Origin of the sequence: Mesorhizobium sp. YIM 152430, from assembly GCF_029210365.1 — a bacterium.
In the GTDB taxonomy this organism is placed as follows: domain Bacteria; phylum Pseudomonadota; class Alphaproteobacteria; order Rhizobiales; family Rhizobiaceae; genus Aliihoeflea.
Window position 1 is genome coordinate 224,156 of sequence record NZ_JARGES010000056.1, and the last position, 57,671, is coordinate 281,826.

Here is a 57,671-nt window from a genome sequence, read left to right on the forward strand (position 1 = left end):
TTCGCCACCTGACCTACCAGATCGCCATGGACGGCACCGAAAAGCTGCCGCAGCGCATCGCATCGCCGCTGGTTGAAACCCTGGAAAACGGCGACGCAGATGCTTTCGCCTTCGCCATCGCCGCGTGGATGCGCTACTGCATGGGGATCGACGAAACCGGCGCCGCCTATGCGTTGCGCGACCCGAAGGAGACGCTGATCGCGCAAGCCGCGAAGGATGCCCGGCGCGCGCCTGAACGGCTCTTCGCGAATCTGACGGCGATACCGGGCGTTTTCCCGGCCGTGATCCGTGCCGATTCCGCGCTGCGGACATCGGTCATTACGCATCTCTCGACGATGCTCGACCGTGGAATGACCGGCGCCATCGAAGCCGCCGCGCAAGCGCGCACATGATGGGGAGCCCAACCATGCAAAAGAGCTTCCTTGCGATCGGCGAAGCGATGATCGAGATGTCGGCCGGCACCGATGGGCAATGGCGCATGGGCTTTGCCGGCGATACGCTGAACACCGCCTGGTATGCGCGCGCGCTTCTCGGCCCCTCATGGACGGTCGGCTATCTCACCAGGCTCGGCGCCGACCGCTATTCCAACGCCATGCGGGCCTTCATCGAGAAAAGCGGCATCGACACGCGCCATATCGGAACGGTGGAGGACCGGCGGCCCGGCCTCTACTTCATTCACCAGCAAGATGGCGACCGGCGTTTCACCTATTGGCGCGACATGGCAGCGGCGAGGCTCCTGGCCGAGGATCGAGCCACGCTCGACGCGGCGCTTTCGACGGCCGGCATGATCTATTTTTCAGGCATCACGCTGGCGATTTTGAGCCCTGCGCATCGCGTCACGCTCCTGGCTGCCCTGAAAGCCGCCCGCGCCAGGGGCGCGACCATCGTCTTCGACCCGAACATCCGGCCCCGGCTGTGGTCGGACGCCGCCGAAATGCGCGACGCGCTGACGACCGCAGCGCGCGTCTGCGACATCGTCCTGCCGACCTTCGGCGACGAAAAATCCTTGTTCGGCGACGCCGATCCCGCCGCGACGGCGGATCGCTATGGCGGCCTGGGCGCAACGGAGATCGTCGTCAAGAACGGGCAGGAACCGGCTGTGGCCAAATGGCCCGGCGGCGCGGTCGAGGTTCCCGCGCGTCCCGTTGCGGCGGTCGTGGATGCGACGGGAGCGGGCGACAGCTTCAATGCGGGCTATCTGGCTGCACGGCTCGAAGGCCGCGATCATCGGGAAGCATTGACGGCCGCGCACCGTATCGCGGCAACCTGCCTCGGCCACCACGGAGCGCTCGCCCCGCGCGATGCGCTGTAACATGTCCGGGAGCGCACTCTTTGCGTGCGGTGAGGCCCATTTGCTGTCATGTCGGAAAAGCGGCGTGCCATGATATGGAGCGCAGCCAGGAGGATCGGGATGTCCCCGATGATTGGGTTATACCTTATCCGACCTTGATGTCGTACCCTGATCTTCGCATGTATCCATGCCACATTTGACAGCTTCAAGCGATCGCAGCAGTCTAAGTCCCAATCAATCGGTCGCGACTTTCATCATGTCCAATGCACTGCGCATCGCCAGGGGCCGTTTCGGCCGAGTAGCACTCCTCGACATGGACAGACCTTTGGTACGCCACGCACACCCACACTGCCATGTGCTGTTGAAGGTCGAAGGGGCGGACACGCAGTTTTTCGTGCGGGATCGCACCGTTCCCCTGACCCATGAAACTGCCGTGTTGATCAACGCCTGGGAACCGCACGCCTACGACCATGATCTGGCACGGCCGAAAACGGTGATCCTGGCGCTCTACATCGAACCCCAATGGCTGAAACATTTCCGCAAGAACTGGGGCGCCAGCCATGCGCCGGATTTTTTCGAGGCGGCGGTTGGCTCGATCACCCCGGATATCAGGCGGCTATCCCGCGAACTGGCCGAGGCGATGGTCCATGCGCCGAACGCTGCCGCGCTGCATGAGGACATACTCGGCCGGCTGATGATCACTGTCATCGAGCGGTTTACCGCCTGGCGCAACGTGCCTCAGTCGATCAGCGCGATGGCTGCGCGCGACCCGTCCGATTTTCGCATCCGCAAGGCGGTCATGCTGATGAAGGAGAGCCCCGGCACGATCCCCGACATGGACACGTTGGCGGCCGATGTGGGCATGTCGCGGGCGCATTTCTTCCGACAGTTCGAAAGCGTCATGCGCGTCAGCCCCCGTGTCTATCTTAACGTTCAACGGCTCGAACGCGCCGTGAGCGCCGTCTCGGACGGAGAAGAGACCTTCGCCGACATCGGCGAGCGGCTTGGCTTTTCGGTCCCGGCGCATTTCTCGCGTTTCTTCCACGATCACGCCGGATCGTCGCCGAGCGTGTTCCGCTCCGTGACGCGTCTCGCTGGGACGCATTATGAGACTTCTCGGTAAGGCATGAGACACGTCGGTATCGCCGGTTAGGCTCAACAACTGTTTCCTTCCATGAATGGTGCTGCTTCCAACGCACGCGCCAGGGAGGAAACGCCATGAACGAGCAGACGGGGCCGAAAAGTCTCGTCGGACAGTCCGTCGAACGCGTGGAAGATGCGAGCCTGCTCAAAGGCCGCGGGCGCTTCATCGACGATCTTCCGACGCGCCGTGATACTGCGCATACCGCATTCCTGCGCTCGCCCCACGCCCATGCCGAAATCCGCGCCATCGATACCGACAAGGCCAAGGCTCATCCCGGTGTTTATGCGGTGCTGACCGGTGAAGAGGTCGCAAATCTGACCAACAGCCTCGTCGTCGGCGTCAAGGCCGATGTCGAATGCTGGCCGATGGCGCGCGACCGCGTCCGCTATGTCGGCGAGCCGGTCGTGCTGGTGGTGGCGGAAAGCCGCTATGTCGCCGAAGACGCGCTGGACCTGGTGGAGGTCACCTACGAGACGTTGCCGCCGGTAATCGACCCGCGTGCGGCTCTGCTCGACGACGCGCCGGTGCTTCATCCCTCGCTCGGAACGAACCTGATCAACGAACGCGCATTCCGCTACGGCGACCCGGAAGCTGCTTTCGCAGCCGCCGCCCACCGGATCGCCATCACCACCGCTTATCCGCGCAATTCCTGCACGCCGATCGAGACCTATGGCGTGATCGCCGAATACGACCCTGGCGAAGACGCCTACGACGTCACCGCGAACTTCCAGGGGCCTTTCTCCATCCATGCCGTTCTCTCGCGCGCGCTCAAAGTGCCGGGCAACCGAATGCGGCTTCGTACCCCGCCGGATTCCGGCGGTTCCTTCGGCGTCAAGCAGGGCGTCTTTCCCTATGTCGTGCTCGTCGCCATCGCCGCGCGCGTCGCCGATCGGCCGGTCAAGTGGATCGAGGATCGTCTGGAGCATCTGACTGCGTCCGTCTCGGCAACCAACCGGATGACGACGCTGGAAGCGGCGGTGGAATCCGATGGGCGGATCACGGCGCTTTCCTGGGACCAGATCGAGGATTGCGGCGCGCATCTGCGGGCACCCGAGCCGGCGACGCTCTACCGTATGCACGGCAACATGACCGGCGCCTACGCGATCGACAACGTCGCCATCCGCAATCGGGTCGTTCTGACTAACAAGACACCGACCGGTCTCAACAGGGGCTTCGGCGGCCCTCAGATCTATTTTCCGCTGGAGCGACTCGTCCACAAGATCGCCGACGAACTGCGGCTCGACCGGCTTGACGTGATCCGCAAGAACCTGGTGCCCGGCAATGCCTTTCCCTATCGCACCGCGACCGGCGCGCTTCTGGATTCAGGCGATTACGAAGCCGCACTCGACCGCGCCGTCACCGAGGGCGGGCTCGGCGAACTGATCACCCGGCGCGACGCGGTCCGCGCCGAAGGGCGGCTCTACGGCATTGGCTTCACCGCGGCGGTGGAGCCAAGCGTCTCGAACATGGGCTACATCACCACCGTCTTGACGCCGGAGGCACGCGCCAAGGCCGGGCCGAAGAACGGCGCGCAGGCTGTTGCGACGGTCGGGATCGATCCACTCGGCTCCGTCACCGTCAAGGTCGCATCGGTGCCGCAGGGGCAAGGCCACCGCACGGTACTCGCGCAGGTCGTCGCCGACCGGCTGGGACTGCCGCTCAGCGCCGTGCGGGTCAATACCGAGCTCGACACCAACCGGGATGCCTGGTCGATCGCATCGGGCAATTATGCAAGCCGCTTCGCCCCGGCCGTCGCCGGAACCGCCAAACTCGCGGCAGATCGGCTGCGCGGGCGGCTGGCGACCATTGCCGCAGTTCAGCTCAACGTCACCGCCGATCAGGTCGAATTCGCCGACGGCAAGGTGTTCGACCGAGGTAACCCCGACAATTCCGTTTCGTTCGCGCGTGTTGCCGCGGCCAGCCACTGGGCGCCGGGCACCCTGCCGGAAGGCACCGACCAGACCATCCGCGAGACGGTATTCTGGACGCCCGATGAACTGGCCGCGCCGACGCCGCAGGACGAAATCAATTCGTCGCTCTGCCACGGTTTCATCTTCGATTTCTGCGGCGTGGAAATCGACCGCGATACCGGCATGGTGCGTATCGACCGATACGTGACCATGCATGATTGCGGCACGATCCTTCATCCGGGCATGGTGGATGGCCAGGTGCGCGGCGGTTTTGCCCAGGCGCTGGGTGCCGCGCTTTACGAAGAATATGCCTATGGCGCGGACGGGGCTTTCCTGACCGGCACGCTCGCCGACTATCTGATCCCGACCGTGATGGAGACGCCGGAGCCGGTCATCCTTCATTTCGAGAGCCCGTCGCCCTTCACCCCGCTCGGGGCAAAAGGTGTCGGCGAAGGCAACTGCATGTCGACGCCGGTCTGCATCGCCAACGCCATCGCCGATGCGACCAGTGTCGAGGACCTGACGCTGCCGCTCTCCCCAAGCAAGATTTCAGCACTGATCCACGCCGAGGAAAAACCTTCGGCAAGGCCGAAACGCGACGTCAAGCCGATTAAGGCGCGCCCGGGCGAGCGGGCGCTTTCTGGCGAAGGGTCCGCTGAGGTGTCCGCCTCGCGCGAAGAGATTTGGGCGATGCTGCTCGACCCCAGGACGCTGGAAGCGATCATTCCTGGCGCCCACAAGGTCGAAAAGATCTCCGACACCCAGTTCCGCGCCGACGTCACGTTGGGCGTCGGTCCAGTCAAGGGACTCTATCGGGCCGACATCACGCTGTCAGACATGGTCGAACCGGAAGCGGTGACTCTTTCCGGCGGCACGGAAGGGGCGCTCGGGTCTGGGAGAGGACAGGGCCGCATCACGCTTACCAAGACAGAGACTGGCACCCGGGTCTCCTACAGATACGAGGCCGGCATAGGCGGCAAGGTGGCTTCCGTTGGCGGGCGCCTGCTCGATGGCGCGGCGCGGGTGGTCATCGGCCAGTTCTTCCAGTCGCTCGCCCGGTATGCCGGGCGCGGCCAGGCCGCCGCGACCGTTTCGCCCGGAATCTTGACCCGACTTCGATCGCTTCTGGGGAGGCGTGCATGAAGCCGGCAGCTTTCGACTACCTTCAGGCCGCAACTCTCGACGAGGCCCTGGACCTGCTGCACGAGGCGGGCGGCGATGCCCGTGTCATCGCCGGCGGCCAGTCGCTGGTGCCTATGCTCAACATGCGTCTCGCCCGGCCAGCGGTTCTCGTCGACATCATGCGTATCGATGATCTGCGCAAGATCGAGGCCGAAGGCAACGACATCATGATCGGCGCCGGCGTGCGTCAGGCCCAGCTCGAAGCCTGGCCTGACCTTTCCGCCCGGCTGCCGCTCGTAGCGATGGCCTTGCCCTGGATCGGCCATGTCCAGACCCGCGCGCGGGGCACGGTCTGCGGCTCGCTCGCCCATGCCGATCCAAGTGCGGAGCTGCCGCTGTCGCTGATCGCGCTTCAAGGCAACCTGCACCTGCGCACGAAACGCAAGCGGCGCACGGTCGCCGCCGACGATTTCTTCCTTGGCATGATGGCGACCGAACTGGGCGAGGGCGAGATGATCGAAGCGGTGTCGCTTCCCTCCCGCAGCGAGGGCACAGGCTACGGCTTCAACGAGATCGGGCGGCGGCACGGCGATTTCGCCATCACGGCGGTGGCGGCAGTCGTCACTGAGCGATCCGCATCGATTGCCATTGCCGGCGTGGACGACCGCCCCCGGCGGTTCGACGTGCCGTTGCCGAGCGACCCCGGCCTGGACGATGCGCTGAACGAAATCGCCTGGGACCTCAACGCCCGCGACGACATCCACGCCTCGGCCCGATATCGCCGCGAACTCGTCAGGCGTCTGGGCCGCCGGACCATCGAGGAGGCTGCCGCATGTCTCGTCTGAAAGCCCATCAGAAAAAGACCGTTACCTTCCGGCTCAACGGCCTTCCCGTCAGGGCCGACGCGGAAAGCCGGACGCTTCTGAGCGATTTTATCCGCCACGAGATCGGCATGACCGGCACGCATGTCGGCTGTGAGCACGGTGTCTGCGGCGCGTGCACGATCCAGGTCGACGGCGCACCGGCGCGCGCCTGCCTGATGCTCGCCGTTCAGGCCGAAGGAACCGACATCCGCACCGTCGAAGCGCTTTCGCCCGGTGACGATCGGCTGTCGGCGCTTCAGGCCGCGTTCAAACGCCATCACGGCCTGCAATGCGGCTTCTGCACGCCCGGCATCTTGATGTCGCTCGATGCACTGATCGGTGCACGGCCCGACGCAGGACGCGAGGAGGTGCGCGACCATCTTTCCGGTCACCTGTGCCGGTGCACCGGCTACGCGACAATCGTGGAAGCCGCCCTTTCGGCCCTCGATGACATCCGCAGGGAGGATAATGACAATGTTTGATTTGGGAACGAGTTTCGCAGCGAGCGTGGATCGCGATCCACATGCGCTCGCCATCGTGGACGGCGGCACGCGCCTGACTTATGGCGCATGGTACGAGCGCATTTCGGCGCTTGTCTCCGGCCTTGAAGAGATGGGACTGGGGCGTGGCGACCACGTTCTGACGGCGATGCAGAACCGCTGGGAGAACGCCTCGCTTCACTGGGCGTGCCAGTTCCTTGGCATTATCGTCACGCCTTTGAACTGGCGCGCCAAGGCCGACGAAGTGGATCACGCCATCGCCGATTCCGGCGCCAAGGCCGTGTTCTACGAGGACGTGACCGAAGAAGCCGTGGCCACCTCGGCCGAAGCTGCCGGCCTCGTCAGGAAATCGGCCACCGAACTTGCGACAATGATGCAGGCGGAAGCGCCGCTCGCCTTGCCGCAAGCATCGGCCGACGACTGGTCGCTGATGCTCTACACCTCCGGCACCACGTCCCGGCCGAAGGGTGTGCCGCGCCGCCATCGCGCCGAACGCGCCGGAGCCCTCGCTCATGTGGCGCAGAACCTTTACCGCCATGGCGAACGCACGCTCGGCGTCATGCCGCTCTATCACACGATGGGGGTTCGCTCGCTGATCGCATCCTCGCTGATCGGCGGCGCGTTCATCTGCCTGCCGCGCTTCGACGCCGGCAAGGCGATCGACCTGATCGAGGCCGAAGGGATAACCAATCTCTACCTCGTGCCGACGCTCTATCACGACGTCGTCCACCATGAGAATTTCTCCCCCGAGCGCGTCAAGTCGGTGACCAAGCTGGGCTATGCCGGCGCATCGATGACGGATGGGCTGCTGCGCAAGCTCGACGACGCCTTCAAGCCGGAACTGTTCGTGAACCATTACGGCTCCTCCGAGATCTACACGTTCAGCATCGATCAGAAGGCGGCCTTAAAGCCCGGATCGGCAGGACGCGCCGGCATCAACCAGATGATCCGGGTCGCGAAGCTGAACGCGGCAAGCCCCGATGAACTGGCAGAGACCGGCGAGGAAGGCGAGATCATCGCACTCGCCAAAAGCGACGAGGCGTTCGAAGGCTACTGGAACCGGCCCGAGGCGACACAGAAGGCCCTGCGCAACGGCTGGTATTTCACCGGCGACACCGGCTTTTTCGACAAGGATGGCGACCTGTTCGTCACGGGTCGCGCCGATGACATGATCATCACCGGCGGCGAGAACGTCTCGCCGGTCGAGGTGGAAAGCTGCCTGTCGCTGCATGACAACGTCGCCGAGGTTGCCGTGGTCGGCCTCCCCGACCAGCGCTGGGGCAAGATCGTCACCGCCTTCGTCAAGCGCCGCGGCGACGTGACGGCTGAAGAGCTCGACCAGCACTGCAAGACCTCGGGCCTCGCCAATTTCCGCCGGCCCCGCCGCATCGTCTTCGTCGAGGACATTCCCAAGTCGCCCGTCGGCAAGATCCTGCGCCGATTGCTCGTCGCCGGCGACTACCGCGAGGAACAACGCGCCCCGAAAATCACGAAGCACACCGCCTGATGAACAGAAGGACTTCCGACATGGCAGAAAAAGCCACTTTCGACGACAAGCGTCTCGCAGACCTCGACGGCTTTACCGTCGTCATCGACCCTGAGCGTCAACGAGCCGACATCACGCTGGACCGCCCGCCCTATAACGTCGTCTCGATGATGGCGCGCGACCAGCTTCGCCTCGTCTTCGAATCGCTCGAAGAAGACGATCGCGTGCGTATTATCGTCGTCACCGGCGCAGGCGATCATTTCTCCTCCGGCGGCAACATCAAGGGCTTCCTCGAGGCGAGCCCGGAGCACGTCTCAAAGCTCGCCTGGAACATCGCCGCGCCCGCACGCTGTTCCAAGCCGGTGATTGCGGCCAATCGCGGCTATTGCTTCGGGGTCGGCTTCGAACTGTCGCTCGCCTGCGACTTCCGCATCGCGACCGATACCACGCGCTATGCCTTGCCCGAGCAGAAGCTCGGCCAGATTCCCGGCTCGGGCGGTTCGGCCCGCCTCCAGAAGATGGTCGGCGTCACACGCACCAAGAACATCGTCATGCGCTCCATGCGCATCACCGGACAGCAGGCCTATGACTGGGGCATCGCCTCCGACGTCGTCGCCGACGCCGATCTGGAGAAGGCCGTCGATGCCCTGGTCGAAGAACTGCTCGCTTTCTCGCCGATCGCCCAGCGCACTGCCAAGAAGCTTCTCAACGACACCGACGATGCGCTGCTCAGCACCGCGATCGAACTGGAGGGGCACTGCTACAGCCGCCTCCGCCAGTCCGACGATTTTCGCGAAGGGGTCAACGCCTTCCACGAAAAACGCGCTGCCGTGTTCGTCGGCCGCTGACACCGAGGCCAGACCCGCAGAGGTCTGGCCTTTCTTGATTTTGCCGCGAGAGGGGCGGCCACAATGGGAGGAAATTCATGACCACGGACGCTAAACGCATCATCGAACCGGCACCCGGATTTGCCTCAGGCTTGCGGGACCTGCCGAAGCATATCAACGTCAAGTCATGCAGCGCCGGCCTGGTCGCCGCTATCTTCGGCTGTTCCGGCCCGGCCCTGATCGTGATCGGCGCAGCCAACGATGGCGGCCTAACAAATGGCCAGACTGTTGCATGGCTGTTTGCGATATATTTTCTAGGTGGGCTCATCAGCCTGTTTCTGGCGCTGAGATACAAGCAGCCCATCACCGGCGCCTACTCGATCCCCGGAGCGGCGCTGGTTGCTGGCTCGCTCGCCACCTTCTCCTTCGACCAGGCGGTCGGCGCCTTCATCATGGCCGGGGCAATCGTGCTCTTTCTCGGTGTGTCGGGCCTTGTCGGCAAGGTGATGCGCTGGATACCGATGCCGATCGTCATGGCCATGATTGCAGGGGCGTTGATGCGGTTCGCGACGGGCGCGGTCGGCTCGCTTGGGACCGCACCGCTCATCGCGGGCGCGGCCATCATCGCCTTCTTCGTCTCAATGCGAATGACAAAGACGATCCCGCCTGTGCTCGCGGCACTGATTGCCGGCCTGATCGCGGCTTTCGCAACCGGTTCGATTGGTGGAGCCGGAACCGATATCGCGTTTGTGTTTCCCCAGTTCACTGCCCCCACCTTCACGATCGACGCTTTCCTTGCGATCTCTGTTCCGCTGGCACTGCTCGTCATCGGTGCAGAGAATGCTCAGGCGACGGGCGTGCTCATGGCCGAAGGCTACAAGCCGCCTATCAATATGATGACGGTGATATCGGGCGTCGGCGGTGTCGCAGCAGGCCTTCTGGGCGGGCACAATGCCAACATCGCCGGTCCAATGACCGCTATCTGCTCCTCCGAGCAGGCAGGTGAGAACAAGGAAGGACGCTACGCCGCCACCGTCGTGAATGGTGTTCTGTTCGGCACCTTCGGCATTGTCGCAGGAGTCGCCGTGCCGATCGTAATGTCCCTGCCTGGCGCATTGATCGGTACGGTTGCTGGGCTGGCGATGATCGGGGTGCTTCTTGCCGCGCTTCAGAACGCATTTGGACGGTCGCTGGGCAACCAGACCGGCGCATTTGTGGCGCTTGCCGTGTCGCTTTCCAACATCTCGTTATTGGGGATCAGCGCTCCCTTCTGGGCTCTCGTGGCTGGCGTAGCCGTCTCCGCCGTCGTTGAACGACACGCGTTGACAGCGACAAGAGATGAGAGTGCAGCACGCACCAGCTAAGGCGTCTCGTGTCCTATTGCGTCTGGCCGATTGGGCCAGACGCAGGTTTCTGCAAATATGCGAAACTGCGCTAAGTCTTTGAAAGGATGGTGGGCGTGACAGGGATTGAACCTGTGACCCCTACGATGTCAACGTAGTGCTCTCCCGCTGAGCTACACGCCCATCCGACGAGGCGCATACACCATAGAAGCCGGCACATCGTCAATAGGTTTCGGGAGCCAAAATGCGGCGCCCGCGCCTGACGCAGCGCAAGGCGGTCAGGCGGCCTGCAACATCTTCTCGACCTCATTGACGAGATCGCGCAGATGGAAGGGCTTCGACAGGACCTTGGCGTCCTTCGGCGCCTTGGAATCGGGATTGAGCGCAACCGCGGCGAAGCCGGTGATGAACATCACCTTCAAATCGGGATCGATCTCGGTCGCGCGGCGCGCCAGTTCGATGCCGTCCATCTCGGGCATCACGATGTCGGTCAGCAGCAGCGAGAACGGCTCCTCGCGCAGCCGCTCATAGGCGCTCGCCCCATTGTCGTAGTCGATCACGTCATAGCCGGCGCGTTCCAGCGCCTTGACGAGGAAGCGACGCATGTCCTCATCGTCTTCCGCGAGCAGAATTCTTGCCATATGAGCGTCCGGAACCCTTTTCTCGAACCGGCACGAAAGCCGATTCACCCTCTCGATCGTATATGCCTTCGACATGGTAAATATCAAGTGAATGGCGTCTTTGCGGCCCGCCGCGTCACGGCTGGACAGGACGCGGCCGCAGTGGCACATCAGGCATCAGGAAGGACGTGCGAGCGCGAAAAGGCGTCAATGACCGAACATCCCGATTTTTCCACGTCTGCGCCTTTCGAAGTCGCGCGGCCCGAGCGCCAGACGGTCCCCTTCGTCTTCAACTCTCCGCATAGCGGCTCGGCCTATCCGCAGCGCTTCCTCGACATGGCGCGGCTCGACCCGCACGCGATCCGAAGATCGGAAGACTGCTTCGTCGACGACCTCTTCGCCGGTGTGACAACGCTCGGAGCGCCGCTCCTCAAGGCGAATTTTCCGCGCGCCTATCTCGACGTGAACCGCGAGCCCTGGGAACTCGATCCGCGCATGTTCGCAAGCCCCCTGCCCCCCTATGCGAACACGCGCTCGGCGCGCGTGGCGGGCGGACTCGGCACCATTCCCCGCCTTGTCGGCGAGGGGCAGGAAATCTATGGATCCAAACTGCCGCTGGAAGAGGCGGTCGGCCGAATCGAGCGCATCTACAAGCCCTATCACGACCAGTTGCGCGCCCTGATAAGCGCGACACACAGGGCGTTCGGCGTCGCCGTCCTCATCGATTGCCACTCGATGCCGGCGACGATCCGCCTGCCCGAGACGCGCATCCGTCCCGACTTCATCATCGGCGACCGCTTCGGCATGTCGTGCCGCTCCGACCTGTCGGAGGCGGCGATCGCGCACCTGGCCAGTCGCGGCTACATGGTCGCCCACAACAAGCCCTATGCGGGCGGCTTCATCACCGAGCATTACGGCCGTCCGGCGCGCGGCATCCACGCGCTTCAGATCGAGATCAACCGCAGCCTTTACATGGACGAGGACAAGCTGACGCCGAATGCCGGCTACGACCAGCTTCGCCACGACTTGGCCGAACTCGCCGCCTGCCTGATCGACCTCTTCGCGCCGCCGGCGGAACTGCCCGTCGCGGCCGAATAGCCAAAAAAAAGACCGCCCTTGCGAGCGGTCCGAGTCCAGGGAGGAAACGCCCAAGGAGGGCATTGACGGGCGAGCCCGCCGATATCGAGATTATGCTGCATTGCACAATTGTCAAGCGGGCTGGAAATGCCTATTGCGCGATCGCCGCAATGCGCAGGAGCACCCGATGAGCGTTTCGCCCCAATTCTTCCGCCAACTCGCGGCCGAGGCGGCAAGCCAGACGCTGCCACGCTTTCGCAGGCCGCATCAGGTGGCAAACAAGCTCGCCGGCGGCTTCGATCCCGTAACGGAGGCGGACCGCGAGGCCGAACGGGCGATCCGCGATCTGATCGGCCGCGAATTTCCCGAGCATGGCCTTTTGGGCGAGGAGTTCGGCCCGGAGAAACTCCCCAATCGCCATTGCTGGGTGATCGACCCGATCGACGGCACGCGGGCCTTCATCTCCGGCCTGCCGCTCTGGGGCACGCTGGTCGGACTTCTGGAAGATGGCGATGCCGTCGCCGGCATGATGAGCCAGCCTTTCACCGGCGAGCTCTTCTATGCAGCCGGTGGCGAGGCGCACTACGAAGGTCCGGGCGGGCCGCGAGTGCTCAAAGTGCGGACGACCCGCGACCTGCGCCACGCGACGCTCTGCACGACCACGCCGTCGCTCTTCCTCGACGACGCCCGCAGCAGCTACGACCAGCTCGAGACGGCGGTGCAACTCGCCCGCTACGGCACGGATTGCTACGCCTATTGCATGTTGGCCGCCGGGCAGGTCGATCTCGTGGTCGAAACCGGCCTTCAGTCCTATGACATCGTGGCCTTGATCCCGATCATCGAGGCGGCGGGCGGCGTGGTCACCTCACGCGACGGCGGTCCGGCGGAAGCCGGCGGGTTCGTGGTGGCGGCGGCGACGCCGCAACTGCACGCGGCGGCGCTGGATTTGCTGAACGGCTGACTACCGCGGCAGAACCGTCGTTCCCATCAGATCCCTGTCGATCGCGTGCGCGGCCTGGCGGCCTTCGCGGATCGCCCAGACGACCAGCGACTGGCCGCGGCGGACGTCGCCGGCGATGTAGAGCTTGTCGATATTGCTCCTGTAGTCGACGTCGTTCGCCGTGACATTGCGCGAGCCGCGCTTGTCGGTGACGGTGGCGAGGCGCTCGCCGAGCTGATCGGTCAGGCCGCCCACCAGCGGGCCGGCGAAGCCGATGGCGATGAAGGCGAGATCGGCCTTGATGACGAATTCGGTTCCGGCGATCGGCTTGCGCTTCTCGTCGACCTCGCAGCACTTGACGCCGGTAAGGTTGCCGTCCTCGTCGCCGACGAATTCGAGCGTCGCGACCTGGAACTCGCGGTCGGCGCCCTCGGCCTGGCTGGACGAGGTGCGCATCTTGGTCGCCCAGTAGGGCCAGACGGTCAGCTTGTCTTCCTTCTCGGGCGGCTGCGGGCGGATGTCGAGCTGGGTGACGCGCACCGCGCCCTGGCGGAACGACGTGCCGACGCAGTCCGACGCCGTATCGCCGCCGCCGACGACGACGACATGCTTGCCCCCTGCGAGAATGGGGGCGGCCGGCCAGGCGCGCGACTGGATGTCCTCGCCGCCGACACGCCGGTTCTGCTGGACGAGATAGGGCATCGCGTCATGGACGCCGTGGAACTGGCGGCCGGGAATGCCGGCCGGGCGCGGATTTTCCGAGCCGCCGCAGTAGAGCACCGCGTCGAACTCCGCCGCCAGTTCGTCGAGCGTCCTGTCGGTGCCGATGTCGACGCCGCAATGGAAGGTGACGCCCTCGCCCTGCATCTGCTCGACGCGCGCGTCGATATACTTCTTCTCGATCTTGAAATCGGGAATGCCGTAGCGCATCAATCCGCCGGGCTTGGATTCGCGCTCGAAGACGTGGACGTCATGGCCGACCCGGCCGAGCTGCTGGGCAGCGGCCATGCCGGCCGGACCGGAGCCGATGATCGCGACCCGCTTGCCGGTCTTTTGCGAGGCCGGTTGCGGACGGATCAGGCCCTTCTCATACGCCTTGTCGGCGATCGCCTGCTCGACCGTCTTGATGGCGACGGGGATGTCTTCCAGATTCAGCGTGCAGGCTTCCTCGCAGGGCGCGGGGCAGATGCGGCCGGTCCATTCGGGGAAGTTGTTGGTCGAGTGCAGGTTGCGGATCGCCCCGTCCCAGTCCTTCTGATAGACGAGGTCGTTCCAATCCGGGATCTGGTTGTGGACGGGACAGCCGGTCGGCCCGTGACAGAACGGGATGCCGCAATCCATGCAGCGCGCGGCCTGTTTCTCGACCTCCGGCTCCGACATCGGAAGCGTGAACTCCCGGAAATGGCGGATGCGGTCCGACGCCGGCTGGTACTTGTGAACCTGCCGGTCGATTTCGAGAAAGCCTGTTACCTTGCCCATTTCAGTTCCTACTCACGTTCCGCGGCCGTATTCCGCAGCCAGTTTTCAATCTTCAGTCCCGGCACGCGCGAAAACTCTCCTACGTTGGCCGTAACTAGTGTCGCATCTATCGCGAGAGCGTGAGCGGCGATGAACAGATCGTTTGGACCGATAGGTCGTCCCTGCTTCTTGAAGCCTGCGCGCAGCACGCCGTAATGGCGATCCGCAGGAGCTTTGAGAGGCAGTATTTGCATCGTACCGAGCAACCTTCGCATCCGCGTTGTCAGGCGCTCGCTCAATTTCTGTTCCAGACCGAACTCGATCTCAGCGCTGACGACGACGCTTATCGCAACATTGTCCATTCCTACTTCCGCGATCTTGCACGCCACGCGGCCTTTCGGATCCGCGACAAGTTCAGATACCGCATTCGTATCGAGCATGTAGAACGTCATAATTTGACGTCATCAAGCGGAAGCAAATCCTCGTCCGTGATCTCCGGCATCCAATCAGCCTCAGGTAGCGGCTCCATGCTCTCAAGTAACTCCAGCAACGTCTGTTTGCGTGCTACGGGCTCCAGCAGCAGTTTCCCGTTGCCCGCAGACGTAATGAGCACCTCGTCTCCCTCGAACTCGAATTCTTTCGGGATGCGAACGGCCTGGCTGCGACCGTTACGAAACAGACTTGCCTTCCGGATTTCCCTGTCATGCGCATTCATTGTGTGCCTCCCATTCTTGGCATATGCCAAGACATATGCCAAAAGGCCCGGAATATCAATTATCGCCTACTCCGCCGCCACGCCCATGCGCATCCGTTCCATCTCGATCAGGGCGCGCTTGTATTCGACCGGCATGACCTTACGGAATTTCGGGCGATAGTCGGCCCAGTTGTCGAGGATGGTCTGGCCGCGCTGCGAGCCCGTATGGTCGATATGGTTGCGGATGAGCTGGTAGAGGCGCTCCTCGTCGTGGCTCGTCATGTCGGCCTGGACGTCCACCCGACCCTTGTGGTCGATGTCGCCGCCATGATGGTGGATGCGTTCGAGAAGTTCGTCCTCCTCCGGCACGGGCTCCAGCTCGACCATGGCCATGTTGCAGCGTTCGGCAAAATCGCCCGCCTCGTCCAGCACATAGGCGATGCCGCCCGACATGCCGGCCGCGAAATTGCGGCCGGTCTGGCCGAGAACGACGACGACGCCGCCGGTCATGTATTCGCAGCCATGGTCGCCGACGCCCTCAACGACGGCGATGGCGCCGGAATTGCGCACCGCGAAGCGCTCGCCCGCGACGCCGCGGAAATAGCACTCGCCCTCAATGGCGCCGTAAAGAACGGTGTTGCCGACGATGATCGAGTTCTCGGCCATGATGCGGGCATTGTCCGGCGGGCGGATGACGATCTTGCCGCCCGACAGCCCCTTGCCGACATAGTCGTTGCCGTCGCCGACGAGCGTGAAGGTCACGCCCTTGGCGAGGAAGGCGCCGAAGGACTGGCCGGCGGTGCCGGTCAGCGTCACCGAGATCGTGTCCTCGCGCAGGCCCTTGTGGCCGAAGCGCTTGGCGACCTCGCCCGACAGCATCGCGCCCGTCGAGCGATCGACGTTGCGGATGTCGGCCGCGATTTCGACCTTCTGGCGCGCGTCGAGCGCGGGGGCGGCTTCAGTGATCAGCTTGCGGTCGAGCACGTCGTCGATCGGATGCGTCTGGCGTTCGGTCCAGTAGGTCGCTTCCTTCGGCGCGTCGGGCTTGTAGAACATCTTGGAGAAGTCGAGACCCTTCGACTTCCAGTGCGCGAAGGCGTCGTCCTTGGCCAGAAGCTCGGACTGGCCGATGATCTCGTCGATCCTGCGGTAGCCCATCTCGGCCAGGAACTGGCGCACTTCCTCGGCGATGAAGAAGAAGAAGTTGATGACGTGCTCGGGCGTGCCCTTGAAGCGCTTGCGCAGCACCGGGTCCTGCGTGGCGACGCCGACCGGGCAGGTGTTGAGATGGCACTTGCGCATCATGATGCAGCCGGCCGCGATCAGCGGTGCAGTCGAGAAGCCGAACTCGTCGGCGCCCAGAAGCGCGCCGACGATGACGTCGCGGCCGGTGCGAAGCCCGCCGTCCACCTGAAGCGCGACGCGGGAGCGCAGGCCGTTCAGAACCAGCGTCTGGTGCGTCTCGGCAAGTCCCATTTCCCAAGGCGAACCGGCGTGCTTGATCGAGGTGAGCGGCGAAGCGCCCGTTCCGCCATCATAGCCGGAAATCGTAATGTGATCCGCGCGCGCCTTGGCGACGCCGGCTGCGACCGTTCCGACGCCGACTTCGGAGACGAGCTTGACGGATACGTCGGCGGCCGGGTTGACGTTTTTCAGATCGTAGATGAGCTGCGCCAGATCCTCGATCGAATAGATGTCGTGGTGCGGCGGCGGCGAGATGAGCCCCACCCCTTGCGTCGAGTGCCGCACCTTGGCGATGGTCGCATCGACCTTGTGGCCGGGCAACTGCCCGCCCTCGCCGGGCTTGGCGCCCTGCGCGACCTTGATCTGCATCATGTCGGAATTGACGAGATATTCCGCCGTCACGCCGAAACGGCCCGACGCGACCTGCTTGATGGCGGACCGCTCCGGATTGCGCGAGCCGTCCGGCAGCGGGAAGTAGCGGTCCGGCTCCTCGCCGCCCTCGCCGGTGTTCGACTTGCCGCCGATCCGGTTCATCGCGACGGCGAGCGTCGAATGCGCCTCTCTGGAGATCGAGCCGAACGACATCGCGCCGGTGGAGAAGCGCTTGACGAGTTCGACGGCGGGCTCGACCTCGTCGAGCGGCACGGCTGCGCGGCCGCTCTCCTCGGCGGTCAGGATCTTGAACAGGCCGCGGATCGACTTGGCCTCGGCCGTGTGGCTGTCGATCTGCGCGGAATACTGCTTGAACGTCTCCCACGAATTGAGACGCACCGAATGCTGGAGCGTCGCCACCGCGTCGGGCGACCAGACATGCGCCTCGCCGCGCACGCGATAGGTATATTCGCCACCGACTTCGAGCGCGTTCGTCAAGACCGGATCGTCGCTGAAGGCCGAGGCGTGGCGCGTCACGGTTTCGCCGGCGACTTCTTCCAGACCGACGCCCTCGATGGTCGTCGCCGTACCGGAAAAATACTGGTCGACGAAGGCCGAATTCAGTCCGATCGCGTCGAAGATCTGCGCGCCGCAATAGGACTGGTAGGTCGAGATGCCCATCTTGGACATGACCTTGAGGATGCCCTTGCCGATCGACTTGATGTAGCGATAGACGACCTCGTGCGCGTCCACCTCCGGCGGAAAGTCGCCGCGGCGGTGCATCTCGGTCAGCGTGTCGAAGGCGAGATAGGGGTTGATCGCCTCCGCGCCGTAGCCGGCGAGGCAGGCGAAGTGATGCACCTCGCGCGGCTCGCCGGATTCGACCACGAGCCCGACCGCCGTGCGCATCCCCTTGCGGATGAGATGGTGGTGGACCGCAGCCGTCGCCAGCAGCGCGGGAATGGCGATCCGGTCCGGCCCGACCTGGCGGTCCGACAGGATGATGATGTTGTAGCCGCCGACGACGGCCGCCTCGGCGCGGTCGCAGAGGCGATCGACCGCGCCCTGCATTCCGGCCGCGCCTTCGACTGCCGCATAGGTGATGTCGATCGTCTTGGTGTCGAAGCGGTCCTCGGTGTGGCCGATGGAACGGATCTTTTCCAGATCGCCATTGGTCAGGATCGGCTGGCGAACCTCGAGCCGCTTGCGGCGCGAGGAGCCGACGAGGTCGAAGATGTTCGGACGCGGGCCGATGAAGGAGACGAGGCTCATGACGAGTTCCTCGCGGATCGGGTCGATCGGCGGGTTCGTCACCTGGGCGAAGTTCTGCTTGAAATAGGTGTAGAGCAGCTTCGACTTGTCCGACATCGCCGAGATCGGCGTGTCCGTGCCCATCGAGCCGACGGCTTCCTGCCCCGTCGTCGCCATCGGCGACATCAGGATACGCGTGTCTTCCTGCGTGTAGCCGAAAGCCTGCTGACGATCGAGCAGCGAAACGTCCTTACGTAGCGCGCGCGGCTCGACGGGCTTCAACTCTTCGAGGATGAGCTGCGTGTTTTTCAACCAGTCCGTATAGGGGTGCTGCGCGGCGATCCCGGCCTTGATCTCGTCGTCGGAGACGATGCGCCCCTCTTCGAGATCGATCAGGAGCATACGGCCCGGTTGCAGCCGCCACTTGGTGACGATCTTCTCTTCGGGCACCGGCAGCACGCCGGCTTCCGACGCCATGATGACGCGGTCGTCGTCGGTGACAATGTAGCGCGCGGGGCGAAGGCCGTTGCGGTCGAGCGTCGCGCCGATCTGGCGCCCGTCGGTGAAGACGACGGCCGCCGGCCCGTCCCACGGCTCCATCAGCGCGGCATGGTACTCGTAGAAGGCTCGGCGCTCGTCGCTCATCAGCTTGTTGCCGGCCCAGGCTTCCGGGATCAGCATCATCATCGCGTGCGCGAGCGTGTAGCCGCCCTGGAACAGGAATTCGAGCGCGTTGTCGAAACAGGCTGTGTCCGACTGCCCCTCATAGGAAATCGGCCACAGTTTGGAGATGTTGTTGCCGAAGAGTTCGGAATCGACCGAAGCCTGCCGCGCCGCCATCCAGTTGTTGTTGCCGCGCACCGTGTTGATTTCGCCATTGTGGGCGACCATGCGATAGGGGTGCGCGAGCTTCCAGGAGGGGAAGGTGTTGGTCGAAAAGCGCTGGTGGACAAGGATCAGCGCGGTCTCGAAACGCGGATCGGACAGGTCCTTGTAGTAGGCGCCGACCTGATAGGCGAGGAACATGCCCTTGTAGACGATGGTGCGCGCCGACAGCGACACGCAATAGGCGCCGATGTCCCTGTTCTGATTCTCCGCATAGATGCGACCCGAGATCACCTTGCGCAGGAGATAGAGCCGCGCCTCGTATTCCTCGTCGTCGTCGATGTCGGCCGGGCGGCCGATGAAGACCTGCCGGTGATGCGGCTCGGCGGCGACGATTTCCGGCGCCTTGGAGAGCGACGAATTGTCGACCGGAACGTCGCGGAAGCCGATCAGCGGCAGCCCTTCGGACTGCGCGGATTCGGCGATGATCTCGTCGACATGGGCGCGCAAGGCCGCCTCCTGCGGCATGAACCAGTGGCCGACGCCGTAATGGCCGGGCGGCGGCAGGTCGATCCCCTGCGCGGCCATTTCCTCGCGGAAGAAGCGATCCGGGATCTGCACCAGCACGCCCGCGCCGTCGCCGACGAGCGGATCGGCGCCGACCGCGCCGCGATGCGTCAGGTTCTCGAGCATGAACAGCCCGTCCCTGACGATCTGGTGCGACTTCGCGCCCTTCATGTTGGCGACGAAGCCGACGCCGCACGCATCATGCTCGTTGCGCGGATCGTAAAGACCCTGCGCCTGCGGAAGACCGGTTTTGCGGGCAGCCGCTTTCGCATGGGCGGCCGGCAACGATGCGGTCGTCACAGCTTGCGTCTTCTCGCTCATGATCGTCTCTCCGTCGAGCCCGAAATCGGGGCGGTCGTCTCGTCCTCCAGGTCCACCGTCCGGCAAACCCAATGTGCAGTCGCGGCAAATATGTCGAAGGGCCAGTTCACCGACCGCGAAACGGCTTCGTGCCGACAGGTCGGCGCATGGCCGATACATCGTGCCAAGCGGCGGTGTCGGCATCCGGGCGCCCGCAGTGATCTTATTCCGCCTGGGACCGGATCGGCAAACCGCAAATAAGACAGCAATGCTGTCCTAAATTCCGTATGCCAGAAATCAAAAGCCCGCACAAGATGCAAGTGCAAAAAATTGAGGCGCCTTGCGAAACATTATTTCGCTCTGGCGTTGTGGCTTGCAATCTTCGCAAACCACCTTCGCATGTGCGGCATGTGGCCCTTGTCAGCCGGCGCCCGACCTGATTTCTGGGGCGGCCACTCAAAGGAATCCGTCCGACATGTATTTCGCTTCCGACAATTGGGCCGGCGCCCATCCCGTCATCGCCCGCAATCTCGTCACCCGTTCTGCCGGTTTCGCGCCCGCCTATGGAGCCAGCGATCTCGACAAGGCGATCGACGAGCGCTTTTGCGAAATCTTCGAACGTGACGTCGCGGTCTTCTTCGTCGGCACCGGCACGGCGGCGAACTCGCTCGCGCTGACGGCTTTCGACCGCGCGGGCGGCGTCTCTTTTTGCCATCGCGAGGCGCATGTGATCGCCGATGAGTGCGGCGCACCGGAATATTTCATGGGCGGCTCGCGGCTTCATGCCGTCGATGGTCCGCTGGGGAGGATGGAAATCGAAAGACTGAAGGCCGCGATCGAGCGTTTCCCGCCGGCCTTCGTCCATGGCGGACGCCCTGCCGCCGTCACCATCACTCAGGCAACAGAGGTCGGGACGGTCTATTCTCTCGCGCAGATCGACGCGATTTCGGTGCTTGCGAAGGAGCACGGCATTCCGCTGCACATGGACGGCGCGCGCTTCGCCAACGCGCTCGTCTCGCTCGGTGTCTCGCCTGCGGAAATGACCTGGAAGCGCGGCGTCGATGTCCTTTCCTTCGGCGGCACCAAGAATGGCTGCTGGTGCGCGGAAGCCGTCGTCTTCTTCGATCCCGACGCGGCGAAGGATTTCGCCTTCGTGAGAAAGCGGGCTGCCCAACTCTATTCCAAATCGCGCTTCATAGCAGCGCAGTTCGAGGCTTATTTCGCCGATGATCTGTGGCTGGAGACGGCGCGCCATTCGAACGCGATGGCGGCGCGGCTCGCCGGTCATTTCACCACCTCTCCCAACGCAAGGCTGGGCTGGGCACCGGAAGCCAACGAGGTTTTTCCGGTTCTCGGCAAGGGTCTGGTCGACGAAATGAAGGAGAAGGGTGCCGTTTTTTATGCATGGCCGACGCCAGCCGGCCTCGATGTCGGGCCGGACGAGACGCTATGCCGCTTCGTGACGAGCTTTGCGACCAACGAGGCGGATGTGGACGAGATCGGCAAGCTGATCGCGTGATGGCACGCTAATTCAGCGATTCGTGATTTTGACGCGAGAAAGAACGGATGCCGGCGTGAGAATGCCGGCATTTTTCGTATCCGCTCGTTGATTTCCCAGTGATCGGCCGCTCCGCCATGGTCTTCCGGCCGGCAACAAGCCGGACGAACATCCAAGGGAGCATCATCCAATGTCCTCACGCACCGCTTTCAGCGCCGCCTATCTGGCCGCCGCCGTCGCCTCCGCCGTCACCGCGGGATCTCTCGTCGCGCCGGGAGACGCCGTCGCCCAGGAAAAAGAGCGCTGCTACGGCGTTTCCCTGGCCGGCAAGAACGATTGCGCGGCCGGCCCCGGCACGACTTGCGCCGGCACCTCGAAGGTCGACTACCAGGGCAATGCCTGGACCTATGTCGAGAAGGGCACCTGCGCCTCCATCGAGCTTCCCGACCAGCGCATGGGTTCGCTCGAAGAACTCGACCGCGACCTGCCCACGGCAGGCTGACCGAACGCCTCGCAAGCTGATCGACAGGCCGGAAGGACGACGGGCATGAACGTCAATGTCACCGATCTTCATCACCGGGAACGTCGCTTTCCGGCCTTCGACGCCTCGGGGCTGGCAGGCACCAGCTTCAAGCCGGAGCATTTTCGCGAGATCGAGGCCGACGAGGCGATCGACGGCTTCTTCGAAATCCATGCGGAAAACTATATGGGCGACGGCGGGATGCCGCACCGCCTGCTGGAGCGGATCCGCACGCGCTATCCTGTCTCACTGCACGGCGTTTGCATGTCGATCGGCGGCGAAGCGCCGCTGTCGCGGGACCATCTGAAGCGTTTCAAGGCGCTGGTCGAGCGTTACGAACCCGCCCTCGTCTCTGAGCATCTGGCCTGGTCGACACATGACGACGTCTTCTATAACGACCTTTTGCCTCTACCCTATACGGCCGCGACGCTCGCCCGCGTGGCGGACCACATTGACGAGATGCAGGAGACGATCGGCCGGCCGATCCTGCTCGAAAATCCGGCCACCTATCTCCTCTTCGAACAGTCGACCTTCACCGAACAGGACTTCCTTCGCGAAATCGTGCGACGGACGGGCTGCGGCCTCCTTCTCGACGTGAACAACGTCTTCGTCTCCGCGACCAATCACGGAACGGATGCCTGGAGTTACCTCGCATCTTTTCCGCTTCACCATGTCGGAGAAATTCATCTCGCCGGCCATGGCGAGGACGAGGATGCGGACGGGCGGCGTCTTCTGATCGACAGCCATGACGGGCCTGTCGCCGATCCCGTCTGGGCGCTTTACGCGCGCGTGATCGCGCGGACCGGACCTGTCGCCACGCTGGTGGAATGGGATGCCGACATCCCGGCCTGGCCGATCCTCAAGCGCGAGGCCCTCGCGGCCGGCGCAATCCTCGCGCGCCATGCGCCGAGCCGGATGATGGGCCATCGCCATGGATGAGTTCGCGCCCGCCCTTCTCGACCCCGACCGCACGGCGCCGCCCGGCCTGCGCTCCGCCTTCCGGCACGACGATGCCGGGCGCTTCGCCGTCTACCGCAACAATGTCGCGTCGAGCCTAATCAGGGCGCTGGGCGAAATCTTCCCGGCGACGCGCCGCATCGTCGGCGACCGCTTCTTCGACGCCATGGCACATGCCTTCATCGTCGAACACCCTCCGCGTTCGCCGCTTCTTTTTCGCTATGGCGCCGGTTTTCCCGATTTCGTCGAAGTCTTCAAACCGGCACGCAGGATGCCCTATCTGGCCGATCTCGCGCGGCTCGAAAAAGCCTGGCTCGACGCCTGGCACGCAGCCGACGCCGAGTCGCTTGACGGCGAGACAGTGGCAGCGATCCCTATCGCGCAACTGCCTTTCTGTCGCCTGATCGCACATCCGGCAGCGCGCATCGTCGGATCGCGCTTCGCCATCGCCGACCTGTTCCACGCCAATCGCGAGGGAACGGGCCCAAGCCGCATCGATGCGTCGGTGGCGCAGACGGTTCTTGTGGCGCGCCCTGCCTATGCGGTGACTGCGACCACGATCGCCGAGGATGAGGCGGTCTTCATTCGGTCGCTCATTGACGGGCATCCGCTTGAGGCAGCGGCCGCTGAGGCGCTTGCCTGCAAGGACGATTTCGACCTCGGCGCGAGCCTGACGCTCGTCCTTCGGTCGGGCGCCTTTCAGGCCGTTCGGGAGACGGATCGATGACGAGACTGGCAATGCGTCTTCATGACGAACTCACGATGAAGATCGAGGCTGCGGGCGATCGCTGGCTGATCGGTAGCGCCGCCCGGCTGGTTTTCGCCGCGACCCTACTCTTCTATTTCTGGAATTCCGCGCGCACCAAGATCGGCGAGGGATTTTTCGGATTTTTCTCCATCTCGGACAACGCCTACTACCAGATCGCCCTTCCAGCCGTGGAAGCGGCCGGCGGCGACGTTTCCCAGGTCCCGTTCCTGCCCTGGGGATTGATGGTGTGGGCCGGCACCTATGCCGAGTTCATCCTGCCCTTCCTCATCGTGGTGGGGCTGGCGACGCGCATCGCGGCGCTCGGCATGATCTGCTTCGTGATCGTGCAGAGCGCCGTCGACATTTTCGTTCATCAGGTGGGGGCGGAAACGACGGGCGCGCTTTTCGACCGCTTTTCCGACGGACTGATCGCCGATCAGCGCCTGTTCTGGGCTTTTCTGTTCACCATCCTGGTGGTGAAGGGCGCGGGCGCGCTGTCACTGGATGCGATCATCCTGAAACGCACAGCGGCGCCCGCAAGGGGCGCCGCTGGATCGTCGCGGATCGCTCAGATCAGTTGACCGCCTGACCCTCGATCTGCTTGGTCGAAGCCGGGGCCGGCTGGATCTCGATCTTGCGCGGCTTCATCTCTTCCGGCACCGAGCGCTTGAGGTCGATGTGCAGGAGGCCGTTCTTCAACAAGGCGCCGACGACCTCGACATGGTCTGCAAGCTGGAAGCGGCGCTCGAAGGCCCGCGCGGCGATGCCCCGATGCAGGAATTCGGACGCCTCGTCCTGCGTTTCCGGCTTCTCGCCCTTGATGGTCAGCACGTTGCGATGGGCCTCGATCGAGATGTCGTCTTCGGCAAAGCCGGCGACGGCCATCGAGATGCGATAGGCATCCTCGCCGGTGCGCTCGATATTATAGGGCGGATAGGACTGGCCATTATCGGGCTGCGCCAGGGAATCGAGCATCGTGAAGAGGCGATCAAAACCGACGGTCGAACGATAGAGCGGCGAAAAATCAACGTGACGCATGGTCTGTTCTCCAGTTGAGCAACATGGTTTGCGAGTGGAGCATCCGTGGGAAAACGCTTTGCGTCTTTCCGGTCGATGTCCAGCGGCCCCGAAAATCGGCGACCGCAAGCCAAATGTGGTTTTTCGCCTGCCCGCTTTCAAGAGTTCGGCGCACGCCCTGCCGATGAACCGAAAATGAACCGGCGCTTCGGATTTCATTCAGCCCGGCGGCGATAGTTTCGGCTCATCGAATTCGAACAGGCGGCCCTCAAGCCACTGGTCGTCTCCGAAGCCGGACCGGGTGTAACGTCCCTTCCTCCCGGTTCGTCAGAGGCCGGAAGCGTCCCACAAGGATCTTCCGGCCTTACTTTTTTCCGGCCCGCCGATTCGATTGTCTTTGCCTTTGGGCTTGCCGCTTTCTATCACGGCACGACAATCAGACAGGCAGACGCTGCTTCATGGCCGACCAGATTTTCGCCAGTGCCGGCAATCCCCTCCCCGATAATGCCCACACCGGAACGTTTCTGGGCAAGGGAAAGGTCAAGCTGCGTTACGCGCGCTTTGCCGCGACGGGCCGTCCGCTCAAGGGCACCGTGCTGATCTTTCCCGGCCGCAACGAGGCGATCGAGAAATATTTCGAGACCATCGGCGAATTGCAGGCGCGCGGTTTCGGCGTCGCCATCTTCGACTGGCGCGGCCAGGGCGGATCGCAGCGCCTGACGCGCAATCCGCGTCGCGGCTATGTTCGCTCCTTCGACGACCACGTCGCCGACATCGAGCGCTTCATGGAGCACATCCTCCTGCCGGACTGCCGCGCACCGTTCTATCTGATCGGCCATTCGACCGGCGCGCTGGCCGCGCTTGTCGCCTCGCGCAAGCTCACCAACCGCATCCGCCGCATGGTGCTGCTTGCCCCGCTCCTGACGCTGGAGCGCATCCCCGTGGGCATGGCGACGCTCCGGCGCGCGACCGGCATTCTGACCTGGCTCGGCTTCGGACGGATGTTTCTCGCCCGCGGCCAGCGACGGCCGGCCAAACAGATCTTCGAGGGCAATATCGTGACGAGCGACCCCGACCGCTTCGCACGCAACCAGGCGATCTACGAGGAGCATCCCGCGCTCGGGCTCGGCGCGACAACGGTCGGCTGGGTCCATGCCGCGACCGTCGCTTCGGCGCGCGTCCACGAACGCGATTTCCTGCGCAACCACCGCATCCCGACACTGCTGGTCGCTGCCGGCGCCGACACGCTGGTCTCGACGCCGGCGATCGAAGCCTATGCGCGGCAGTTGCGGGGCGCCTCGCTCGTCACCATCGACGGCGCGAGGCACGAAATCTTGCAGGAGCAGGACCGTTACCGCGAACAGTTCTGGGCGGCGTTCGACGCCTTCGTTCCAGGCGAGGTGCCGGAACTGGCCTAGCCGCTCAGGAACGGCCGTCGGACCAGCGGACGCTCTTGAGTTCCTTGGCGAAGGGCCAGGTCGTGTGCGCCATGGTCTCGATGCCGGATGCGGTCAATGCCGCACCGAACAAAAAGCCCTGCAAGAGGTCGGGCTTGATGTGCTCGGCAAGCGTCTTCAATTGCTCGAAAGTTTCCACGCCCTCGATCGTCACCGTCAGGCCGAGCGGGCGCGACATGTTGACGATGCCGCGCAGAAGTTCGAGCGCGCGGTCGTTCTGGGTCACGTCGATCAGGAAGGATCTGTCGATCTTGATCTTGTCGAGCGGCAGCGTGTGCAGATAGCTGAGCGACGAATAGCCGGTGCCGAAATCGTCGAGCGCGATTCTGACGCCGATCGTCTTCATTTCCTCGATGTAGCGGCGCGTCATTGCCTTGTCGTCGAGAAGCGCCGTCTCGGTCACTTCGATTTCGAGGCGGCGCGGGCAAAGGCCGCTGCGGTCGAGCGCGCGGCGGACATGGTCGATGATGTCGGCGGAGCGGAAATCCTTGGCGGACAGATTGACCGAAACGCCGATATGCTCGGGCCAGCGCGCGCATTGCAGCGTTGCCGCCTCGAGAACGAAATGGCTGATCTCGGAGACGATGCCCATCTCCTCGGCGAGCGGGATGAACACGGCCGGCGAGATCGGCCCGAGTTCGGGATGATCCCAGCGGCACAGCGCCTCGCAGGTCGAAATCTGCATCGTCTCCATCGCCACGATGGGCTGGTAGACGACGCGCAGCCCCTTGGCGGCGATGGCCGAGCGCAAGTCGGCCTTCAATATCTGCTTGCGGCGGAACGCCTGGTCCATCTCGTCTTCGAACAGGTGCCAGGACGCCTTGCCGAGTTCCTTGGCTTTGTAGAGCGCAAGATCGGCCTTCACCACCATGCCATCGACATCGGCGCCATGGACCGGCGACAGGACGGCGCCGGCGGATGCCTGAATGAGCAGTGCGTGGCCGGCGACGTCGACGTCGCCCTTGAGCGCGGCGAAGATGCCGTTCATCCGCGTCGCGAACGCCTCATGGTCGTGAATGTCGTCGAAATAGATCGCGAACTCGTCGCCGCCGAACCGGCTGACGACGATGTCCTCGCTCTGGAACTGCCGCAATTTGTCGGCGACGGCATAGATCAGCCCGTCACCGACGGGATGTCCGAGCGTATCATTGACCGTCTTGAAGTCGTCGAGATCGAACACGGCCAGGCCGATCGTGCGGCGGCGGTCGCCTACGGCGACGGCTTCGGCGACGAGTTCGTTGAAATATTCGCGATTGGGCAGACCGGTCAGGCCGTCATAGCGGGCCATGTAGCGGATCTTGTCTTCCGATTCGACGCGCTGCGTCACCTCCTCGAACGTGATCACGCCGAGCTCGTCGCGGCCCGAGCGTGCGGCGAATTCGAGAAAGCGGCTATCGGTCAGTTTCAGGAGGAGCTTGCGGTCGCGCCCTTCCCGGATCGCCTTCATGAGCTCGACATCGGCGAAATTGGCGTCCGCCGTGGACAGCCGTCCGCTCGCGGCGACACGCAGGAGCAGCGCCTTCAAGGTCCGGTTCTGAAGCTGCGAGGCATCCTCGAAGCCGAGCGCGGACGCCGCCTGGCTGTTCGCCACCACCACCTTGCCCTCCGGGCTCAGCATGACGAGCCCATGCGGCATGGTGTTCAGCGCGCGGTCGAAGCGCTGCGCCAGATATTTCGAGTTCCGCTCCTCCGAAATCGCCGCGAACAGCATCGTGCGCACGTTCTCCGCCATCTTGGCGATGATGAACATGAACGGGATGATGTAGAGACCGAGAACGAAATAGTTGAGGCTGCCCTTGAGGATCAGGCCGAGCGCGATCGGCAGCACGCCGGTGACGGCGAGCACCGCGACCATGCGCTTCGAGCCGTAATTGCGCCCAACGATGGTGACGGAGCCGCCCATGATGACGGCGACGGCGGCAAGCTCGCCGAACGCGTCCGGGATCAGCACGATGGAGGTGAAGCAGAACGCTCCCGCACAGGCGCCCTGGATCGCACCGCCGATAATGTAGGATCGTTCCGCCTCCCGTGCCGAGGGGACGTCGACGATCGCATTGGTCTTCTGCACCCTGCGGATGGTCCAGTATCGGTAAAAGGCGGACAGGAACAGGGCGGCGGCCAGCCCGGCATAGACCAGGCTTTCCGTCGTGCGATAGACGAGAAGCGCAATGAGCCCCTGGCACAGGCCGCCGATCAGCAGGATGCCCGGATCGTTGAACAACGACCGGACGAAGCCGACATAGATATCCTGTGGAACTGAGTTTCTGGCGTTTTTCAACTCGGGGTCCTGGTTTCTGCCGGCCTTAGCAGTGCCAGAACCCCCTTAAATATTCATTGATGTGCAATGATGGTAAGTCTTCACTCCGCCGCTTGGAGGCGGGAGGCGGCAGGCGCCGCCTTGAGCCGCTCGACGAGGCGAGCGTGTTCGGCCAGCGCCTTCGCGGCGTTTGCCGCCTTGACGTGACCGAAGCCGCGAATGGTCTGCGGCAATGACGCCAGGGCCGTCGCCTCGACGATGCGCCCCGGCGCGACGAGCGAGCGGATCAGTTCGAGATCGCGCTCATAGGCCGCAAGCAGCGTGCGCTCGTGACGCCGTTCGGCCGTATAGCCGAAGAGGTCGAACGGCGTTCCGCGCAGGCCCTTGAGCCTCGCCAGCAGGCCGAACGCCTTCAACATCCAAGGCCCGAAGCTCGACTTGCGCGCCAAGCCGTCGGAGCCCTTCCGGCCGAGGATCGGCGGGGCCATGTGGAACTCTAGCCGATCATAATCGGCAAATTCGCGCGCAAGCTGGCGCTTAAAATTCCCGTCCGTATAAAGCCGCGCGACTTCATATTCGTCCTTGATCGCCATCAGCTTGAAAAGGCCGCGTGCGACCGCTTCGCTGAGCGCGGTCGAACCCGGCAGGGCGGACTGCTCGGCGGCACGAACGGATTCCACCTGTCGCCGGTAGCGGCTTGCATAGGCGGCGTTCTGATAGTCGCTGAGGAACTCGGCTCGCCGGTCGACGATTTCCTCCAGCGTCTCGCTGAGCTTCGTCACGCGCGTCGCGCCGGCTTCGACGATTTCGGCGATCTCCTGCGGTTTCACCGCTGCGCGGCGACCCCAGCGGAATGCCTGAACGTTCATCGCAACCGCCTGGCCGTTGAGCTCGATGGCCTTTTCGATCGCCTCGGCGCCGAGCGGCAATGCGCCATGCTGATAGGCGAAGCCGAGCATGAACATGTTGGCCGCGAGTGCATTGCCGAACAGCGTCTGCGCGGCGCGCGTGGCATCGAAGAAATGCGCGTTCTGCTCGCCGACGGCCTTGGTTATGGCCCGCTTGACGCGCTCGACCGGCAGCGAGAAATCGGCCGAGCGGGTGAAATCGCCCGGCATGACCTCGGCGGTGTTGCCGACGAAGACCGTCTTCCCCTCGCGCACGGAGGAGAGAATCTTGGCGCTGCCCGAGACGACGAGATCGCAGCCGAGAACCATGTCCGCCTTTCCCGCCGAGACGCGGATGGCGTGGATGTCCTCGGGCGTTTTCGCGATGCGCATATGGCTGAAGACGGCGCCGCCCTTTTGCGCCAGACCCGCCATGTCGATGACCCCGCAGCCCTTGCCTTCCAGATGAGCCGCCATGCCGATGACCGCGCCGATGGTGACGACGCCGGTGCCGCCTATCCCGTCGACGATGCCGGACCAGCCGCTTTCCAGCGAGGCAAGGCGCGGCTCGGCCACGCCGTCCAGCGGATCGGCGCCGCCCGCGCGCCCCTCGGCCTTGCGGATCTTGGCGCCATGGACGGTGACGAAGGACGGGCAGAAGCCGTTGACGCAGGAAAAATCCTTGTTGCAGGACGATTGATCGATGCGCCGCTTGCGGCCGAACTCGGTTTCGAGCGGCTGCACGGAAACGCAGTTGGACTTCACGCCGCAATCGCCGCAGCCTTCGCAGACGAGTTCGTTGATGATGACGCGCTTGTCGGGATCGGGAAACGTGCCGCGCTTGCGCCGGCGGCGTTTCTCCGCGGCGCAGGTCTGGTCGTAGAGCAGCACCGAGACGCCCTTGACGTCGCGCAACTCGCGCTGGACGGCATCGAGATCGTCGCGGTGATGGATCGTGGCTCCCGCCGGGAACTGGACGCGCCCGCCATATTTGTCCGGCTCGTCGGTGACGATGGCGATGCGCTCGACGCCCTCGCCGCGCACCTGGTTGGCGATCATGTCGACGGTCAGGCCGCCTTCATGCGGCTGCCCGCCGGTCATCGCGACGGCATCGTTATAGAGGATCTTGTAGGTGATGTTGGCATCCGAGGCGAGCGCGAAGCGCAGCGCCAGCGAGCCGGAATGGTTGTAGGTGCCGTCGCCGAGATTCTGGAAGATGTGCTCGCGCTTGGAGAACGGTGCCTGGCCGACCCATTGCGCGCCCTCGCCGCCCATGGCGGTGAAGCCGACCGTGCTGCGGTCCATCCACAGCGACATGAAATGGCAGCCGATGCCGGCGGCGGCGATCGAGCCTTCCGGCACCTTGGTCGAGGAATTGTGCGGGCAGCCCGAGCAGAAATAGGGCGTACGGTTCGAGACGTTCTGCGTCTCGGCCATCATCGCCTGGAACTGGCGCATCTGGGCGACGCGGGCGGCGATTTCCTCCGAATGACCGATGGTGCGCAGGACGCGTTCGCCGATGGCGATGGCGATGTCGTTCGGATCGAGCGCGCCGCGCGCCGGGAACAGCCAGTCGCCGCGTTCGTCCTTCTTGCCGACGATTTCAGGCTGCATCGCGGTGCCGTAGAGGTTCTCGCGCATCTGCACCTCGATCAGCGAGCGCTTTTCCTCGACGACGATGATGGATTCGAGGCCGTTGGCGAACTGGCTGATGTGCTCGTAGTCGAGCGGCCACGGACAGGCGACCTTGAACAGGCGGATGCCGAGCTGGTTGGCGCGCGCCTCGTCGATGCCGATGTCGTCGAGCGCCTGGCGGACGTCGAGATAGGACTTTCCGACCGTGATGATGCCGATCCGGGCGTTCGAGCCGCCCGAATAGACGATGCGGTTCAAGGGATTGGCGCGGATGAAGGCGGCGGCGGCGGTGCGCTTGTATTCGTGGAGCCGCGCCTCCTGCCCCATCTGGTCGATCTCGTGACGGATGGAAAGCCCGCCCTGCGGCATCTCGAATTCGGGCAGCGTGATGTTCACCCGGTCGAACGAGACGTCGACCGAGGCGGTCGATTCGATGTTGTCCTTGACGCATTTCATCGCCGACCAGACGCCGGCGAAGCGTGACAATGCGTAGCCGTAGAGGCCGTAATCGACAAGTTCCTGAACGCCGGCCGGGTTGAAGATCGGGCTCATCGTGTCGACGAAGAGGAATTCCGTCGCATGAGCGTTGGTTGAGGATTCGGCCGTGTGGTCGTCGCCCATCAGCGCCAGAACGCCGCCATGTGGCGAGGTGCCGGCGAGATTTGCGTGCCGGAAGACGTCGCCGGAGCGGTCGACGCCGGGGCCCTTGCCGTACCAGAGCGCGAAGACGCCGTCATGCCTGCCTTCGCCGAGCAATTCGGTCTGCTGCGAGCCCCAGCAGGCCGTCGCGGCCAGTTCCTCGTTGAGTCCCGCCTGGAAGACGATGTCGGATTGCTGGAGTTCGCGCCTGGCCTTCCAGAGCTGCTGGTCGAGACCGCCAAGCGGCGAGCCGCGATAGCCCGAGACGAAGCCGGCGGTGGACAGGCCCGCGCGCCGGTCGCGCTCGCGCTGCATCATCAACATGCGCACAATGGCTTGTGCGCCTGAAATGAAGATGCGCTCCTTCGACAGGTCGTATTTGTCGTTCAGCGCGACATCGTGCAGCGTCATTGGCAGTTCCTCCCGCTCGTTTGACCTCGAAAGGTCACCCTGGCTGACCCAATTTCGAACCGCTGTCCGCCATTCGTCAAACCTTTTCGCAACGGCAGCGAAAAGAGCAACACCTGTAAACGATCACATCATGACACGGTAACATTATGTCGTGCCGTGCGACCGCCTTGTCTCGTTGTGTCACGAGAGGGCTTTGTTTGCTCCAGCAAAGCTGATAGAGGACGCCCCGCAGGCGCTGCGGGAACCGGTTCGGGGCTGTGCAGCAGCGTGCATTCCGAAAATCCGGGAACGAGATGGCCGGCACAAAAGACCGTTCAAGGTTGCCGGCACGAAAATCGGGGGGCCTGATGTTCCACGCCAACGCATATGGCGCCAATGGGCGGCACGAAGGTGCGACGCGCGCCTCGGGGAGAAACCTGCAATGCGGATTCTAGCAGCTTTGGTGCGCGCGATCGGCGGTCTCAACTGGCTGATCGGCAATGTGTTTTCTTGGCTTGCTCTGGCGATCGTCCTGGTCTGCTTCACGGTCGTCGTTCAGCGCTACGTCTTCTCGACAACGCAACTGTGGATGCAGGACCTCTATGTCTGGCTGAACGGCGCGATGTTCACCGCAGTCGCCGGTTTCGCGCTCCTGCGCAACGACCATGTGCGCGTCGACATCTTCTACAGGCCCGCCTCCACGCGCACCAAGGCGATCATCGACATCATCGGCGTCGTCCTGTTCCTGTTGCCGTTCTGCTTCGTCGTCTATGCCTACGGGATCACCTTCGTGCAGCGCTCCTGGCGCATCTACGAAGCCTCGGCCAATCCGGGCGGCTTGAGGGGCCTTTTCATCCTCAAATCCTTCATCATCGTCTTTGCCGCACTGATCGCGTTGCAGGGCGTCGCCATGGTGTTACGGTCCATTCTCGTGCTCGCGCGAAGCGAACACCTGCTTCCGGCCGATCTGCGCTACGAATCCGACGGGAGCTCCCACTGATGGACCCGGTACTGCTCGGCGAGATTCTCGCCGGTACGATGTTCTTCGGCATCATCGCCTTTCTCATGCTCGGCTTTCCCGTCGCCTTCACGCTGGCCGGCGTCTCGTTGATGTTCGGCGCGGTCGGCATGTGGTTCGGGGTGTTCGACCCGTCCAATTTCGGCTCGCTCGCCAACCGTTATATCGGCTTCATGACCAATGAAGTGCTGGTCGCCGTGCCGCTCTTCATCTTCATGGGCGTGATGCTGGAGCGCTCCAAGATCGCCGAGCAATTGCTGCTGACGATGGGCAAGCTGTTCGGCAACATGCGCGGCGGCCTCGGCATCTCGGTCATCCTTGTCGGCGCGATGCTGGCGGCCTCGACCGGCGTCGTCGGTGCCACCGTCGTCACCATGGGCCTGATCTCGCTGCCGGCCATGCTGCGCGCAGGCTACGACGCCCGCCTCGCCTCGGGCGTCATCTGCGCCTCCGGCACGCTCGGCCAGATCATCCCGCCCTCGACCGTGCTCATCTTCATGGGCGACATGCTGTCGGGCATCAACGCGCAGGTGCAGATGGCCAAGGGCAATTTCGCCCCCACGCCCGTCTCGGTCGGCGACCTTTTCGCCGGCGCGCTACTGCCCGGCCTCATGCTGGTCGGTCTTTATCTGGGCTGGATGATCTTCAAGGCGATCTTCGACCCGCAGTCCTGCCCGGCGACGCCGGTGCCGGCGGAAGAGAAGAAGGACCTTGCCCGCGAAGTCGCTGTCGCGCTGATCCCGCCGCTGGTCCTCATCATCGCCGTTCTCGGCTCGATTCTCGGCGGCATCGCGACGCCGACCGAAGCAGCGTCCGTCGGCGCCGTCGGCGCCATGGTGCTCGCCGCCCTGCGCTGGCGCCTGTCGCTGCGGGTGCTGCGCGAGGCGGTCATCGCAACCGCGACGATCACCTCCATGGTTTTCATCATCCTGTTCGGCGCCTCGGTCTTCTCGATCGTCTTCCGCCTGATGGGCGGCGACAATCTCGTCCACGAATTCCTGTCGAACCTGCCGGGCGGCGTCATCGGCCCGGTAATCGTCGTCATGGCGATCATGTTCCTGCTCGGCTTCATCCTGGACACGTTCGAGATCATTTTCATCGTGATCCCGATCACCGCGCCGATCCTGCTCAATCTCGGCGTCGATCCGGTGTGGCTCGGCGTGATGGTGGGCGTGAATTTGCAGACTTCATTCCTGACGCCGCCCTTCGGCTTCGCGCTCTTCTACCTGCGCGGCGTGGCGCCGCGAACGGTGAGCACCGGAATGATCTACAAGGGCGTCATTCCCTTCGTCTTCCTGCAAATCCTGGCTCTCGCGCTGCTCTTCATCTTCCCCGGCATCGCCACCTGGCTGCCGCGTTTCCTCTATAGCTGAGGCGTCCACCGCCCGGTCGAATGCAACGAAAAGGCCCGGAATCGCTTCCGGGCCTTCGTCGTTCGCAATGATCGATCGCGATCAGATCTGGAAGTACTTCTCGCGCGCCTGGATGAAGAGCGAATCGGTGCCTTCGGTCTTCTGGCGGACGATGTTGAGAGCCGAGACGAAGCTTTCGGCCGTCTTCTTGGTCAGCGCATCATCGGATTCGAGAAGGCCCTGCATGATTTCCTTGGCGGCATTGGCGCCGGCCTCGAGGATTTCGTCCGGGAACTGTCTGATCTGGACGCCGTGATCGTTGACGAGCGTTTGCAGCGCGCGCGGATCGTTGGCCGCGAAGTCGGCAGCGACATTGTCGTATTCGGCCGCACAGGCTGTTTTGACGACCGCCTGCAAATCTTCCGGCAGTTCCTGGAACTTCGCCTTGTCGACGACAAGCTCGGTCGCCAGGCCCGGCTCGATGAAGGACGGGAAATAGTAGTTCTTGGCGATCTGGTGGAAACCGAGCGCGAGGTCGTTGTACGGACCCACGAATTCGGCCGCGTCGAGCGTGCCCGACTGGAGTGCCTGGAAGATTTCGCCGGCCGCCATGTTGGTGACGGATGCGCCGAGCTTCTCCCAAACCTGGCCGCCGAGGCCGGGAGTGCGGAAACGAAGGCCCTGGACGTCGGAGACGCCGGTCAGTTCGTTGCGGAACCAGCCGCCGGCCTGCGTGCCGGTATCGCCCGACAGGAAGCCCTGGACGCCGAACTGGTCGTAGATTTCGTCCCAGATTTCCTGGCCGCCCAGATGATGGACCCATGCGGTCAGTTCGCGCGAGGTCATGCCGTAGGGAACGCCGGTGAAGAAGTTGAGGCCCGTCGACTTGTTCTGCCAGTAATAGGCGGCGCCGTGGCTCATCTCGGCCGAACCGTCGATGACGGCGTCGAGCGACTGAAGCGGCGGCACGAGTTCGCCGGCGGCATAGAGCTGGATCGTCAGGCGGCCGCCCGACATGGTGGTGATGCGGTCGGCCAGGCGCTGCGCACCGACGCCGAGACCGGGAAAGTTCTTCGGCCAGGTCGTGACCATTCGCCAGGTCTGATTGCCCTGGGCGATGGCAGGCGCGGAAAGCGTGGACGCGGCAACCGCGCCGACGCCGGCAAAGCCTGCCTTGGTGATAAAGGAACGACGATCCATAAGAAAACCTCCCATATACGGATCTGAAAATATCGGTATTCGGGATTCCGACGAGGCGTCATTGCGCGTCCTCCCCCCGAGGCCGGGGCGTATAAATACACGCGTCCTCCCTCAAGTCCAGCGCGGAGCCGACGCGCGTGCGGACTTGCCTAACGCGCTGGTAAAGCGACGCAAGACTGCCGTTTCGACAGGCAGATGCGGCCATGCGATCTTCCCGCGCCAGCTTGGTCCCGAAACGATTTCGCGCTAAACCTGAACGAATTCGTTTTCACGGACGCAACAGACCCATGGCACAACCACTCGTCGCCGTTTCGACGGACATCCGCCAGTTCGAGAACTACACCTGGCACGCTGCCCCGCATCAATATCTCGAGGCGGCGCTGTCGCAGGCCGGCGTGCTGCCGATTCTGGTGCCCGCTTTCGGCGGCCGGATCGACTATGACGCGCTTCTGGCGCGCGTCGACGGCGTGATGCTGACCGGCTCGAAGTCGAACGTCCATCCCGCGCTTTATGGCGGTGATGCTTCGGAAGCGAACGGCCCCTATGACGAGGCGCGCGACGCCACGACCATGCCGCTGATCCGCAAGGCGATCGAGCGTGGCGTACCGCTGCTGGCTATCTGCCGCGGCATCCAGGAACTCAACGTCGCTCTGGGCGGCTCTCTGGCAACCGAAATACAGGAGGGTGAAGGCATGTGGGACCATCGGGCACCGCAAAGCGACAGCCAGGACGAACGGTTTGCCATCCGCCAATCGGTAAGGATTGCAGAAGGCTCGTGCCTGGCAGCAATCTTCGGCCCGCGCGAAATCGAGGTGAATTCGGTTCACCGCCAGGCGATCGGCGACATCGCGCCGCGGCTAAAGGTCGAAGCGCTTGCCGAGGACGGCACGATCGAGGCGGTGTCGGTGACCGACGCCAAGGACTTCGCGGTCGGCGTGCAGTGGCACCCGGAATACTGGGCGGCGAAGGATCGCGCCTCCGCGCAGATCTTCGAAGCGTTCGGCGAGGCGGTCAGGGCGCATGAGGCACGCCGCGCGGACCTGGTCCACGCGGCAGAGTAGGTGCGTCAATCCACCGCGACGAGACGGATGAGCGGCGACAAGGGCTCATAGGAAATGTGCGTGTCACCTTCCGCGGCCGCGAAGCGGACGACCGCCGACCCGTCCTGACGAAGAAGGTCGATCGTTCCGTCGTCGTTCTGCTCGATCATCGCAGCCTGCGAAGCGGGGCTCGACGGACCGGTGCAGTTCGGATCGAGATTCAGGCGGGCGATCTTCTCGCGCGCCGCGCCCTGGCTGATCCGGCATTCCGTGGTGCCGGAAATCAGGATGAAATCGCTGGGCTTTCCGGCTTCCGCGCGCGCGGCGCCCGAATTCTCGTTCATCCCGTGCGACAATGTCGCAATCACGGCTGTCGTCGCAACAAGGGCGGCGATCATCGTCTTCATGTGGTCACTCCGTATCGCCTCCCCGCCCGAGGTTGGACCGTCATGCTTAATGAAGCGTTAAGTTCGACCTATGTCATGAACAAGGCCGATCTAGCCCCTTTTCCCTAGGTCAGCAGTTTCCGGCACCGGCGTCAATGCCGCGCCGGTTGAAAACCAGGCGATCAGATTGTCGACGACGAGGTCCGCCATCGCCTGACGCGTATGGATCGTCGCCGATCCGACATGCGGCAGGAGCGAGGCGTTGGAGGCCGAGAGAAGATCCTCGGGAACGTTCGGCTCATCTTCGAAGACGTCGAGACCGGCAGCCTGGATGGTGCCCGCATGGAGCGCGGCGGCGAGATCGGCTTCATCGACCGTCGTGCCGCGGCCGATATTGACGAAGACGCCCGTCGGCCCGAGCGCGGAGAGGATTTCGGCATTGACGGCCTTTTCGGTCTGCGGCGTCGAGGGTGCGACGGAGATCAGCGTGTCGACATTCGCCGCCAGTTCGACGAGGCTGCCGAAATAGCGGTAGGGCACCCCGTCGACGGGGCGGCGGTTGTGGTAGCTGACCGGCAGGCCGAATGCCTCGATGCGCCGCGCGATGGCAAGGCCGATCCGACCCATGCCGAATATGCCGACGCGCCTACCGCGCAGGGTACCGCTGGTCAACCGGTACGGGCCTTCCGCGACCCATCGTCCCTCGCGCAGCCATTGCTCTGCCTTCGGCAATTCGCGCACGGTGTTGATGAGAAGCCCGATCGCCGTGTCGGCCACTTCCTCAGTCAACACGTCGGGCGTGTTGGTGACGACGACGTTGCGCGTGGCCGCGTGTTTGGCGTCGACATGGTCGTAGCCGACGCCGAAGCTCGACACGATCTCCAGATGCGGCAGCGAATCGATGAGCGAGGCATCGATGCGGGTCATCGCGGCGATGCCCCTGATCTGGGCGGCGTGCTGCGAGGACACCGCATCGCCCGCCGGTCGGTCGGACCGCACGATCTGGAACTGCTCCTCGAGCCGCGCCACGGCGTGCGGATGAAGGCGCCCCGGAATAAGGATCGCGATCGATTTCAAGCCTGTCGTCATGCGGGTTCCTCCGATTCATGCGCAGACACTAAGCACCCCGGCGCATTTCCTCAATGAACGTGTTCACGAAAATTTTGACCCGCTCCCGCGGAAAGCAGGAACTTTCATTTTGACCCCTCGTTTACTTGTCATCGAACAGCAGTTTCGACTGTCAAAAGATAACAGAGAGGAAAATCCCAATGAAGATTAAGATGATTCTCGCCAGCGCCGCCATCGTTGCAATGTCGGGCGCGGCCTTCGCGCAGGACGCTGGCACCACGATGGACAATGCCGCCGGCACCGCCAGCACCGAGCCCCAGCATACCATGACCTATGCATCTGAGGCCGAAGAGACCATGTGGACGACCAACAGTGAATATATGGGTGGTTTCTTCACTGACGACACGATGGCCGAGCTGCGTTCGGAAGAGGAAATCACGACCGCCTATGGCGGCCTGACGGCCGACCAGCAGGCGCAGCTCAAGGCTGACTGTGAAGCGGCCGAACTCAACCGCGGCGATTACGGCGAAGTTTCGCTGACGCTCTGCTCGCAGCTCGGCGCCCTCTAAGCAGCCGACATGCAGCGAACGATGATGGCGGGCTTCGTGCCCGCCATTTTCATGTCCGGCGGCTCATTTGGGGGCCGAGGTCGACTGCCTGATGTGAAGCTCGGGCGTGATCAGATCCTGGTCGCCATGGACTTCGATGCCCGCGAGCCTGTCCACGAGCGCCTTGGCGGCCTGTCGTCCGACTTCGCGCTGCCCGTTCCACACGGTCGTCAGCGCCGGTGTGGCGATCGCCGCTTCCTCCAGATCGTCATAGCCGGTGACGGAGATGTCGATGCCCGGCTTCAGCCCCGCCCGCGCGAGGCCGTTCATCAGGCCGATCGCCACCAGATCGTTCCAGCAGACGGCCGCCGTCGGCTTGTCGGGCAGGTTGAGGAATTGCCCTGCGGCATCGAACCCGCCCTGCTTGGTGCGAGGGCCGGCGATGCGCCACTCGGGACGCGGATCGAGCCCCGCCCGCTTCATCGCCACCACATAGCCGCGATAACGCTCGCGCCCCGTCGAGGTCTGGTCGGTGCCGCCGATCATGGCGATGCGGCGGTGGCCGAGGCCGATCAGGTGATCGGTGGCAAGCCCGACCCCATAGGCATCGTCGCCGCGGAAGACGGGCACGTCCGCCCCCTCGACCGAACGCGCGATAAGCACGGCAGGCAGGCCATTGTCCTCGGCAAGCGCGATGTCGGCCGCCGGCGTCCCGATCGCCGGCGACATGATCACGCCATCGGCGCCGAGTTGCAGCAGCGTATCGATGAAGTTGCGCTGCTTTTCGAGGTCGTCATAGTGGTTGGACAGGATGAAGGTCTGTCGCGACCGGTCGAGCTCATGCTCGATCGATTTCAGGATTTCGGCGAAGAACGGGTTCATGATGTCGTGGACGACGACGCCAACGATCCCCGAACGGGAGGTTCTGAGCGATGCCGCGCGGCGGTTGTAGATGTAGCCGATCTCGCGGGCATGGTGCTTGATGCGCTCGCGCGTCGCATCTGCGACCAGCGGACTGTCGCGTAATGCGAGCGATACCGTCGCGGTCGAAACCCCGAGCGCGTCGGCGATGGTCGATAGCTTGATCTTCTGGCCCAGAATTCCCCTCCCGGAAACGGCACAGGATTAAACCGTTTAAACCTATGCCATCGCGAACCGGGGATTCAAAGCTTTTTTGCCAGATCGCGCGCTTCGGAGTTCGGCAGCGATCGGCTTTGCAACCTGAGGCGGCTTTCACGGTGGACGATGTAGAGCCCGCTCGACACGATGATGGCAGAGCCGATCAGTGTCCACCGGTCAGGCAGGTCGGCGAAGACCAGATATCCGAGCGCGATCATCCACACCATCTGAAGGTAGGGATAGGGCGCCAGCGCCGAGGTCGTCGCCTGCTTGTAGGCGTGGATCAGGAGCCAGTGACCGAACGCGCCGTAAAAGCCGAGCGACAGGAGCACGAACCATTGCACGCCCGTTTCAGGAAGGGAGCCCGAGAACGGAACAGTCGGCGCCATCAGGATCACCGGCGCTAGCGCGGAATAGAAGATCAGACTTTCGGCGGTCTCCTTCGCCCCCATCTGCCGCGTCATGATCACGTAGATGCAGTAGGACATCATCGCGCCGAGCGCATAGACATGGCCGAGCCCGAACGTGCCGTAGCCCGGCCGCGTGATGACCAGAACGCCGATGAAGCCGATCAGAACCGCCAGCCAGCGCCGCCAGCCCGCCCATTCGCCGAGCAGCGGACCGGCGATCGCGGTGATCACCATCGGCGCGAAGAAGAAGATCGACACCGTCTCGGCAAGCTGCAACGTGCGCAGCGCCAGGAAGTTGAAGAAGGTCGAGCCGAACAGGAAGATGCCGCGGACGAATTGCCGCGGCAGGCTGACCACCTTGAACATGGCCCGGTTGGACCATGCCCGGAACAGGATGAGCACCAGAACGACATGGACGGCAAAGCGCGTCCAGGCGACGAAGGGTGCCTCCATGCCGGAAACGACGAGATATTTCGCGCTGGTGTCGAGACAGGTGAAGACGAGACCCGCCGCCAGGACGAGCAGAATCGCCCTGAGCGGTGTGGCGGTATCGGAAGTTGCAGAAGAATGAGGCACGCGATCGGGCATCCGGCTGGTTGCTTCGCATGGTTTGGAAGCTTCACGCGGCAAGCGCAAGCGAAAAGCTGAACATGATCACGATTGGCGGTCAGGCGGCCGTTTCGACGATCTCGTCCTCGGCCTCTTCATCCTCCTCGACGATCTCGGACAGGTTCGCCTCGATGCGCGAAAGCAGCTTGGCGAGCAGTTTCTGGTCCTTCTTGTCGAGCCCCTTGAGTGCCTGTTTCTCGGTTTTCCTCAAGGTCTTCTCGATCGACCGGATCGCCTCGCGGCCCGGCTCGGCGAGATGGACATGCGCCTGGCGGGCATCGGTTTCGGAAGCCTGCTTGGTCAGGAAACCCTGCACCTGAAGCCGGTTGATCGTCTTGGTGATGGTCGGCGGGCGCACGCCGAGGCGCTGCGCGAGTTGGCCCGGCGTCTGGCCGTCCTCATCCGCCAGAGCCATGATGATCTGCTCCTGTCCGGCATAAAGGCCGTGCGCCAGAAGCCGCGCAGCGAGCGCGGTACGCGTCAGACGCGCGGCCGATTGAAGCCGCATCACCGTAGCCCGCTTGTCGCCCTTCGCCATGAAACTCTCCCCTCGGCCGATCGCTTGCGTCGCGGCGCGCGCCTGATAGCCTGCCGTCGTTGCGCAAGCCCTCTTACGAAAGCCACATATCAGAAAGATGACAGCCAGCGAAACAACTGCCCCGGCCGCGATCGCCGTTCTGCCGCTGGGTGCGACCGAGCAGCACGGGCCGCATCTGCCTTTCGAGACCGATACCCTGATCGCAGAGGCGGTCGCGAGCCGGCTCAAGGCACGTTTGGCCGGCGAATTGAACGTCCGGTTCCTGCCGACCGAGCCGGTCGGATATTCGATCGAACATATGGACGCTGACGGCACGAAGAGCCTGACCTTTCAGGAAGCAATCGACCGCTGGATCGGCATCGGCGCCAAGCTGTCGCAACTCGGCACGAGAAAACTCGTGATGCTCAACGCTCATGGCGGCAATTCGCCCTTGATGACGATCGTCGCCACCGAACTGCGCGTGCGGCACGCCATGCTCGCCGTCGCGACGAGTTGGACGCGTTTCGGCTATCCCGCCGACATCGTGACACCGCAGGAAAAAGCGATTGGCATTCACGGCGGGTTGGTCGAGACCAGCGTCATGCTGGCGATCCGCCCGGACCTCGTCGATCTGTCGAAGACCCGCGACTTCGCCTCGGCGCACTCGCGGTTTGAACGGGACTTCACCCATCTGCGCGCCTATGGACCACATGCGTTCGGCTGGAAGATGTCGGACCTGTCCCCCGACGGCGTCACCGGAAACGCCGCCGCCGCGACAGCCGAAAAGGGCGAGCGCATCCTGGACCACGCGGTTTCGGGACTGGCCGACCTTGTCCGCGACGTGGCGAAATTCGACCTCGCAACCCTCGCCTGAAGGAAGTCAGCCGATGGCTATGACCAACGCAGATTGCAGGCGTTGGCCGGCCCGCGCCATCTCGGCAAGCGCGGTCCGGCCGGCGCGCTGCGCGATCCCGTCGCGGTCGTTGAACACGGCGCCGGACAGCGGCCGGTCGCGATAGGGTGAAACGCTCGAATAGATCTCCCGGCTGAGCGCGTCGGGAAAGAACATCTGCCCCGTCACCTGCGCCCTGTCCTCGACGATCGCGGAAAAATGGATATGCGGCGTCCGCCCGGGATACCAGCCGGGATAGATGGTCGAGAAGGAAACGATACCGTCCGCGTCGGCGAACTGCGTGCCGCGCATGAAGGTCTGCCCGCGCGTGTCCAGTCCGCCCGGCTGTCCGCGGTAGCCTGAGTAGACGCCCTGCGCATCGCAATGCCAGATGTCGAGCCGGGCACCGCCGAGCGGACGGCAATCCGCGCCGACGATCTGGAACCGGGCCGTCAGCGGCACGCCGGGACGGCCCTCGGCAATGTCGGATCGTCTCAGTTGCGGATCGAAATAGAACGGCCCTGCGGTGGTCTGCGGCATCAGCCTGCAAACGCCGGCTCCGGAAATCAAGGGCTGCGCAGCGGCCGGCCGCATCGACGCGGCGACGAAGACCCCGCTGGCCGTCACGGCGATCATGCCGAGCGCTTCGCGTCGGGTCGCGCGTCCTTGTTCGGATCGGTGGGTCATGGCTCCGGTGCCTCCGTTCGATCCGAATGCTACATCGACTGCCGGCGATGGACGAATGAACAGTTCGTCAGGCCGTTCACCCCCGTGCAAAACGGGACAACCGGCCTTATATGGGGCCAACCTCTTTCATCCTCCCCAAAGGAGACGCGATCCATGTCCGACGCGCAGCCCCAGATTCCCGTTACCGTCCTCACCGGATATCTCGGTTCCGGCAAGACGACCCTTCTCAATCGCATCCTCTCCGAGGACCACGGCAAGCGCTACGCCGTCATCGTCAACGAGTTCGGCGAAATCGGCATCGACAACGACCTGATCGTGGAATCCGACGAGGAAATCTACGAGATGAACAATGGCTGCATCTGCTGCACGGTGCGCGGCGACCTGATCCGCACCGTCGAGACGCTGATGCGCCGCCCCGGCCGCTTCGATGCGATCCTGGTCGAGACGACGGGCCTTGCCGACCCCGCCCCCGTCGCCCAGACCTTCTTCATGGACGACGACGTGCGCGCCAAGACGCGGCTCGATGCGGTCGTCGCGCTGGTCGATGCCAAGCACCTGCCGCTTCGCCTCAAGGACTCGCGCGAGGCCGCCGACCAGATCGCATTCGCCGACGTCGTCGTCCTGAACAAGACCGACCTCGTGACCGACGATGAGTTGCGCCAGGTCGAGGCATCCATCCGCCGCATCAACCCCTCGGCCCGCATCCATCGCACCGAGCGTTCGGCGGTCGACCTTGCCGAGGTTCTCGACCGCGGCGCCTTCGACCTGAAGCGCGCGATGGAAAACGACCCGCATTTCCTCGACGACGACCATGATCACGAGCACAGCCACGATCATGACGACCACGATCATCATCATGATCACGCGCATTCCTCCCATATCGAAGCTTCGGGCGTGAAGTCGATCGCGCTGCGTGGCGGCGACATGGACCCGAAGAAATTCTTCCCGTGGATCGAGAAGACCACCCAGATCGACGGCGCCAATATCCTGCGTCTGAAGGGCATCATCGCCATCAAGGACGATCCGGAGCGGTATGTCGTCCAGGGCGTTCACATGATCCTGGAAGGCGACCACCAGCGCGCGTGGAAGGACGGCGAGAAGCGCGAGAGCCGGCTGGTGTTCATCGGGCGCGAGCTGGACGAGGAACGCCTGCGGCGCACGTTCGAAGCGTGTCAGGCATAGGAAGCCCACCGACCCATGCCCACAGTCGCCCCGCTCGACATTTCCGCCCATTGCATCACGGCGGCTTTCGTTTCCGACATTCCGCATTTTGCGCTGGCCGACGGCACCGTCCATCGCCTCGACCACGGCCACAAGCATGTCGACGCCCATGAAGGCGGGCTGCTCTGCGCCGTCGCCAACGAGGCGCGCGACCGCCTCCTGACAGGCGGCGAAGACGGCAAGGTGCTCTCGCTTGGTGCGGACGGGACATCCGAAACGCTTGCCGAGATCGGCCGCAAGTGGGTTTCGGCCATCGCCGCCGGCCCGCGCGGCGCGGTCGCCTTTGCGACCGGCAGGGCAGCGCATGTGCTGCTGCCCGATGGTGCGGAGAATACGTTCGACCATCCGCGGACCGTCGAAGGTCTCGCCTTCGCGCCGAAGGGGATGCGCATCGCCGCCGCGCGCTACAATGGCGCCACGCTGCATTTCCCCGCGACCGCCGGCAAGCCTTCCGAGCTCGAATGGGCGGGTGCGCATATCGGCGTCACCTTCTCGCCGGACGGCAATTTCCTCGTTACCGCCATGCAGGAAAACGCGCTTCACGGCTGGAAGCTCGCCGACGGCAAGCACATGCGCATGTCGGGCTATCCGGCCAAGGTAAAGAGCCTGTCCTGGGGACCGAAGGGCAAATGGCTGGCAAGTTCGGGCGCGCCGGCGGCGATCGTCTGGCCGTTCCAGACAAGGGACGGGCCGATGGGCAAGGCACCGCTGGAACTGGGCACGCGCGGCGACACGATGGCCACCGCCGTCGCCTTCCACCCGACCGAGGAAATCCTCGCCATCGGCTATCGCGACGGCATGGTGATGGCCGCGCGCGTGGCCGATGCCAAGGAAGTGCTGTTGCGAAGGCCCGGCAGCGGCGCGATCACCTCGATGGACTGGGACCGGGAAGGCCGCCGCATCGCCTTCGGCTCGCAGGCCGGTGATTGCGGCGTCATCGACGTCGCCGGCTGACCGATTGCGGTCGGGCAACCCGCGAGCTAGAACCGGCGGCGATTGGAGCTCATTCGATGGACGGACAGGATTCGCAAGCGATATGCGGCGTCGACGCTGCGCGCATCCGCGAGCTGCGGGCGCGCGAGGAACGCGCCTACGCCAAGGCGCGGCCCAAATCGCATAAAGTCGCAGGCCACGGCCTGACCGGCTTTCTGGGCGGCGTGCCGATGCACTGGATGGCCGACTGGCCGATGCCGTTCCCGATGATCGTCGACAAGGCGTCGGGCGCGACGCTGACCGACATGGACGGCAATGCGCTCGACGATTTCTGCCTCGGCGACACCGGCTCGATGTTCGGCCATTCGCCGGCGCCGGTGGCGCGCGCGATCCGCCGGCAGGCGCGGCGGGGCCTCACCTACATGCTGCCGAGCGAGGACGCGCTTAATCTCGGAAAGCTTCTGACGGACATGTTCGGCCTGCCCTTCTGGCAGATCGCGACAACGGCGAGCGATGCCAACCGCTTTGCCCTGCGTGTCGCAAGAGCGGTGACCGGGCGCGACAGGATCCTCGTCTTCAACGGCTGCTATCACGGCGCGGTCGACGAAACGATGGTGCGGCTGAAAGACGGCAAGCCGGTCAACCGGCCGGGCCTTGCCGGCGAGTTCCGCGACCTGACGCAGGCGACACGCATCATCGAGTTCAACGATGTCGAGGCGCTTGAAGGCGAACTGGCGCATGGCGACGTCGCTTGCGTCATCACTGAGCCGGTGCTGACCAATTCCTGCATGGTGCTGCCAGATGAGGGCTTCCATGCCGCCCTGCGCGCGGCGACGCGCGAGCACGGCGCGCTGCTGCTGATCGACGAAACGCACACCATCTCGACCGCGCACGGCGGCTACACCGCAGCGCAAGGGCTGGAGCCCGACCTGTTCGTGCTCGGCAAGCCGGTCGCCGGCGGTGTTCCGGCCAGTGTCTGGGGCATGAGCGCTGCCGTCGCGGCGCGCTGGGCGACCTATCAGGCGACGAAGGAACCGGGCTATTCGGGCATGGGCACGACGCTGTCCGCCAACCCGCTCCAGTTCGCCGCCATGCGCGCGATGCTGGAAGAGGTGATGACGCCGGCCGCCTATGAGCACATGGAAAAGCTCGCCGCGCGGCTGGAAAAGGGCCTCGCCAGGGCGATCGCCAGGCACGGCCTGCGCTGGCACGTCGTCCGCGTCGGCGCGCGCGTCGAGTTCATCTGCGCGCCCGGGCCGCTGAAGAACGGCGCCGAGGCGGAAGCCGCGCACAAGCCCGAACTGGAAGCCGCGATCCATCTCGCACTCGTCAATCGCGGCTGCCTCATCGCACCGTTCCACAACATGATGCTGGTTTCGCCGGCGACGCGGAAGCGGCAGGTGGATGGGCTGGTGACGGCGTTCGGAGCGATTTTGGGGGAACTGGCGGCATGACCTCCCCTTCCGGCTCCACCGCCAGTGAAGCCCGCGACTTCCTCGACGCCCACCCCGAGATCGAAGCCTTCGACATCGTGCTGACCGACGCCAACGGCATCGGTCGTGGGAAGATCATCCGCCGGCATGAACTGACCGGCCTCTACGAGAACGGCCGGCATTTGCCGATCTCGATCCTCGGCCTCGACATCGTCGGCGAGGACGTTCACGAGACGGGGTTGATCTGGGATTCGGGCGACGGGGATTTGCGCGCCTGGCCGATCCCCGGCACGCTCATGCCGCTCCACGGCACGCGGCCCGCGCGCGGTCAGGTGCTTATGTCGATGTACCATCTCGACGGCACGGCCATGGGCTCCGACCCGCGACACGCGCTGGCGCGGCAGGTCGAAGCCTTCGCGGCCAAGGGCCTCAAGCCCGCCGGCGCTTTCGAACTGGAATTCTTCCTGCTTGCCAACGAGCGCGACGGCAATGGCCGCATCCAGCCCGCCCGCGCCGTGCTCGACGGGCTCGCGAGCGCCAAGACCGAGGTCTATTCGGTCGACCATCTGCACGGCATGGAGCCGCTTTTCTCCGACATCTACGCGGCCGCGAAAGCGCAGGACATCCCCGCCGAAACGGTGATTTCCGAATACGCGCCCGGCCAGTACGAACTGACTCTGAACTATCGCAACGACATTTTGCGCGCGGCCGACGACCTCCTGATGCTGAAGCGCCTGGTGCGGCTTCAGGCGCGTCGACACGGCGTCACCGCCTGCTTCATGGCCAAGCCCATCGAGGATTATGCGGGATCGGGGATGCATCTGCATGTCTCGATGCAGGACGAGGCCGGCCGCAACGTTTTCGCCGAGGCACGTGAGGGCGCGTGGAACGACACCATCCTCAACGCCCTCGGCGGGCTTGCCGGCACGATGGGCGAATCGATGCTCGTCTTCGCTCCTCACGCCAATTCCTGGCGGCGGTTCGTCTCGCAATCCTATGCGCCGGTCGCGCCGACCTGGGGCGTCAACAACCGCTCGGTCGCGCTGCGAATCCCGGCAGGATCGAAATCGGCGCGGCGTATCGAGCATCGGCCTTCAGGCGTCGACGCCAACCCGTATCTGGTCGCCGCGACCGTGCTCGCAGGCATCGCCAAGGGCATGGACGAACGGCTCGATCCGGGCCCGGAGACGACCGGAAACGGATATGCAGACGAGGCGTCCGGCCCGACGATGCCCTCCAACTGGCTTGCCGCGATCGAGGCCGCCGAAGCTTCGGCCTTCCTCAAATCCGCGCTCGGGCCGGAGATGCACCGCACCTTCTGCGCCATCAAGCGCGCCGAATATCTGCGCGTTGCCCGCACCGTGAGCGAACTCGACTACCACCTCTATCTGCACACGGTTTGATTCTCGCCTCATCACGTCAAAGTTAATGGCGCCTCGCGATACAAGAACATAACAAGAACGAATGACCGTTCTTTCGACTCGCGACAAGCTGGCGATCCTGTCGGACGCCGCCAAATACGATGCTTCCTGCGCTTCCTCCGGCGCAGCCAAGCGCAATTCGCTGAAATCGGGCGGCATCGGTTCGACGGAAGGGTCCGGCATCTGTCATTCCTATGCGCCGGACGGCCGTTGCATCTCGCTCTTGAAAATCCTTCTGACCAATTTCTGCATCTACGATTGCAGCTACTGCATCAACCGCTCCTCCTCCAATGTGAAACGCGCGCGCTTTTCGATCGAGGAGGTGGTGCGGCTGACGCTGGAATTCTACAAGCGCAACTACATCGAGGGCCTGTTCCTCTCCTCCGGCGTCATCCGCTCGCCCGACGAGACGATGGGCGAGATGGTGGAAATCGCGCGCCGGCTGCGCGTCGACGAGAAGTTCGGCGGCTACATCCACTTGAAGACCATCCCCGAATGCGCACCCGAACTGCTTGAACAGGCCGGTCTTTATGCCGACCGCCTGTCCATCAATGTTGAACTGCCGACCGATGAGGGCGTGAAGCGGCTGGCTCCCGAAAAGCGGCCCGAGACGATCCGTCTCTCGATGGCGAAGCTGCGCGCCAAGATCGAGGAGAAGGCCGAGCCGACGCTGAAGACGAAGAAACGCCAGCGCTTCGCGCCAGGCGGCCAGTCGACGCAGATGATCGTCGGCGCCGATGCGACGAACGACGCCGAAATTCTCGGTGCCAGCGCGCGGCTTTACGGCAGCTACCAGCTTCGGCGCGTCTACTATTCCGCCTTCAGCCCGATCCCGGACGCCTCGTCGGCGCTGCCCTTGATGAAGCCGCCGCTGATGCGCGAGCACCGCCTGTATCAGGCCGACTGGCTGATGCGCTTCTACGGCTTCGACCGGCATGAGATCGTCGCGGGCCGGCAAGACGGGATGCTCGATCTGGAGATCGACCCGAAGCTGTCATGGGCACTCGCCAATCGCGGCGCTTTCCCCGTCGACGTCAACCGGGCGCCGCGCGAAATGCTCCTGCGCGTGCCCGGTTTCGGCACCAGAGCGGTGCAGAAGATGCTCGACATGCGCCGCTTTCGTCGTCTGCGGCTCGAGGATGTCGGCCGGCTGTGCCAGTCGATCGCGAAGGTCCGCCCCTTCATCGTCGCCGAAGGTTGGTCGCCGGGCGGGACGACGGATGCGCAACATCTGCGGGCACGGCTGATTGGCAGGCCGACGCAGTTGAGTTTGTTCTGAGATGATTGTGCTCCACGCCACCACTCTCCAAACCGTCCACCTTTCTTCCCAGACCGACTTCCCCGCCTGGCGCGATGCCGCCCGCCGTCTCGCAACCAACGACATCCCCCCGGCCGACATCGTCTGGAACGTCGGCGAAAGCGATGACCTCTTCGCCGACGACGCCTCCTTGCCCGAGGTCGCACCCCAGGTGGCGCTCAACGTTCCGCGTGAATTCATCGACCGCGCCGAGGCGGTGATCTGTCATTCCGACCCGGCCCGTTTCGCCCTCCTCTACCGCATCCTTGTCCGGCTGCGCGCCGATCCGAACCTGTTGAAGATCGCGTCCGATCCGGACGTGATGAAGCTCAACGAGATGGAAAAAGCCGTCCGCCGCGACATTCACAAGATGCGCGCCTTCGTGCGGTTCGTGGAAATCGGCGAGGGCGAGGACGCGCGCTATGCCGCGTGGTTCGAGCCCGATCATTTCATCGTCGAGCGCAACGCACCCTTCTTCGTGCGCCGGTTCACCGGGATGAAATGGGCCATCCTGACGCCCAAGGGCACCGCCGAATGGGACGGCGAAAGCCTGACCATCGGTCCGCCCGCCTCGAAGGCCGACGCGCCGGCGGCCGATGCGACCGAGGACCTTTGGCTCACCTATTTCACCAACATCTTCAACCCCGCGCGGCTGAAGGTGAAGGCGATGCAGGCCGAGATGCCGAAGAAATACTGGAAGAACCTGCCCGAGGCGGCGCTGATCCCCGACCTGATTAGGGGCGCGGACCGGGCTGCCAGGGAGATGATCGAAAGAATGCCCACCCTGCCGGCGCCGCATCATGCGAAGGTTCAGGAGAAATACTGGTCGGCGAAGGAAGCGACTGCCGCCCCCGAGGCGCCCGCCGGCTCGCTGGACGAGGCGCGCAGACAGGCCGAGGGCTGCCGCCGCTGCCCGCTCTGGCGCGACGCGACGCAGACCGTGTTCGGCGAGGGACCGCACGATGCGCGGATCGTCTTCGTCGGCGAACAGCCGGGCGACCGGGAGGACATTGCCGGCAAGCCCTTCGTCGGCCCGGCCGGCAAGGTCTTCAACGACGTGCTCGACGAAGCCGGGATCGACCGGCGCATAACCTATGTCACCAATGCGGTAAAGCACTTCAAGTTCGAGCCGCGCGGCAAGCGGCGCATTCACTTCAAACCCAATGTGGTCGAGGTGCTGGCCTGCCGCTGGTGGGTGGAGCAAGAACTGGGCCTCATCCAGCCGGACCTCGCCGTGGCGCTCGGCGCGACCGCGGCGCTGTCGTTGCTCGGCAGAGCGATCCCGGTGACGAAGCTGCGGGGCGAGGTTCTGACGCGCGACGACGGCCTGCGAGTCTTCATCACCATCCACCCCTCCTTCATCCTGCGCATCAGTGAGCGCGCGGACGCCGAGGCGGAGCGGACGCGTTTCGTGGAGGACATGGTGGCGGTGAGAAAGTTGATGGCGGCGTAGTTTTACACAACGAGGATCGCCCGCAGATCATTGACATTCGTTCCCGTCGGACCCGGCGTAAACAAATCCCCCAGCGCTTCGAACGCCGCCCAGGCATCGTGCCGCGCAAGCAGCCCGCGCGGATCATGCCCCATCGCGCGCAGGCGCGTCGCTGTCGTGCCGTCGGCGAATGCGCCTGCATTGTCTTCCGACCCGTCGATCCCGTCCGTATCGGCTGCAAAGGCGTGAACGCCGGGCAGGCCTTCGATGCCAAGCGCAAGCGACAGCAGGAACTCCGTGTTGCGCCCGCCCCGGCCGCCCTTTTGCGCAATCGTCACCGTCGTCTCGCCGCCGGACAAAATCAGCACGGGCCTGGCGAAAGGCCGGTCGCGCAGCGCGATCTCGCGGGCGATTGCGGCGTGGACCTTGCCGACTTCACGCGCCTCGCCCTCGATCGCGTCGGAGAGGATGACGGCCTCGATGCCATGACGTCTTGCCTCGGCGACAGCCGCGTCGAGCGAGATGCCTGCCGATGCAATGATGCGCAATTCGTTCCCGGCAAAGCCCGGATCGTCCGGCATCGGCGCATCGGCGGCGGATGACCGAATATGCGCCATGACGGCATCCGGCAGGTTCAGCCTATAGGTCTCGACAACCGAGAGCGCGTCGGTACGGGTGGCTGCGTCCGGAACGGTCGGACCGGAGGCGACATGGGCGGGATTGTCGCCGGGAATGTCGGAGACGATCAGCGAGACGACGCGCGCCGGATGCGCGGCGGCCGCAAGCCGCCCGCCCTTGATCGCCGAGACGTGCTTGCGGATCGTGTTCATGGCGGAGATCGGCGCACCGGAGGCGAGCAGCGCTTCGTTGACCGCAATCTCGTCGGCCAGCGTCAGCCCGGCAGGCGGTGCGGGCAAAAGCGCCGAGCCGCCCCCTGAGATGAGCGCGATGACGAGGTCGTCTGTCGTGAGATTTTCGACGGTGGCAAGCAGGCGCTGGCCGGCCTTCAGCCCCGCCTCGTCGGGCACGGGATGGGCGGCGTCGATGATCTCGATGCGTTCGCAGTCGCAGCCATAGCCGTAGCGTGTGACGACGAGGCCTTCGAGCGGACCGTCCCACGCACGCTCCAGCGCCCGCGCCATCTGCGCCGAGCCCTTGCCGGCCCCGATCACGACCGTGCGCCCCTTCGGCCGTACAGGAAGGTAGTCGCGGATGATGCGTTGGGGATCGGCGGCGTCGACGGCGGCGGAGAAGATGGAGGTGAAGAGTGCGCGCGGGTCGGTCATTGCCGGCACTTTTGCCCGTCACGCGCTAGCTGGCAAGGTCGCTCTTCGCCCGCTTGCCCGCCACATAAACCTCTCGCACGCATCGGTCATCCCCCATGGTCTGCATCAAGAACAGCTCTTCCGCCAGCGTCTCGATCCGCTCCATGCGCAGCCGCATCGCGGGCGTCGCCTTGGCATCGAGCACGACGAGATCGGCATCGGTGCCGATATCGAGCGTGCCGATCTTCCCTTCGAGCGACAGCGCCTTGGCGTTGCCGAGCGTGATCTGCCAGAAGGACGCGAGCGGGTTCAGCTTTTCGCCGTTGAGCGCGATGATCTTGTAGCCCTCGTCCATCGTGCGCAGCATCGAATAGTTGGTGCCGCCGCCGACATCCGTGGCCGTGGAAATGCGCAGCGGCTTGGCGCGCTTGCGGTAGCGCTGATAGTCGAAGAGGCCCGAGCCGAGGAAGAGGTTCGAGGTCGGGCAGAAGACGGCGATCGAGCCGGCATCCGAAAGCGCATCCGCTTCGCGTTCCGATAGATGGATCGAATGGCCGAAGAGCGTCTTCGAGCCGGCGAGGCCGTAATGCTCGTAGATGTGCGTATAGTCCTCCGACCAGGAATAGAGCTCCTGCGTGAAGGCGACCTCGGCGTGGTTTTCGGACAGATGGGTCTGGATGTGGAGGTCGGGATGCTCGGCGGCGAGCGCGCCCGCCATCTCCATCTGCTCGGGCGAGCAGGTGATCGCAAAGCGCGGCGTGATGGCGTAATGGCCGCGCGCGCGGCGGTGCCAGCGGGCGATCAGTTCCTTCGTGTCGTCATAGGAGGATTGCGGCGTGTCGGTCAGCGCGTCCGGCGCGTTGCGGTCCATCATCACCTTGCCGCCGACGACCAGCATGTCGCGGCTTTCCGCCTCGGCGAAGAACGCGTCCGCGCTCTCCTTGTGGACCGAGCAATAGGCGACGACCGTCGTCGTGCCTTGGCGGATCAGTTCGTCGAGGAACAGCCGCGCGATGCGCCGGCCGTGCTGGAGGTCGGCGAAGCGCGTCTCCTCCGGAAAGGTGTATTTGTTGAGCCATTCGAGAAGCTCGGCGCCGTAGCTCGCGATCACCTGCATCTGCGGGAAATGCGCGTGGGTATCGATGAAGCCCGGCAGGATGAGGTGCGGACGATGGTCGACGATGGCCACGTCCCGGCCCGCCTCGCGCGCGACGAGATGGAAATCCCCCATTGCCGCGATCTTCCCGTCGCGGATCAGGAGCCCGCCATCTTCCTCGTAGCGATACGAGGCGCGGTCCTCGATGCTTTCCGGCTCGGTGAGGAAGGACAGCAGGCGGCCACGCAGGACAAGCGTCGACATCATCTTCCCTCGAACCAGACGACCAGCAGGCGGCGCTCGTCTTCGGTCATGCCCGAAACGTTGCCGGGCGGCATGGCGTGGCTGCGGCCGGCCTGGAGATAGATTTCGCGCGCGTGTTCGGCGATCTGGGTCTCGCCGTCGAGCAGCACGCCTTTCGGCGCGAAATAGACGCCCTCCCAGCCGGGCTCTGCCGCATGGCACATGGCGCAGCGGCCCATGACCGTATCGCGCACGGCATCGAAATGCCCGGACGCCATCAGCGTCTCCGCGCGGGCGGAGGCGCGCGGCTCGCCCGTCAGTGCGGCTGGCACCGTCGACAGCCACATGATGACGATGAAGAGCACCGTCGCCGCGCCCCATGTCCAGTGCGGCTTTGCCCCGGTCGCGTGCATCGTGTTGAAATAGTGCCGGATCAGAACGCCGATGATGAACACAAGCGAGGCGATCACCCAGTTGAATTCCGTGGCATAGGCCAGCGGATAGTGGTTCGACAGCATCAGGAAGATGACGGGCAGTGTCAGGTAATTGTTGTGCGTCGAGCGCTGCTTGGCGATCTTGCCGTATTTCGGGTCCGGTGCGCGTCCGGCCTTCAAATCCGCGACGACGATCTTCTGGTTCGGGATGATGATCAGGAAGACGTTGGCCGACATGATCGTGGCCGTAAAGGCGCCCAGATGCAGGAAGGCGGCGCGGCCGGTGAAAAGCTGCGTATAACCCCAGGCCATCGCGACCAGCACGCCATAGAGGATCAGCATCAGCGCGGTGTCATTGTTGCCGAGCGGCGACTTGCAGAGCAGGTCGTAGATCAGCCAGCCGACGGCCAAAGAAGCGACCGAGATCAGGATTGCGACGGGCACGGAAATGTCGAGGACGTTGCGGTCGATCAGATAGAGATCGGCGCCGGCATAGTAGACGATCGCGAGCAGGAAGAAGCCGGACAGCCAGGTCGCGTAGCTCTCCCATTTGAACCAGATCAGGTGCTCCGGCATGTTGGGCGGCGCGACCATGTATTTCTGGATGTGGTAGAAGCCGCCGCCATGGACCTGCCATTCTTCGCCATTGACGCCGGGCGGCAACTGGCCGTGACGGCGCAGGCCGAGGTCGAGCGCGATGAAATAGAAGGACGAGCCGATCCATGCGATCGCCGTGATGACGTGCAGCCAGCGCGCGGCAAAGCTCAACCAGTCCCAGAAGATCGCGAAATCGTACACTCGTCAGCCCTCGGCAAATCCCAGCCTCGGACTTTACCCGCGACCGTTCAATGCGGAAGAGGGAAGCGATGCGATGACTTTCAAAAAAAAATCGAAAATGTTAGGCCGCAAAGGCCTGGGAGCGAGAGATGGCCTATCTGGACAATGTATCGGTTTTCGTGCGCGTGGTGGAACTCGGCAATCTGTCGGCCGCCGGGCGCGACATGCGCATTTCGCCCGCCGTCGCCTCGAACCGCATCAAGGAACTGGAAAAACATCTGGGCGTGCGGCTCTTCAACCGCACCACGCGGCAACTGATGCCGACCGAGCATGGCCGCATCTTCTATGAAGGGGCCAAGAAGGTGCTCGATGCGGTGACGGATGCGGAAGCGGCCGTGACCTCGCTCTCCGGCCAGCCGCGCGGGACGATCCGCGTCACCGCGCCGCTCGGCCTCGGCCGCCGGCTGATCGCGTCGGGCATCCCCGATTTCCACGACCGCTACCCCGACATCGAGGTGCGGCTGCGCCTTTCGGACCACAATGTCGACATGATGAAGGAAGGCATCGACGTCGCCTTCCGGCTCGGCCAGTTGGAGGATTCGAGCCTTCGGATGCGCGGCGTCATGGACTGCGAGCGCGTCCTGGTCGCCGCGCCGCAATATCTCGAAGCACGCGGCGATCCCGTAAAGCCGCAGGACCTGATCGACCAGCGCCACGACTGCCTGCTCCTGCGCTTCCCCGGCGCGCGCGAGTTCTTCTGGCCGTTGCAGACCGCCGAGGGCGTGCAGAAGTTCGAGGTGCGCGGGCCGTTCGATTCCGACGATGGCGACGTGTTGACGAGTTGGGCGCTGTCGGGCCGCGGCATCGTCATGAAGCCGCGCTTCGAGGTCGAGCCTTTCATCCGCGACTGGCGGCTGAAGGTGATTTTGCCGCAAACGCCGCCGACGCCGGTGCAGCTTGCCGCGGTCTATCCGCACCGCAAGTTTCAGGACCCCAAAGTGCGCCTGCTGCTCGATTTCATGGCCGAACGCTGCCAGCGACTCATTCGCGAGATCATGAAACCGAGCTGAAAAGCGCGGCTGAAATCTCCGCCGCCGCCATCGCCGCAATGACCGCCGGCCGTTTGTCCTTCACCGCCGAACCGCCGATCGGGCAGACGAGGCGCGCAAGATCGGTCTCCGAGCCGCCGGCCTCCTTCAGATACCAGCTTTTGAACGTCGCCCGCTTGGTCTTCGAGCCGATCATGCCGACATAGGCCGCGTCGTCGCGCTTGAGCGCTTCGGCGACGATCAGGAAGTCGAGCGCATGGTCGTGGGTAAGGACCACGAAGGCGGAGTGGGCTGGCGTATCGCGCACGCTCTCCTCGGGAACCGGCGTCAATCGCGTCGTGACGCCGTCCGGCATCCCGCCGAGCGCCTCGGCACGCGTTTCGACGATGGTCACGCGGAACGGCATGAGCGCGAGCGCCGCCGCCAGCGCGTGGCCGACATGGCCGCCACCGAAGAGCAGGACGTGCGGATAGGTTGCCTCTTCCGATTCGAGCCGCTTCGGGATCGCCGCGCGCAGTTCGGCGTCGACAAGCGCGATGTCGACGCTGGTCCGCCCGCCGCAACACTGGCCTATTTCAGGTCCGAGAGGGATGTCGAGAAGGTCGGCTTTCGGGCTTCCGGCGGCGATCATTTCGCGGGCACGGTCGATCGCCCTGAATTCGAGCTGCCCGCCGCCGATCGTGCCGAAGATGGCGGTCGGAGAGACCAGCATCCAAGCGCCGACCTCGCGCGGGGTGGAGCCGATGGCGGAGCGGACCTCGACGATGGCGAGGTGGGGGTGGGCGGCGAGGAAAGTGGCGAGGGTGGTCATGGGGCGCGCCATGATTGGGAGGCGTGAAGGATCACAAGCATCGGTGTTCTATAGCCTGTCCACGCGCGCGCATAAACCGCGCTACCCGCGCGCGATCCCTCGAACCCGCTCCACCGCCATCAGCACCCGCTCCGGCGTCGCCGGCGCATCGAGCGCGGGGAACACCTTGTGCCCGCCGACGCTCGCCACCGCGTCCGACAGCGCATGGAAAACCGACATCGCCAGCATGAAAGGCGGTTCGCCAACGGCCTTGGAGCGATGCACCGTCGGCTCGTGCGCCTCCGGCCAATCCGCCAGCGTCACGTTGAAAATCTTCGGACGGTCCGAAGCGAGCGGAATCTTGTAGGTCGACGGAGCATAGGTTCTGAGGCGCCCCTTTTCGTCCCAGACGAGTTCCTCGGTCGTCAGCCAGCCCATGCCCTGCACGAAGCCGCCCTCGATCTGGCCGAGATCGATGATCCGGTTCAAGGAGCGTCCCGTCTCGTGCAGGATGTCGGTGCGCTCGACGACATATTCGCCCGTCAGCGTGTCGATCGAAACTTCCGAGCACGATGCGCCATAGGCGAAATAGTAGAATGGCCGGCCCTCGCCCTTGTCGCGGTCCCAGTGGATTTTCGGCGTCTTGTAGAAGCCGGCCGCCGAGAGTTGCACGCGCGCCATATAGGCCTGCTTGACGAGATCTGCGAAGGGGATTTCCTGATTTCCGATCCGCACCCGATTGGGCAGGAACACGATCTGGTCCTTCGGCAGGCCATATTTTTCGGACGCGAAATCGCAGAGCCTGTTCTTGATCTGACGCGCGGCATTCTGCGCGGCCATGCCGTTCAAATCCGTGCCGGACGAGGCGGCGGTGGCCGAGGTGTTCGGCACTTTGCCCGTCGTCGTCGCGGTGATCTTCACGTTGGAAATGTCGATCTGGAACTCCTCGGCCACCACCTGCGCGACCTTGACGTAGAGCCCTTGCCCCATCTCGGTGCCGCCATGGTTCAGGTGAACCGAGCCGTCCGTATACACATGCACCAGCGCGCCCGCCTGGTTGAAATGGGTCGCCGTGAAGGAGATGCCGAACTTGACCGGCGTCAGCGCAAGGCCGCGCTTGACGATGCGGCTCTTCGCATTGAAGGCGGCGATTTCCTCGCGTCGGCGCTGGTAGTCGCAGGACGCTTCCAGTTCGGCGACGATGCGGTGGACGATGTTGTCCTCGACGATCTGATGGTAGGGCGTGACGTTCCGGTCGGACGTGCCGTAGAAATTCGTCTTGCGAACCTCCAGTGGGTCCTTCCCCAGCGCGAAGGCGATCTCGTCGATGACGCGCTCCGCGCCCATCATGCCCTGCGGGCCGCCGAAGCCGCGA

The 57,671-nt window shown here is 64.2% G+C and carries 49 protein-coding genes and 1 tRNA gene (2 of these 50 running past the window's edge); 29 read left to right on the plus strand and 21 right to left on the minus strand.

The genetic code is table 11. The features are described 5' to 3' along the window. The 9 genes from PZ895_RS18730 to PZ895_RS18770 all read left to right on the plus strand — a co-directional run. Positions 1-392 carry the final stretch of a mannitol dehydrogenase family protein gene (locus tag PZ895_RS18730; RefSeq protein WP_275840500.1) on the plus strand. Its footprint begins 1,084 nt before the window's first position, so the window shows 392 of its 1,476 coding nt (coding positions 1,085-1,476); its start codon lies off the left edge, out of view; its stop codon occupies positions 390-392. A 14-nt stretch (positions 393-406) separates the two neighbouring features. Beyond that, complete coding sequence (locus PZ895_RS18735) at positions 407-1,312, plus strand: sugar kinase (protein WP_275840501.1); 906 nt, start codon at positions 407-409, stop codon at positions 1,310-1,312. 235 nt (positions 1,313-1,547) lie between these two features. Then, on the plus strand, positions 1,548-2,414 hold the full coding sequence (locus PZ895_RS18740) for an AraC family transcriptional regulator (protein ID WP_275840502.1): 867 nt from the start codon (positions 1,548-1,550) through the stop codon (positions 2,412-2,414). 95 nt (positions 2,415-2,509) lie between these two features. Further along, positions 2,510-5,488: a molybdopterin cofactor-binding domain-containing protein gene (locus PZ895_RS18745; protein WP_275840503.1), complete on the plus strand. Its 2,979-nt coding sequence runs from the start codon at positions 2,510-2,512 to the stop codon at positions 5,486-5,488. Next, entirely contained in the window at positions 5,485-6,312 is an 828-nt protein-coding gene (locus tag PZ895_RS18750) for an FAD binding domain-containing protein (RefSeq protein WP_275840504.1), read from the plus strand. Before PZ895_RS18745 ends, PZ895_RS18750 begins: the two co-directional genes overlap by 4 nt. Then, entirely contained in the window at positions 6,300-6,812 is a 513-nt protein-coding gene (locus PZ895_RS18755) for a (2Fe-2S)-binding protein (RefSeq protein ID WP_275840505.1), read from the plus strand. Before PZ895_RS18750 ends, PZ895_RS18755 begins: the two co-directional genes overlap by 13 nt. After that, positions 6,805-8,337: an AMP-binding protein gene (locus PZ895_RS18760; RefSeq protein WP_275840506.1), complete on the plus strand. Its 1,533-nt coding sequence runs from the start codon at positions 6,805-6,807 to the stop codon at positions 8,335-8,337. The genes PZ895_RS18755 and PZ895_RS18760 overlap by 8 nt, the downstream gene beginning before the upstream one ends. Positions 8,338-8,357: 20 nt before the next feature. Next, positions 8,358-9,164: an enoyl-CoA hydratase-related protein gene (locus PZ895_RS18765; RefSeq protein ID WP_275840507.1), complete on the plus strand. Its 807-nt coding sequence runs from the start codon at positions 8,358-8,360 to the stop codon at positions 9,162-9,164. Positions 9,165-9,241: 77 nt separating this feature from the next. Continuing rightward, positions 9,242-10,507 carry a benzoate/H(+) symporter BenE family transporter gene (locus tag PZ895_RS18770; RefSeq protein WP_275840508.1) on the plus strand — a complete coding sequence of 422 codons (1,266 nt, stop codon included), beginning with the start codon at positions 9,242-9,244 and terminating at the stop codon, positions 10,505-10,507. A gap of 87 nt (positions 10,508-10,594) precedes the next feature. Here PZ895_RS18770 and PZ895_RS18775 read toward each other — a convergent pair. Then, positions 10,595-10,669: transfer RNA gene (locus PZ895_RS18775), tRNA-Val, on the minus strand. Between the two features lie 95 nt (positions 10,670-10,764). Continuing rightward, positions 10,765-11,127, minus strand: a complete 363-nt coding sequence (locus PZ895_RS18780) for a response regulator (protein WP_024587861.1) — start codon at positions 11,125-11,127, stop codon at positions 10,765-10,767. Positions 11,128-11,316: 189 nt separating this feature from the next. On the opposite strand from PZ895_RS18780, the gene PZ895_RS18785 reads away from it, so the two are divergent. Continuing rightward, a complete protein-coding gene (locus PZ895_RS18785) occupies positions 11,317-12,204 on the plus strand; it encodes an N-formylglutamate amidohydrolase (protein WP_275840509.1) in 888 nt (295 codons plus the stop codon). Between the two features lie 166 nt (positions 12,205-12,370). Beyond that, a complete protein-coding gene (gene hisN, locus PZ895_RS18790) occupies positions 12,371-13,144 on the plus strand; it encodes a histidinol-phosphatase (RefSeq protein ID WP_275840510.1) in 774 nt (257 codons plus the stop codon). On the opposite strand, the gene PZ895_RS18795 is transcribed toward hisN, so the two are convergent. The 4 genes from PZ895_RS18795 to gltB form a co-directional block, all read right to left on the minus strand. Continuing rightward, on the minus strand, positions 13,145-14,602 hold the full coding sequence (locus PZ895_RS18795) for a glutamate synthase subunit beta (protein WP_275840511.1): 1,458 nt from the start codon (positions 14,600-14,602) through the stop codon (positions 13,145-13,147). Between the two features lie 8 nt (positions 14,603-14,610). Then, positions 14,611-15,036, minus strand: coding sequence for a type II toxin-antitoxin system VapC family toxin (locus PZ895_RS18800; RefSeq protein ID WP_275840603.1), 426 nt, complete (start codon positions 15,034-15,036; stop codon positions 14,611-14,613). Next, on the minus strand, positions 15,030-15,296 hold the full coding sequence (locus tag PZ895_RS18805; protein ID WP_275840512.1) for an AbrB/MazE/SpoVT family DNA-binding domain-containing protein: 267 nt from the start codon (positions 15,294-15,296) through the stop codon (positions 15,030-15,032). The genes PZ895_RS18800 and PZ895_RS18805 overlap by 7 nt, the downstream gene beginning before the upstream one ends. Positions 15,297-15,362: 66 nt before the next feature. Further along, the gene (gene gltB / locus PZ895_RS18810; protein WP_275840513.1) at positions 15,363-20,075 is read right to left on the minus strand and encodes a glutamate synthase large subunit; all 4,713 of its coding nucleotides are present in this window, start codon (positions 20,073-20,075) and stop codon (positions 15,363-15,365) included. Positions 20,076-20,529: 454 nt separating this feature from the next. Here gltB and PZ895_RS18815 point away from each other — a divergent pair, with 454 nt between their 5' ends. The 5 genes from PZ895_RS18815 (at position 20,530) to PZ895_RS18835 (ending at position 24,358) form a co-directional block, all read left to right on the plus strand. Continuing rightward, positions 20,530-21,573: a low specificity L-threonine aldolase gene (locus tag PZ895_RS18815; RefSeq protein ID WP_275840514.1), complete on the plus strand. Its 1,044-nt coding sequence runs from the start codon at positions 20,530-20,532 to the stop codon at positions 21,571-21,573. Positions 21,574-21,742: 169 nt separating this feature from the next. Beyond that, on the plus strand, positions 21,743-22,054 hold the full coding sequence (locus tag PZ895_RS18820) for a DUF2282 domain-containing protein (protein WP_275840515.1): 312 nt from the start codon (positions 21,743-21,745) through the stop codon (positions 22,052-22,054). A 45-nt stretch (positions 22,055-22,099) separates the two neighbouring features. Continuing rightward, positions 22,100-23,011 (plus strand): DUF692 domain-containing protein, encoded by a 912-nt coding sequence (locus tag PZ895_RS18825; protein WP_275840516.1) that lies wholly within the window; start codon positions 22,100-22,102, stop codon positions 23,009-23,011. Beyond that, complete coding sequence (locus tag PZ895_RS18830) at positions 23,004-23,756, plus strand: DNA-binding domain-containing protein (RefSeq protein WP_275840517.1); 753 nt, start codon at positions 23,004-23,006, stop codon at positions 23,754-23,756. The genes PZ895_RS18825 and PZ895_RS18830 overlap by 8 nt, the downstream gene beginning before the upstream one ends. Continuing rightward, positions 23,753-24,358, plus strand: a complete 606-nt coding sequence (locus PZ895_RS18835; RefSeq protein ID WP_275840518.1) for a DoxX family protein — start codon at positions 23,753-23,755, stop codon at positions 24,356-24,358. The genes PZ895_RS18830 and PZ895_RS18835 overlap by 4 nt, the downstream gene beginning before the upstream one ends. On the opposite strand, the gene PZ895_RS18840 is transcribed toward PZ895_RS18835, so the two are convergent. Then, the gene (locus PZ895_RS18840) at positions 24,351-24,815 is read right to left on the minus strand and encodes an Hsp20 family protein (RefSeq protein ID WP_275840519.1); all 465 of its coding nucleotides are present in this window, start codon (positions 24,813-24,815) and stop codon (positions 24,351-24,353) included. The two genes, PZ895_RS18835 and PZ895_RS18840, sit on opposite strands and share 8 nt — an antisense overlap. Positions 24,816-25,252: 437 nt before the next feature. Between PZ895_RS18840 and PZ895_RS18845 the strand changes: the two genes are divergently transcribed. Continuing rightward, positions 25,253-26,212, plus strand: a complete 960-nt coding sequence (locus PZ895_RS18845; RefSeq protein ID WP_275840520.1) for an alpha/beta hydrolase — start codon at positions 25,253-25,255, stop codon at positions 26,210-26,212. A 4-nt stretch (positions 26,213-26,216) separates the two neighbouring features. On the opposite strand, the gene PZ895_RS18850 is transcribed toward PZ895_RS18845, so the two are convergent. Together PZ895_RS18850 and PZ895_RS18855 are read right to left on the minus strand one after the other, a co-directional pair. After that, the gene (locus tag PZ895_RS18850) at positions 26,217-28,529 is read right to left on the minus strand and encodes an EAL domain-containing protein (RefSeq protein WP_275840521.1); all 2,313 of its coding nucleotides are present in this window, start codon (positions 28,527-28,529) and stop codon (positions 26,217-26,219) included. A gap of 80 nt (positions 28,530-28,609) precedes the next feature. Beyond that, on the minus strand, positions 28,610-32,080 hold the full coding sequence (locus PZ895_RS18855; RefSeq protein ID WP_275840522.1) for an indolepyruvate ferredoxin oxidoreductase family protein: 3,471 nt from the start codon (positions 32,078-32,080) through the stop codon (positions 28,610-28,612). A gap of 421 nt (positions 32,081-32,501) precedes the next feature. On the opposite strand from PZ895_RS18855, the gene PZ895_RS18860 reads away from it, so the two are divergent. Then, on the plus strand, positions 32,502-33,059 hold the full coding sequence (locus tag PZ895_RS18860; protein ID WP_275840523.1) for a TRAP transporter small permease subunit: 558 nt from the start codon (positions 32,502-32,504) through the stop codon (positions 33,057-33,059). Then, the gene (locus tag PZ895_RS18865; protein WP_275840524.1) at positions 33,059-34,450 is read left to right on the plus strand and encodes a TRAP transporter large permease subunit; all 1,392 of its coding nucleotides are present in this window, start codon (positions 33,059-33,061) and stop codon (positions 34,448-34,450) included. Before PZ895_RS18860 ends, PZ895_RS18865 begins: the two co-directional genes overlap by 1 nt. An 81-nt stretch (positions 34,451-34,531) precedes the next feature. Here PZ895_RS18865 and PZ895_RS18870 read toward each other — a convergent pair whose 3' ends face one another. Then, positions 34,532-35,629 carry a TRAP transporter substrate-binding protein gene (locus tag PZ895_RS18870; protein ID WP_275840525.1) on the minus strand — a complete coding sequence of 366 codons (1,098 nt, stop codon included), beginning with the start codon at positions 35,627-35,629 and terminating at the stop codon, positions 34,532-34,534. 287 nt (positions 35,630-35,916) lie between these two features. On the opposite strand from PZ895_RS18870, the gene PZ895_RS18875 reads away from it, so the two are divergent. Further along, entirely contained in the window at positions 35,917-36,690 is a 774-nt protein-coding gene (locus PZ895_RS18875; RefSeq protein WP_275840526.1) for a gamma-glutamyl-gamma-aminobutyrate hydrolase family protein, read from the plus strand. Between the two features lie 5 nt (positions 36,691-36,695). Here PZ895_RS18875 and PZ895_RS18880 read toward each other — a convergent pair whose 3' ends face one another. Further along, positions 36,696-37,076: a hypothetical protein gene (locus PZ895_RS18880; RefSeq protein WP_275840527.1), complete on the minus strand. Its 381-nt coding sequence runs from the start codon at positions 37,074-37,076 to the stop codon at positions 36,696-36,698. Between the two features lie 90 nt (positions 37,077-37,166). Next, positions 37,167-38,144, minus strand: coding sequence for a 2-hydroxyacid dehydrogenase (locus PZ895_RS18885; protein WP_275840528.1), 978 nt, complete (start codon positions 38,142-38,144; stop codon positions 37,167-37,169). Positions 38,145-38,323: 179 nt separating this feature from the next. Here PZ895_RS18885 and PZ895_RS18890 point away from each other — a divergent pair, with 179 nt between their 5' ends. Next, positions 38,324-38,692: a hypothetical protein gene (locus tag PZ895_RS18890; protein ID WP_275840529.1), complete on the plus strand. Its 369-nt coding sequence runs from the start codon at positions 38,324-38,326 to the stop codon at positions 38,690-38,692. Between the two features lie 63 nt (positions 38,693-38,755). Here PZ895_RS18890 and PZ895_RS18895 read toward each other — a convergent pair whose 3' ends face one another. The 3 genes from PZ895_RS18895 to PZ895_RS18905 form a co-directional block, all read right to left on the minus strand. Further along, complete coding sequence (locus PZ895_RS18895) at positions 38,756-39,769, minus strand: LacI family DNA-binding transcriptional regulator (protein ID WP_275840604.1); 1,014 nt, start codon at positions 39,767-39,769, stop codon at positions 38,756-38,758. A 65-nt stretch (positions 39,770-39,834) separates the two neighbouring features. Next, the gene (locus PZ895_RS18900; protein WP_275840530.1) at positions 39,835-40,776 is read right to left on the minus strand and encodes a DMT family transporter; all 942 of its coding nucleotides are present in this window, start codon (positions 40,774-40,776) and stop codon (positions 39,835-39,837) included. A gap of 91 nt (positions 40,777-40,867) precedes the next feature. Further along, positions 40,868-41,347 carry a MarR family transcriptional regulator gene (locus PZ895_RS18905; protein ID WP_275840531.1) on the minus strand — a complete coding sequence of 160 codons (480 nt, stop codon included), beginning with the start codon at positions 41,345-41,347 and terminating at the stop codon, positions 40,868-40,870. A 97-nt stretch (positions 41,348-41,444) separates the two neighbouring features. Between PZ895_RS18905 and PZ895_RS18910 the strand changes: the two genes are divergently transcribed. Then, positions 41,445-42,200 (plus strand): creatininase family protein, encoded by a 756-nt coding sequence (locus PZ895_RS18910; protein WP_275840532.1) that lies wholly within the window; start codon positions 41,445-41,447, stop codon positions 42,198-42,200. A gap of 6 nt (positions 42,201-42,206) precedes the next feature. Here PZ895_RS18910 and PZ895_RS18915 read toward each other — a convergent pair whose 3' ends face one another. Further along, positions 42,207-42,905, minus strand: a complete 699-nt coding sequence (locus PZ895_RS18915) for an intradiol ring-cleavage dioxygenase (protein ID WP_275840533.1) — start codon at positions 42,903-42,905, stop codon at positions 42,207-42,209. A 153-nt stretch (positions 42,906-43,058) separates the two neighbouring features. Between PZ895_RS18915 and PZ895_RS18920 the strand changes: the two genes are divergently transcribed. The 6 genes from PZ895_RS18920 to PZ895_RS18945 all read left to right on the plus strand — a co-directional run bounded on the left by PZ895_RS18920 (position 43,059) and on the right by PZ895_RS18945 (position 50,663). Then, the gene (locus PZ895_RS18920) at positions 43,059-44,087 is read left to right on the plus strand and encodes a GTP-binding protein (protein ID WP_275840534.1); all 1,029 of its coding nucleotides are present in this window, start codon (positions 43,059-43,061) and stop codon (positions 44,085-44,087) included. A 15-nt stretch (positions 44,088-44,102) separates the two neighbouring features. Further along, the gene (locus PZ895_RS18925; protein ID WP_275840535.1) at positions 44,103-45,080 is read left to right on the plus strand and encodes a WD40 repeat domain-containing protein; all 978 of its coding nucleotides are present in this window, start codon (positions 44,103-44,105) and stop codon (positions 45,078-45,080) included. Between the two features lie 56 nt (positions 45,081-45,136). Beyond that, positions 45,137-46,513: an aspartate aminotransferase family protein gene (locus tag PZ895_RS18930; RefSeq protein WP_275840536.1), complete on the plus strand. Its 1,377-nt coding sequence runs from the start codon at positions 45,137-45,139 to the stop codon at positions 46,511-46,513. Continuing rightward, positions 46,510-47,895, plus strand: a complete 1,386-nt coding sequence (locus PZ895_RS18935) for a glutamine synthetase family protein (protein WP_275840537.1) — start codon at positions 46,510-46,512, stop codon at positions 47,893-47,895. Before PZ895_RS18930 ends, PZ895_RS18935 begins: the two co-directional genes overlap by 4 nt. A 61-nt stretch (positions 47,896-47,956) precedes the next feature. Beyond that, entirely contained in the window at positions 47,957-49,192 is a 1,236-nt protein-coding gene (locus PZ895_RS18940; protein WP_275840538.1) for a putative DNA modification/repair radical SAM protein, read from the plus strand. A gap of 1 nt (position 49,193) precedes the next feature. After that, on the plus strand, positions 49,194-50,663 hold the full coding sequence (locus PZ895_RS18945) for a UdgX family uracil-DNA binding protein (RefSeq protein ID WP_275840539.1): 1,470 nt from the start codon (positions 49,194-49,196) through the stop codon (positions 50,661-50,663). A 2-nt stretch (positions 50,664-50,665) separates the two neighbouring features. On the opposite strand, the gene PZ895_RS18950 is transcribed toward PZ895_RS18945, so the two are convergent. The 3 genes from PZ895_RS18950 to PZ895_RS18960 are packed head-to-tail and all read right to left on the minus strand — an operon-like array spanning position 50,666 to position 54,478. Further along, positions 50,666-51,928 (minus strand): glycerate kinase, encoded by a 1,263-nt coding sequence (locus PZ895_RS18950; RefSeq protein WP_275840540.1) that lies wholly within the window; start codon positions 51,926-51,928, stop codon positions 50,666-50,668. Positions 51,929-51,953: 25 nt separating this feature from the next. Beyond that, entirely contained in the window at positions 51,954-53,267 is a 1,314-nt protein-coding gene (guaD, locus tag PZ895_RS18955; protein WP_275840605.1) for a guanine deaminase, read from the minus strand. Then, positions 53,267-54,478 (minus strand): urate hydroxylase PuuD, encoded by a 1,212-nt coding sequence (locus tag PZ895_RS18960; protein WP_275840541.1) that lies wholly within the window; start codon positions 54,476-54,478, stop codon positions 53,267-53,269. The genes guaD and PZ895_RS18960 overlap by 1 nt, the downstream gene beginning before the upstream one ends. 128 nt (positions 54,479-54,606) lie before the next feature. On the opposite strand from PZ895_RS18960, the gene PZ895_RS18965 reads away from it, so the two are divergent. Next, positions 54,607-55,527: a LysR family transcriptional regulator gene (locus PZ895_RS18965; protein WP_275840542.1), complete on the plus strand. Its 921-nt coding sequence runs from the start codon at positions 54,607-54,609 to the stop codon at positions 55,525-55,527. On the opposite strand, the gene xdhC is transcribed toward PZ895_RS18965, so the two are convergent. After that, entirely contained in the window at positions 55,511-56,329 is an 819-nt protein-coding gene (xdhC, locus tag PZ895_RS18970) for a xanthine dehydrogenase accessory protein XdhC (protein WP_275840543.1), read from the minus strand. The genes PZ895_RS18965 and xdhC overlap by 17 nt on opposite strands. Positions 56,330-56,398: 69 nt before the next feature. After that, positions 56,399-57,671, minus strand: partial view of a xanthine dehydrogenase molybdopterin binding subunit gene (xdhB, locus tag PZ895_RS18975; RefSeq protein ID WP_275840544.1) — the 3' portion only. The gene runs 1,073 nt beyond the window's last position; 1,273 of the gene's 2,346 nt are visible here — the last part of the coding sequence; its start codon lies beyond the right edge, outside the window; it ends in the stop codon at positions 56,399-56,401.

Bases quoted from the DNA above. Each gene is read 5' to 3' on its own strand.
- PZ895_RS18770 (WP_275840508.1), top strand. From the start codon at position 9,242: ATGACCACGGACGCTAAACGCATCATCGAACCGGCACCCGGATTTGCC.
- PZ895_RS18755 (WP_275840505.1), top strand. From the start codon at position 6,300: ATGTCTCGTCTGAAAGCCCATCAGAAAAAGACCGTTACCTTCCGGCTC.
- PZ895_RS18830 (WP_275840517.1), top strand. From the start codon at position 23,004: ATGGATGAGTTCGCGCCCGCCCTTCTCGACCCCGACCGCACGGCGCCG.
- xdhC (WP_275840543.1), bottom strand. From the start codon at position 56,329: ATGGCGCGCCCCATGACCACCCTCGCCACTTTCCTCGCCGCCCACCCC.
- PZ895_RS18760 (WP_275840506.1), top strand. From the start codon at position 6,805: ATGTTTGATTTGGGAACGAGTTTCGCAGCGAGCGTGGATCGCGATCCA.
- PZ895_RS18780 (WP_024587861.1), bottom strand. From the start codon at position 11,127: ATGGCAAGAATTCTGCTCGCGGAAGACGATGAGGACATGCGTCGCTTC.
- PZ895_RS18765 (WP_275840507.1), top strand. From the start codon at position 8,358: ATGGCAGAAAAAGCCACTTTCGACGACAAGCGTCTCGCAGACCTCGAC.
- PZ895_RS18870 (WP_275840525.1), bottom strand. From the start codon at position 35,629: ATGGATCGTCGTTCCTTTATCACCAAGGCAGGCTTTGCCGGCGTCGGC.
- PZ895_RS18845 (WP_275840520.1), top strand. From the start codon at position 25,253: ATGGCCGACCAGATTTTCGCCAGTGCCGGCAATCCCCTCCCCGATAAT.
- hisN (WP_275840510.1), top strand. From the start codon at position 12,371: ATGAGCGTTTCGCCCCAATTCTTCCGCCAACTCGCGGCCGAGGCGGCA.
- PZ895_RS18835 (WP_275840518.1), top strand. From the start codon at position 23,753: ATGACGAGACTGGCAATGCGTCTTCATGACGAACTCACGATGAAGATC.
- PZ895_RS18880 (WP_275840527.1), bottom strand. From the start codon at position 37,076: ATGAAGACGATGATCGCCGCCCTTGTTGCGACGACAGCCGTGATTGCG.
- PZ895_RS18905 (WP_275840531.1), bottom strand. From the start codon at position 41,347: ATGGCGAAGGGCGACAAGCGGGCTACGGTGATGCGGCTTCAATCGGCC.
- PZ895_RS18825 (WP_275840516.1), top strand. From the start codon at position 22,100: ATGAACGTCAATGTCACCGATCTTCATCACCGGGAACGTCGCTTTCCG.
- PZ895_RS18875 (WP_275840526.1), top strand. From the start codon at position 35,917: ATGGCACAACCACTCGTCGCCGTTTCGACGGACATCCGCCAGTTCGAG.
- PZ895_RS18915 (WP_275840533.1), bottom strand. From the start codon at position 42,905: ATGACCCACCGATCCGAACAAGGACGCGCGACCCGACGCGAAGCGCTC.
- PZ895_RS18865 (WP_275840524.1), top strand. From the start codon at position 33,059: ATGGACCCGGTACTGCTCGGCGAGATTCTCGCCGGTACGATGTTCTTC.
- PZ895_RS18750 (WP_275840504.1), top strand. From the start codon at position 5,485: ATGAAGCCGGCAGCTTTCGACTACCTTCAGGCCGCAACTCTCGACGAG.
- PZ895_RS18735 (WP_275840501.1), top strand. From the start codon at position 407: ATGCAAAAGAGCTTCCTTGCGATCGGCGAAGCGATGATCGAGATGTCG.
- PZ895_RS18815 (WP_275840514.1), top strand. From the start codon at position 20,530: ATGTATTTCGCTTCCGACAATTGGGCCGGCGCCCATCCCGTCATCGCC.
- PZ895_RS18890 (WP_275840529.1), top strand. From the start codon at position 38,324: ATGAAGATTAAGATGATTCTCGCCAGCGCCGCCATCGTTGCAATGTCG.
- PZ895_RS18910 (WP_275840532.1), top strand. From the start codon at position 41,445: ATGACAGCCAGCGAAACAACTGCCCCGGCCGCGATCGCCGTTCTGCCG.
- gltB (WP_275840513.1), bottom strand. From the start codon at position 20,075: ATGAGCGAGAAGACGCAAGCTGTGACGACCGCATCGTTGCCGGCCGCC.
- PZ895_RS18820 (WP_275840515.1), top strand. From the start codon at position 21,743: ATGTCCTCACGCACCGCTTTCAGCGCCGCCTATCTGGCCGCCGCCGTC.
- PZ895_RS18860 (WP_275840523.1), top strand. From the start codon at position 32,502: ATGCGGATTCTAGCAGCTTTGGTGCGCGCGATCGGCGGTCTCAACTGG.
- PZ895_RS18785 (WP_275840509.1), top strand. From the start codon at position 11,317: ATGACCGAACATCCCGATTTTTCCACGTCTGCGCCTTTCGAAGTCGCG.
- PZ895_RS18745 (WP_275840503.1), top strand. From the start codon at position 2,510: ATGAACGAGCAGACGGGGCCGAAAAGTCTCGTCGGACAGTCCGTCGAA.
- PZ895_RS18925 (WP_275840535.1), top strand. From the start codon at position 44,103: ATGCCCACAGTCGCCCCGCTCGACATTTCCGCCCATTGCATCACGGCG.
- PZ895_RS18965 (WP_275840542.1), top strand. From the start codon at position 54,607: ATGGCCTATCTGGACAATGTATCGGTTTTCGTGCGCGTGGTGGAACTC.
- PZ895_RS18740 (WP_275840502.1), top strand. From the start codon at position 1,548: ATGTCCAATGCACTGCGCATCGCCAGGGGCCGTTTCGGCCGAGTAGCA.
- PZ895_RS18920 (WP_275840534.1), top strand. From the start codon at position 43,059: ATGTCCGACGCGCAGCCCCAGATTCCCGTTACCGTCCTCACCGGATAT.
- PZ895_RS18935 (WP_275840537.1), top strand. From the start codon at position 46,510: ATGACCTCCCCTTCCGGCTCCACCGCCAGTGAAGCCCGCGACTTCCTC.
- PZ895_RS18930 (WP_275840536.1), top strand. From the start codon at position 45,137: ATGGACGGACAGGATTCGCAAGCGATATGCGGCGTCGACGCTGCGCGC.
- PZ895_RS18855 (WP_275840522.1), bottom strand. From the start codon at position 32,080: ATGACGCTGCACGATGTCGCGCTGAACGACAAATACGACCTGTCGAAG.
- PZ895_RS18940 (WP_275840538.1), top strand. From the start codon at position 47,957: ATGACCGTTCTTTCGACTCGCGACAAGCTGGCGATCCTGTCGGACGCC.
- PZ895_RS18805 (WP_275840512.1), bottom strand. From the start codon at position 15,296: ATGAATGCGCATGACAGGGAAATCCGGAAGGCAAGTCTGTTTCGTAAC.
- PZ895_RS18840 (WP_275840519.1), bottom strand. From the start codon at position 24,815: ATGCGTCACGTTGATTTTTCGCCGCTCTATCGTTCGACCGTCGGTTTT.
- guaD (WP_275840605.1), bottom strand. From the start codon at position 53,267: ATGTCGACGCTTGTCCTGCGTGGCCGCCTGCTGTCCTTCCTCACCGAG.
- PZ895_RS18950 (WP_275840540.1), bottom strand. From the start codon at position 51,928: ATGACCGACCCGCGCGCACTCTTCACCTCCATCTTCTCCGCCGCCGTC.
- PZ895_RS18945 (WP_275840539.1), top strand. From the start codon at position 49,194: ATGATTGTGCTCCACGCCACCACTCTCCAAACCGTCCACCTTTCTTCC.
- PZ895_RS18885 (WP_275840528.1), bottom strand. From the start codon at position 38,144: ATGACGACAGGCTTGAAATCGATCGCGATCCTTATTCCGGGGCGCCTT.
- PZ895_RS18795 (WP_275840511.1), bottom strand. From the start codon at position 14,602: ATGGGCAAGGTAACAGGCTTTCTCGAAATCGACCGGCAGGTTCACAAG.